The sequence below is a fragment of the Streptomyces sp. NPDC043870 genome (assembly GCF_056435785.1).
On sequence record NZ_JBWKDT010000005.1, the window covers coordinates 113,502 to 171,172 of the forward strand.

The 57,671-nt window shown below is 70.4% G+C and carries 44 protein-coding genes and 2 tRNA genes (2 of these 46 cut by a window edge); 11 read left to right on the forward strand and 35 right to left on the reverse strand.

Features of this window, described 5'->3' with window-relative positions:
• The 3 genes from AC0699_RS08815 to lepA all read right to left on the reverse strand — a co-directional run.
• A protein-coding gene (locus AC0699_RS08815; protein ID WP_478657938.1) for a SpoIIE family protein phosphatase crosses the window boundary here: on the reverse strand, positions 1 to 254 show its 5' end (the start). The gene continues 1,675 nt to the left of window position 1, outside the view; 254 of the gene's 1,929 nt are visible here — the first part of the coding sequence; the start codon lies at positions 252 to 254; the stop codon falls past the left edge of the window.
• A 491-nt stretch (positions 255 to 745) separates the two neighbouring features.
• Positions 746 to 2,635 carry an AMP-dependent synthetase/ligase gene (locus tag AC0699_RS08820; RefSeq protein ID WP_478657439.1) on the reverse strand — a complete coding sequence of 630 codons (1,890 nt, stop codon included), beginning with the start codon at positions 2,633 to 2,635 and terminating at the stop codon, positions 746 to 748.
• Positions 2,636 to 3,041: 406 nt separating this feature from the next.
• Positions 3,042 to 4,913 (reverse strand): translation elongation factor 4, encoded by a 1,872-nt coding sequence (gene lepA / locus AC0699_RS08825; RefSeq protein ID WP_478657442.1) that lies wholly within the window; start codon positions 4,911 to 4,913, stop codon positions 3,042 to 3,044.
• Positions 4,914 to 5,129: 216 nt separating this feature from the next.
• On the opposite strand from lepA, the gene rpsT reads away from it, so the two are divergent.
• Positions 5,130 to 5,396 carry a 30S ribosomal protein S20 gene (gene rpsT / locus AC0699_RS08830; RefSeq protein ID WP_453659254.1) on the forward strand — a complete coding sequence of 89 codons (267 nt, stop codon included), beginning with the start codon at positions 5,130 to 5,132 and terminating at the stop codon, positions 5,394 to 5,396.
• A gap of 303 nt (positions 5,397 to 5,699) precedes the next feature.
• Here the strand turns inward: rpsT and holA are convergent, their stop codons facing one another.
• The 8 genes from holA to leuS form a co-directional block, all read right to left on the reverse strand.
• Positions 5,700 to 6,686 (reverse strand): DNA polymerase III subunit delta, encoded by a 987-nt coding sequence (gene holA / locus AC0699_RS08835; protein WP_478657444.1) that lies wholly within the window; start codon positions 6,684 to 6,686, stop codon positions 5,700 to 5,702.
• Between the two features lie 55 nt (positions 6,687 to 6,741).
• Entirely contained in the window at positions 6,742 to 6,987 is a 246-nt protein-coding gene (locus AC0699_RS08840) for a hypothetical protein (RefSeq protein WP_469768769.1), read from the reverse strand.
• Between the two features lie 137 nt (positions 6,988 to 7,124).
• Positions 7,125 to 7,931 carry an arylamine N-acetyltransferase family protein gene (locus tag AC0699_RS08845; protein WP_478657447.1) on the reverse strand — a complete coding sequence of 269 codons (807 nt, stop codon included), beginning with the start codon at positions 7,929 to 7,931 and terminating at the stop codon, positions 7,125 to 7,127.
• 150 nt (positions 7,932 to 8,081) lie between these two features.
• On the reverse strand, positions 8,082 to 10,622 hold the full coding sequence (locus tag AC0699_RS08850) for a ComEC/Rec2 family competence protein (RefSeq protein ID WP_478657449.1): 2,541 nt from the start codon (positions 10,620 to 10,622) through the stop codon (positions 8,082 to 8,084).
• The gene (locus AC0699_RS08855) at positions 10,619 to 11,416 is read right to left on the reverse strand and encodes a ComEA family DNA-binding protein (RefSeq protein WP_478657451.1); all 798 of its coding nucleotides are present in this window, start codon (positions 11,414 to 11,416) and stop codon (positions 10,619 to 10,621) included. Before AC0699_RS08855 ends, AC0699_RS08850 begins: the two co-directional genes overlap by 4 nt.
• 705 nt (positions 11,417 to 12,121) lie before the next feature.
• Complete coding sequence (locus tag AC0699_RS08860) at positions 12,122 to 12,967, reverse strand: DegV family protein (RefSeq protein ID WP_478657454.1); 846 nt, start codon at positions 12,965 to 12,967, stop codon at positions 12,122 to 12,124.
• Between the two features lie 318 nt (positions 12,968 to 13,285).
• Positions 13,286 to 14,059, reverse strand: coding sequence for a hypothetical protein (locus AC0699_RS08865; RefSeq protein ID WP_478657456.1), 774 nt, complete (start codon positions 14,057 to 14,059; stop codon positions 13,286 to 13,288).
• Positions 14,060 to 14,207: 148 nt separating this feature from the next.
• Complete coding sequence (gene leuS / locus AC0699_RS08870) at positions 14,208 to 17,099, reverse strand: leucine--tRNA ligase (protein ID WP_478657459.1); 2,892 nt, start codon at positions 17,097 to 17,099, stop codon at positions 14,208 to 14,210.
• 472 nt (positions 17,100 to 17,571) lie between these two features.
• Here leuS and AC0699_RS08875 point away from each other — a divergent pair, with 472 nt between their 5' ends.
• Entirely contained in the window at positions 17,572 to 19,101 is a 1,530-nt protein-coding gene (locus AC0699_RS08875; protein ID WP_478657462.1) for a ferric reductase-like transmembrane domain-containing protein, read from the forward strand.
• On the forward strand, positions 19,098 to 20,678 hold the full coding sequence (locus tag AC0699_RS08880) for an NADH-ubiquinone oxidoreductase-F iron-sulfur binding region domain-containing protein (RefSeq protein ID WP_478657465.1): 1,581 nt from the start codon (positions 19,098 to 19,100) through the stop codon (positions 20,676 to 20,678). The genes AC0699_RS08875 and AC0699_RS08880 overlap by 4 nt, the downstream gene beginning before the upstream one ends.
• A 65-nt stretch (positions 20,679 to 20,743) precedes the next feature.
• Here the strand turns inward: AC0699_RS08880 and AC0699_RS08885 are convergent.
• The 3 genes from AC0699_RS08885 to AC0699_RS08895 all read right to left on the reverse strand — a co-directional run bounded on the left by AC0699_RS08885 (position 20,744) and on the right by AC0699_RS08895 (position 23,214).
• Positions 20,744 to 20,816, reverse strand: a tRNA-Ala gene (locus tag AC0699_RS08885).
• Positions 20,817 to 21,298: 482 nt separating this feature from the next.
• On the reverse strand, positions 21,299 to 21,532 hold the full coding sequence (locus AC0699_RS08890) for a hypothetical protein (RefSeq protein ID WP_040916346.1): 234 nt from the start codon (positions 21,530 to 21,532) through the stop codon (positions 21,299 to 21,301).
• A gap of 239 nt (positions 21,533 to 21,771) precedes the next feature.
• Complete coding sequence (locus AC0699_RS08895; RefSeq protein WP_478657469.1) at positions 21,772 to 23,214, reverse strand: MFS transporter; 1,443 nt, start codon at positions 23,212 to 23,214, stop codon at positions 21,772 to 21,774.
• 110 nt (positions 23,215 to 23,324) lie between these two features.
• Here AC0699_RS08895 and AC0699_RS08900 point away from each other — a divergent pair, with 110 nt between their 5' ends.
• Positions 23,325 to 24,221: a helix-turn-helix transcriptional regulator gene (locus AC0699_RS08900; RefSeq protein ID WP_478657472.1), complete on the forward strand. Its 897-nt coding sequence runs from the start codon at positions 23,325 to 23,327 to the stop codon at positions 24,219 to 24,221.
• A 97-nt stretch (positions 24,222 to 24,318) separates the two neighbouring features.
• Here AC0699_RS08900 and AC0699_RS08905 read toward each other — a convergent pair.
• The 7 genes from AC0699_RS08905 to AC0699_RS08935 form a co-directional block, all read right to left on the reverse strand.
• Positions 24,319 to 24,391: transfer RNA gene (locus tag AC0699_RS08905), tRNA-Ala, on the reverse strand.
• Positions 24,392 to 24,634: 243 nt separating this feature from the next.
• Complete coding sequence (locus AC0699_RS08910) at positions 24,635 to 25,294, reverse strand: histidine phosphatase family protein (protein WP_478657940.1); 660 nt, start codon at positions 25,292 to 25,294, stop codon at positions 24,635 to 24,637.
• Positions 25,291 to 25,731 (reverse strand): ribosome silencing factor, encoded by a 441-nt coding sequence (rsfS, locus tag AC0699_RS08915; RefSeq protein WP_478657942.1) that lies wholly within the window; start codon positions 25,729 to 25,731, stop codon positions 25,291 to 25,293. The genes AC0699_RS08910 and rsfS overlap by 4 nt, the downstream gene beginning before the upstream one ends.
• Before the next feature lie 158 nt (positions 25,732 to 25,889).
• The gene (locus tag AC0699_RS08920) at positions 25,890 to 27,653 is read right to left on the reverse strand and encodes an LCP family protein (RefSeq protein ID WP_478657474.1); all 1,764 of its coding nucleotides are present in this window, start codon (positions 27,651 to 27,653) and stop codon (positions 25,890 to 25,892) included.
• Between the two features lie 19 nt (positions 27,654 to 27,672).
• Positions 27,673 to 28,290, reverse strand: coding sequence for a nicotinate-nucleotide adenylyltransferase (nadD, locus tag AC0699_RS08925; protein ID WP_478657476.1), 618 nt, complete (start codon positions 28,288 to 28,290; stop codon positions 27,673 to 27,675).
• A gap of 38 nt (positions 28,291 to 28,328) precedes the next feature.
• Complete coding sequence (locus AC0699_RS08930; RefSeq protein WP_453667322.1) at positions 28,329 to 28,490, reverse strand: hypothetical protein; 162 nt, start codon at positions 28,488 to 28,490, stop codon at positions 28,329 to 28,331.
• A 73-nt stretch (positions 28,491 to 28,563) separates the two neighbouring features.
• Positions 28,564 to 28,737 carry a hypothetical protein gene (locus tag AC0699_RS08935; protein WP_478657959.1) on the reverse strand — a complete coding sequence of 58 codons (174 nt, stop codon included), beginning with the start codon at positions 28,735 to 28,737 and terminating at the stop codon, positions 28,564 to 28,566.
• A 132-nt stretch (positions 28,738 to 28,869) separates the two neighbouring features.
• Here AC0699_RS08935 and AC0699_RS08940 point away from each other — a divergent pair, with 132 nt between their 5' ends.
• Positions 28,870 to 29,985 carry a M48 family metallopeptidase gene (locus AC0699_RS08940; protein ID WP_478657478.1) on the forward strand — a complete coding sequence of 372 codons (1,116 nt, stop codon included), beginning with the start codon at positions 28,870 to 28,872 and terminating at the stop codon, positions 29,983 to 29,985.
• On the opposite strand, the gene AC0699_RS08945 is transcribed toward AC0699_RS08940, so the two are convergent.
• The 12 genes from AC0699_RS08945 to rplU all read right to left on the reverse strand — a co-directional run bounded on the left by AC0699_RS08945 (position 29,970) and on the right by rplU (position 45,388).
• Positions 29,970 to 31,076, reverse strand: a complete 1,107-nt coding sequence (locus tag AC0699_RS08945; RefSeq protein WP_478657480.1) for an SCO2583 family membrane protein — start codon at positions 31,074 to 31,076, stop codon at positions 29,970 to 29,972. The genes AC0699_RS08940 and AC0699_RS08945 overlap by 16 nt on opposite strands.
• A gap of 78 nt (positions 31,077 to 31,154) precedes the next feature.
• Positions 31,155 to 31,766 (reverse strand): SCO2584 family spore wall biosynthesis protein, encoded by a 612-nt coding sequence (locus AC0699_RS08950; RefSeq protein ID WP_478657482.1) that lies wholly within the window; start codon positions 31,764 to 31,766, stop codon positions 31,155 to 31,157.
• Between the two features lie 66 nt (positions 31,767 to 31,832).
• Positions 31,833 to 33,116 carry a glutamate-5-semialdehyde dehydrogenase gene (locus tag AC0699_RS08955; RefSeq protein WP_478657485.1) on the reverse strand — a complete coding sequence of 428 codons (1,284 nt, stop codon included), beginning with the start codon at positions 33,114 to 33,116 and terminating at the stop codon, positions 31,833 to 31,835.
• 364 nt (positions 33,117 to 33,480) lie between these two features.
• Positions 33,481 to 34,077, reverse strand: a complete 597-nt coding sequence (locus tag AC0699_RS08960) for a hypothetical protein (RefSeq protein WP_478657487.1) — start codon at positions 34,075 to 34,077, stop codon at positions 33,481 to 33,483.
• A 156-nt stretch (positions 34,078 to 34,233) separates the two neighbouring features.
• The gene (gene proB / locus AC0699_RS08965) at positions 34,234 to 35,361 is read right to left on the reverse strand and encodes a glutamate 5-kinase (RefSeq protein WP_478657489.1); all 1,128 of its coding nucleotides are present in this window, start codon (positions 35,359 to 35,361) and stop codon (positions 34,234 to 34,236) included.
• Positions 35,362 to 35,404: 43 nt separating this feature from the next.
• Entirely contained in the window at positions 35,405 to 36,589 is a 1,185-nt protein-coding gene (locus AC0699_RS08970; RefSeq protein ID WP_478657491.1) for a glycosyltransferase family 2 protein, read from the reverse strand.
• A gap of 226 nt (positions 36,590 to 36,815) precedes the next feature.
• Positions 36,816 to 38,984 (reverse strand): hypothetical protein, encoded by a 2,169-nt coding sequence (locus AC0699_RS08975; protein WP_478657493.1) that lies wholly within the window; start codon positions 38,982 to 38,984, stop codon positions 36,816 to 36,818.
• Between the two features lie 135 nt (positions 38,985 to 39,119).
• A complete protein-coding gene (locus AC0699_RS08980) occupies positions 39,120 to 40,619 on the reverse strand; it encodes a D-ribitol-5-phosphate cytidylyltransferase (RefSeq protein WP_478657495.1) in 1,500 nt (499 codons plus the stop codon).
• Between the two features lie 193 nt (positions 40,620 to 40,812).
• Positions 40,813 to 42,984 (reverse strand): glycosyltransferase family 4 protein, encoded by a 2,172-nt coding sequence (locus AC0699_RS08985; protein ID WP_478657497.1) that lies wholly within the window; start codon positions 42,982 to 42,984, stop codon positions 40,813 to 40,815.
• Between the two features lie 248 nt (positions 42,985 to 43,232).
• Entirely contained in the window at positions 43,233 to 44,669 is a 1,437-nt protein-coding gene (gene obgE / locus AC0699_RS08990; RefSeq protein WP_478657499.1) for a GTPase ObgE, read from the reverse strand.
• A 129-nt stretch (positions 44,670 to 44,798) separates the two neighbouring features.
• The gene (gene rpmA / locus AC0699_RS08995; protein WP_023550764.1) at positions 44,799 to 45,053 is read right to left on the reverse strand and encodes a 50S ribosomal protein L27; all 255 of its coding nucleotides are present in this window, start codon (positions 45,051 to 45,053) and stop codon (positions 44,799 to 44,801) included.
• A gap of 14 nt (positions 45,054 to 45,067) precedes the next feature.
• Complete coding sequence (gene rplU / locus AC0699_RS09000) at positions 45,068 to 45,388, reverse strand: 50S ribosomal protein L21 (RefSeq protein WP_317432731.1); 321 nt, start codon at positions 45,386 to 45,388, stop codon at positions 45,068 to 45,070.
• A gap of 224 nt (positions 45,389 to 45,612) precedes the next feature.
• On the opposite strand from rplU, the gene AC0699_RS09005 reads away from it, so the two are divergent.
• The 6 genes from AC0699_RS09005 (at position 45,613) to AC0699_RS09030 (ending at position 55,277) form a co-directional block, all read left to right on the forward strand.
• Positions 45,613 to 47,541: a hypothetical protein gene (locus AC0699_RS09005; RefSeq protein ID WP_478657502.1), complete on the forward strand. Its 1,929-nt coding sequence runs from the start codon at positions 45,613 to 45,615 to the stop codon at positions 47,539 to 47,541.
• 50 nt (positions 47,542 to 47,591) lie between these two features.
• A complete protein-coding gene (locus tag AC0699_RS09010; protein WP_469772748.1) occupies positions 47,592 to 48,194 on the forward strand; it encodes an acyltransferase in 603 nt (200 codons plus the stop codon).
• 272 nt (positions 48,195 to 48,466) lie between these two features.
• Positions 48,467 to 50,212 (forward strand): D-glucuronyl C5-epimerase family protein, encoded by a 1,746-nt coding sequence (locus AC0699_RS09015; RefSeq protein ID WP_478657505.1) that lies wholly within the window; start codon positions 48,467 to 48,469, stop codon positions 50,210 to 50,212.
• Between the two features lie 269 nt (positions 50,213 to 50,481).
• Positions 50,482 to 51,585, forward strand: coding sequence for a non-hydrolyzing UDP-N-acetylglucosamine 2-epimerase (gene wecB, locus AC0699_RS09020; RefSeq protein ID WP_453664463.1), 1,104 nt, complete (start codon positions 50,482 to 50,484; stop codon positions 51,583 to 51,585).
• A 147-nt stretch (positions 51,586 to 51,732) separates the two neighbouring features.
• On the forward strand, positions 51,733 to 53,145 hold the full coding sequence (locus AC0699_RS09025; RefSeq protein WP_478657944.1) for a glycosyltransferase: 1,413 nt from the start codon (positions 51,733 to 51,735) through the stop codon (positions 53,143 to 53,145).
• Complete coding sequence (locus AC0699_RS09030; protein ID WP_478657508.1) at positions 53,142 to 55,277, forward strand: glycosyltransferase family protein; 2,136 nt, start codon at positions 53,142 to 53,144, stop codon at positions 55,275 to 55,277. The genes AC0699_RS09025 and AC0699_RS09030 overlap by 4 nt, the downstream gene beginning before the upstream one ends.
• Before the next feature lie 77 nt (positions 55,278 to 55,354).
• Here AC0699_RS09030 and galE read toward each other — a convergent pair whose 3' ends face one another.
• A complete protein-coding gene (galE, locus tag AC0699_RS09035; RefSeq protein ID WP_478657510.1) occupies positions 55,355 to 56,323 on the reverse strand; it encodes a UDP-glucose 4-epimerase GalE in 969 nt (322 codons plus the stop codon).
• An 82-nt stretch (positions 56,324 to 56,405) separates the two neighbouring features.
• A protein-coding gene (locus AC0699_RS09040) for a nucleotide sugar dehydrogenase (protein ID WP_478657513.1) crosses the window boundary here: on the reverse strand, positions 56,406 to 57,671 show its 3' portion. Its footprint extends 18 nt past the window's final position; the window shows 1,266 of its 1,284 coding nt (coding positions 19-1,284); its start codon lies beyond the right edge, outside the window — the gene reads right to left on this strand; the stop codon is at positions 56,406 to 56,408.

Genomic DNA, 57,671 nt, shown 5'->3' on the forward strand with positions numbered 1-57,671 from the left:
ACATTGGTGCCCGCGTGCACGACGGCGTTGGTGACGAGTTCGCTGACGACGAGCACGGCGTCGTCGGCGAGCCGGTCCGTACCGCGCGTGGCGACCGTCCCGAGCCGGGTCCAGTCGGCGAGCGCAGCCCGTACGAACCGGCGCGCGGCGGACGCGGCGAGCGGATTCCCGGGCAGGCTGGTGCGGGCGACTGAGCGTGCGTCACCACGCTGTGAGAGCAGGTGCACCGAGCGGTGCGTGGTCTCCTGCTGCATCGGAACGGACCCCACGCTGCGGCTCCTGTCCGGTCTGTCTTGCCCTCCGACAACACCGACAGAGTGACAGACCGAGCGCGCTCATAAGCGTGGAGTCATCGAAGTAGGCAGATATGAGCCAGCCCGGACGACGGAGTACGCGGGTGCCGACGCAGGCCGGATGCGCGGCGGACATGCGTCGGACGTGCGCGAATGACAAATCGGCCGGTCCCTGACGCGTACGGACAGCACCTCGAACAGCGCCTCGAACGGCACCTCGGAAAGTACCTGTCGAACAGCCTCACGCGAACAGCGCCGAGCGCGGGCGACACCGCGCACGCCACTGCAACGCCACCGCACACGCCACCGTGGGCGCGAACGAGGAGTCCTCGTCGCGCCCACGGTTCGCTTTCGCAGTCCCCACGGTCCCGGCGGCCCGGTAGCCCGCTGCCCGGCGATCCGGCCGCCCGCAAACCGACTTGCCCGGCGACCCGACATGCCCGACGGCTTGATCAGGCTTCGCGCGACCCCGCGTACATGTCGTCGATGAGGTCCTTGTACTCGCGCTCGACGACAGGCCGCTTCAGCTTCAGACTCGGCGTCAGCTCACCGTGCTCGACATCGAGGTCGCGGGGCAGCAGACGGAACTTCTTGATGGTCTGCCACCGCTGCAGCGTCTCGTTGAGGCGCTTCACGTAGCCCTCGACGAGCTGTTCCGTCTGCGGGGCGGCGACGACCTCGGCGTAGGACTTGCCGTCCAGGCCGTTCTCCTTGGCCCAGCCGAGGATCGCAGCCTCGTCGAGCGCGATCAGCGCGGTGCAGAAGTTACGGTCCGCGCCGTGCACCAGGATGTTGGAGACGAACGGGCACACCGCCTTGAACTGGCCCTCGACCTCGGCCGGCGCGATGTACTTTCCGCCGGAGGTCTTGATCAGGTCCTTCTTGCGGTCGGTGATCTTCAGATAGCCGTCGGCGGAGAGTTCGCCGATGTCGCCCGTGTGGAACCAGCCGTCGGCCTCCAGGACTTCGGCGGTCTTCTCCGGGAGCCCGTGGTAACCCTCCATGATGCCGGGGCCGCGCAGCAGGATCTCGCCGTCGTCCGCGATGCGCACCTCGGTGCCGGGGAGCGGCTTGCCGACGGTGCCGGTGCGGTATGCCTCGCCCGGGTTGACGAAGGAGGCGGCGCTGGACTCCGTGAGGCCGTAGCCCTCCAGGATGTGGATGCCGGCGCCGGAGAAGAAGAAGCCGATGTCGGGGGCGAGCGCGGCGGAGCCGGAGACGGCGGCGCGCAGCCGGCCGCCGAAGGCCTCGCGGAGCTTGGAGTAGACGAGCACGTCGGCGACCTTGTGCTTGGCCGTGAGACCGAAGGAGGCCGAGGCGGTGCCCGTGCGGCGGAAGCTGTCCTGCGACTCCTTGGCGTAGTCGCGCGCCACACCGGCGGCCCACTGGAAGATCTTGTATTTGGCGGCGCCGCCGGCCCGCGCCTTGGCCGCCACGCCGTTGTAGACCTTCTCGAAGATGCGGGGCACGGCCGCCATGTACGTCGGCTGGACCACCGGCAGATTCTCGATGATCTTGTCAACGCGTCCGTCGACCGCGGTGACGTGCCCGACCTCGATCTGGCCGGAGGTCAGCACCTTGCCGAAGACGTGCGCGAGCGGCAGCCACAGGTACTGGACGTCGTCCGCGGTGACCAGGCCGGTCGAGGCGATGGCCCTCGCCATGTACGACCAGTTGTCGTGCGGCAGCCGGACACCCTTGGGGCGGCCGGTGGTGCCCGAGGTGTAGATGAGGGTGGCGAGCTGCTCGGAGGTGATCGCCCCGATCCGCTCGGTGACGCCCTCCGGCTGCTTGGCGAGGTACTTGGCGCCGCGCGACTCGAGGTCGGCGAGGGAGAGCACCCAGCCGTCGGGGTCGCCCTCGGCCGGCTCGGCGGCGGCGGGGTCGATCACCACGACATGCTTGAGGTTCGGCAGCTCGTCGCGCTTCTCGCGCGCCTTGGCCAGCTGGGCGGCGTCCTCGGCGACCAGCACGCGGCTTTCGGAGTCGGCGAGGATGTACGCGGACTCCTCGGCGTTGGTCTGCGGGTACACGGTCGTCGTGGCCGCGCCCGCGCAGAGGATGCCGAGGTCGGCGAGAATCCACTCCACCCGGGTGGCGGAGGCGAGCGCGACCCGCTCCTCGGGCTGCACACCCAGATCGATCAGCCCGGCAGCGATGGAGTAGACCCGCTCGGCGGCCTGGCCCCAGCTCAGCGACTTCCAGTCGTCGGGCCCCTCTCCTGTGGCCGAAGGAACCGGGTAGCGGTACGCCTCCGCATCGGGAGTCGCCGCCACACGCTGGACGAAGAGGTTCGCCACGGAGGGCGGTCGGTTCTCGATCTGGGTCTGTGTGTCGCTCACGACATCCTCCGGGCCTGCTGCTGCAGCGTGGCTGCATGACTGGCTGATTTGCACGAGTGGTCACATTTGTTTAACTCGCGAGTAACCACCGGGCCGTGATCAGGGTAGAGCTCCGGGCTCCGCCACGTAAGAGGCTGCAGGCTGCCGCTTCATAACGAACAGGCCCCCGCGCAGCAGCGCGGGGGCCTGTGGGGCAGATCGAACAAATGGGGCGTTTGATGCTTCTGCGCTACCTCGCGGCGACCTCTTCGCCACTTGCGCGAAGCTTCTCCGCCGCCAGGGCTTCGTTCGCCGTCACCCGGGCTTCGTTCGCCGCCGCCCGGGTTTGGCTCTCCGCCCTCACCACGTCTTCCTCTGCTACGCCTTCTGCTTCTTCCCCCACTACTTCCTCTGCTACTTCTCCGTACTACTTCTTCGCCTTGCCGCCGCCGGACTCGTCGCTGGACAGCACAGCGATGAAGGCCTCCTGCGGCACCTCCACGGAACCGACCATCTTCATCCGCTTCTTGCCCTCCTTCTGCTTCTCCAGCAGCTTCCGCTTACGGGAGATGTCACCGCCGTAACACTTGGCGAGGACGTCCTTACGGATGGCGCGGATGGTCTCGCGGGCGATGACCCGGGAACCGATGGCGGCCTGGATGGGCACCTCGAAGGCCTGCCGCGGGATGAGCTCCCTCAGCTTGGCGACGAGCCGCACTCCGTACGCGTACGCCGCGTCCTTGTGGGTGATGGCGGAGAACGCGTCGACCTTGTCGCCGTGCAGCAGGATGTCGACCTTGACCAGGCTGGAGACCTGCTCGCCCGTGGGCTCGTAGTCCAGCGAGGCGTAACCGCGCGTCTTGGACTTCAGCTGGTCGAAGAAGTCGAAGACGATCTCCGCGAGCGGGAGGGTGTAGCGGATCTCGACCCGGTCCTCGGAGAGGTAGTCCATGCCGAGCAGCGTGCCCCGGCGGGTCTGGCACAGCTCCATGATCGCGCCGATGAACTCGCTGGGAGCGAGGATCGTGGCCCGTACGACCGGCTCGTACACCTCGCCGATCTTGCCCTCGGGGAACTCGCTCGGGTTGGTGACGGTGTGCTCGCTGCCGTCCTCCATGGTCACCCGGTAGACCACGTTGGGCGCGGTCGCGATCAGGTCGAGGCCGAACTCGCGCTCCAGCCGCTCGCGGATCACGTCGAGGTGGAGGAGGCCGAGGAAGCCGACGCGGAAACCGAAGCCGAGGGCGGCGGAGGTCTCCGGCTCGTACACCAGCGCGGCGTCGTTGAGCTGCAGCTTATCGAGGGCGTCACGCAGCTCGGGGTAGTCCGAGCCGTCCAGCGGGTACAGGCCGGAGAACACCATCGGCTTGGGGTCCTTGTAGCCGCCGAGCGCCTCGGTGGCGCCCTTGTGCAGGGTCGTGATGGTGTCACCGACCTTGGACTGGCGGACGTCCTTCACACCGGTGATGAGGTAGCCGACCTCGCCGACGCCGAGGCCGTCGGCCGGGAGCATCTCCGGGGAGTTGGTGCCGATCTCCAGCAGCTCGTGCGTGGCGCCGGTGGACATCATCCGGATGCGCTCACGCTTGTTGAGCTGGCCGTCGATGACTCGTACGTACGTGACGACGCCGCGGTAGGAGTCGTAGACGGAGTCGAAGATCATCGCGCGGGCGGGGGCGTCCTTGACGCCCACCGGGGCCGGCACGTCCTGGACCACCCTGTCGAGCAGCGCGTCCACGCCGATACCGGTCTTGGCCGAGACCTTCAGGACGTCCGACGGGTCGCAGCCGATGAGGTTGGCGAGCTCCTCGGAGAACTTCTCGGGCTGCGCCGCCGGCAGGTCGATCTTGTTGAGGACCGGGACGATGGTGAGGTCGTTCTCCATCGCGAGGTAGAGATTGGCGAGGGTCTGCGCCTCGATGCCCTGGGCCGCGTCCACCAGCAGGATCGTGCCCTCGCAGGCGGCGAGCGAACGGGACACCTCGTAGGTGAAGTCCACGTGGCCCGGGGTGTCGATCATGTTCAGGATGTGGGTCTTGCCCTGACCGTCGCCCGTGGTGGGCGCCCAGGGCAGACGCACGGCCTGGGACTTGATCGTGATGCCGCGCTCACGCTCGATGTCCATACGGTCGAGGTACTGAGCGCGCATCTGCCGCTGCTCGACCACACCGGTCAGCTGGAGCATCCGGTCGGCAAGCGTCGACTTGCCGTGGTCGATGTGCGCGATGATGCAGAAATTGCGGATCAGCGCCGGGTCGGTACGGCTCGGCTCGGGCACATGGCTAGGGGTCGCGGGCACGCAGGGTCCTGATTCTTGAGCGCCGAGCGCTCGTGTCTCGGGTCGTTGTCGGACGATGTCGATCGATACGCAGCCTCCATCGTCCCACGGCTGCCGGGCTGCGCTCGGTTTGGGCCGGTAGGAGGGCGACTGGTAGCCTGGGCAGCTGTGTCTCGTACGCCCTCTCAGCTACGAGTCACCTCTCTGATAGATCATCGAACCTGAAAAGGCTCTTTCGTGGCGAACATCAAGTCCCAGATCAAGCGGAACAAGACGAACGAGAAGGCGCGCCTGCGCAACAAGGCCGTCAAGTCCTCGCTCAAGACCGCGATCCGCAAGGCCCGTGAGGCTGCCGCCGCGGGTGACGTCGAGAAGGCCACCGTGGCCGCTCGCGAGGCCGCCCGCAAGCTCGACAAGGCTGTCTCGAAGGGTGTCATCCACAAGAACGCCGCCGCCAACAAGAAGTCGGCGCTGGCGTCCAAGGTTGCCTCCCTGCAGGGCTGAGCGCTCTTGCTGTAATCCCGGGGGGTGACCCCCGGACCCGGCAGAAACCCCTCGCGGGGTGACACGCCGGACGACTTGATCGCCGGAACGGACCAAGCGGGCCCTCTCATCCGCTCCTGCCCGGCACCCCGGACTCGCACGCGGCCTGCGTTCGCCACGCGGGTGCGAGTCCAAAGTCTTTACTCGAAGGCCCCGTCTCCCGTCCTTCCCCAGGACGGAGGGCGGGGCCTTCGGCATACCCCGCTCGCCTGCGAGAACGCGAGCGGGCGGGGCGCATACGGGGGATGCTTGGACGCAGCCCCGCTAGCGACGCAGACGCGCCGCTCGCGCCACCGTCACCACCGCTTTCTCGAGTGCGTACTCCGGGTCGTCCCCGCCGCCCTTGACCCCGGCATCCGCCTCCGCGACCGCCCGCAGGGCGAGGGCCACGCCGTCCGGCGTCCACCCCCGCATCTGCTGGCGGACGCGGTCGATCTTCCAGGGGGGCATCCCGAGCTCACGGGCGAGGTCGGCGGGGCGGCCGCCACGCGCCGAAGAGAGCTTGCCGATCGCCCGCACCCCCTGCGCCAGCGCGCTGGTGATCAGAACCGGAGCGACGCCGGTCGAGAGGGACCAGCGGAGCGCCTCCAGGGCCTCGGCGGCGCGGCCCTCAACAGCCCGATCGGCGACCGTGAAGCTGGACGCCTCGGCGCGCCCCGTGTAGTAGCGGCCGACGACCGCTTCGTCGATCGTGCCTTCGACGTCCGCCACGAGCTGCGACACCGCGCTCGCCAGCTCCCGCAGATCGCTGCCGATCGAGTCGACGAGCGCCTGACACGCCTCCGGCGTCGCGGAGCGCCCGAGGGCGCGGAACTCGGAGCGTACGAAGGTGAGCCGCTCCGCCGGCTTGGTCGTCTTGGGGCACGCCACCTCACGAGCGCCGGCCTTGCGCGCCGCGTCCAGCAGCCCCTTCCCCTTCGCGCCGCCGGCGTGCAGCAGGACGAGGGTGATCTCCTCGACGGGGGCATCGAGATACGCCTTGACGTCCTTGATCGTGTCGGCGGACAGATCCTGCGCGTTCCGCACGACGACGACCTTGCGTTCCGCGAAGAGCGAGGGGCTGGTCAGCTCGGCCAGCGTGCCGGGCTGGAGCTGCTCGGGGGAGAGATCGCGTACGTCCGTGTCGGCGTCGGCGGCCCGGGCGGCCGCCACCACCTGCTGCACGGCACGGTCCAGCAGCAGGTCCTCCTGGCCCACGGCGAGCGTGACGGGGGCGAGAGGATCGTCGTTCGTGTTCTTCCTGGTGGCCATCGCGGTCCAGCATCGCACGGGCCACTGACACCGCAGGCACCAGCGACGGACGGGGCTACGGTTCCTCCCGCCAGCCGTCCCAGTCCGCCACGAACTCGTCCAGCTCGACAGCGTCCAGCCGACCCTCCGGATCCTCGACGACCACCAGCCACTGGGCGTCCTCGGCGTCGTCCTCTCCGGCCAGGGCATCCCGGACCAGCTGGGGCTCGTCGCCCACGCCGAAGTGATCGCCGATGGCCTCGATGACCTCCTCGGCGGCGTCGCGGTCGGGCAGCACCAGCACATGTCTCATGTCGCTCACCGCCACATTGTGCCGCTTGTGGCCCTCCTCGGATTGCGGCCCTTCCCGGGCGACGCCTCTCAGACGTGCTACCCGGACGTGCTACTCGGACGTCTTGCTCAGACGCGCTTCTCAGCCAGACCTCTCAGCGACGCTTCTCAGACGTCCCGCCGGACCTCGGGGACCCGATCCAGCACCAGCCCGAAGTGGTCCCGGTACGCGGCCAGCACCTCGGCGTCGTCCCCGAGCGGCCGCTCCTGCCGCTCCCCGTGCGCCGTGGTGACGAGCTTGCGGCCGCTCAGGGTGATCCGGCCGTCCTCGGTGAGCCGGGAGCAGATGAGCGACCGAGTGAAGTGGGAGGCGGGAGAGGTGCGGTGATACCAGGCCCCGGCCTCGAAGTCCGCCAGCACACGCGGACGCACCTCGACGCGGAACTGCGGTTTGCCGTCCCGCAGTACATCGAGATCCCCCTCGGGCGCCTCGACGATCCGGAACACACCGGCAGGATCGCCCTGGTCGCCCCGCTCCTCCAGCACGAGGGGGTGGTGGCTGTGGTTGCCGAATCCGACGTCGGCCAGCCAAGGGCCGGTGCCATCCGCCGTCTCCACGCGCAGGGTGAGGTGGTCGTACGGAATACCGAGCTGCCCGTCCGGCCTGAAACTCCGCGCCTGGAGCAGCGTGACGCCGAAGCCCAGGCCTCGCAGCAACGCCGCGAAGGCACCGTTGAGTTCGTAGCAGAAGCCGCCGCGTCGGGCGCCGACGATCTTGTCGACGAGCGATTTGTCCTCCAGTACCAGGTTCTCTCCCAGATGGATCGAGAGGTTCTCGAAAGGAACCGAGAGCAGATGCCGCAACTGCAGCTCGCGCAGGGCCACGGCGTCCGGCCGCTCCGGGCGGACGGCTCCGATGCGGCGGAGGTAGGCGTCGACGGTCTCCGGCGGCAGTGTCTGCGATGCGGTGTCCATAGAGGCAGTCTCGTCGGGAGCGCGAGGCTGCGCCATGCGCCACTGGTCCTAGGCCGGTCGGCGTAGGGACGTAAGCCCGTAGCCCGACGTGCCGCGCCCCCATGCCGCCCACCGATTGCACGGCCAGCCTGCACCACCCGGCTACGCGACTCACCCGGCGTCGGGGCCGCGCGGACCGCGGGCCACGGCTCGCAGCTCCGCACCGGCGCCCGTCACCGCGATCGCCCCGTCCTTGTCCGTGCTCAGTACCAGCGCCCCCTGGGCCCGCAGAGCGCCGACGGTGCGGGGGGACGGATGACCGTACGGGTTGTCCCGGCCACAGGAAATCAGCGCGAGCCGCGGTCGCGCACCGGCCATAAGAGCGGGGTACTGGTACGCCGAGCCGTGGTGGGCGACCTTGAGCACATCCACCGGCGGCAGTGCGGGATGAGCCCGTATCAGCCCTTGCTGCGCGGGCGGTTCGAGGTCTCCGAGGAGCAGCAACGACAGGCCACCGGCGGCACGGACGAGCAGAGTGACGCTGGCATCGTTCGGCCCGTCCGGCGTCGCGCCACGTCCGGGAACCGACCCAGAACCCGAGCCGGGAGCCGGTCCCGCGTCCGGCCACAGCACCTGCCAGGTGAGTCGGCCCGTCCGGCGTCGCTCGCCCGGTCCCGCGCGAATCACCGGTACCCCGGCCGCTCTGGCAGTCCGGTGCACGAACTCGGCCTGGTCGCGCGGCTCTTCGAACGTCGTCGTCTGGATCGTGCCGACCGCCCTGCCCCGCAACGCGCCGGGCAGCCCCGCGACATGGTCGGCGTGGAAGTGCGTCAGCAGCAGAAGCGGGACCCTCCTGACCCCCAGCTCACGAAGACACCGGTCGGTGAGCTCGGGATCCGGCCCGGCGTCCACGACAACGGCCGTGCCATCACCTGCCGCCAGCACCGTGGCATCGCCCTGGCCCACATCGCACATCGCGAACGACCAGCCCGGTGGCGGCCATCCGGTGACGATCCTGGTCAGCGGTGGCGGCCGCAGCACTGCGAGCAGAAGCAGCAGGGCACAGCCGGCGGCCGGCCATGGATGGCGCAGCAGCCTCCGCGCCGCGAGCACGGCGACGGCCGTGCCCGCGGCCAGCAGGAGCCCGCCGCGCCAGCCGCCCGGCCACTCGGCCTGAGCTCCGGGCAGGCTCGCCCCGGCACGGGCGACGTCCGCAATCCACCCGGCCGGCCAGCCCGCGCACCGGGCCAGCATCTCCGCGGCCGGCATCGCCAGAGGCGCCACTGCGAGCGCCGCGAATCCCAGCACCGTGGCCGGCGCGACCGCCAGCTCGGCAAGCAGGTTGCAGGGAATCGCGACCAGGCTGACCCGCGCCGCGAACACAGCCACCACCGGGGCGCACACGGCCTGTGCCGCGGCAGCCGCTGCCAGCGCCTCCGCGAGCCGTCCCGGCACCCCGCGCCGCCTCAGGGCCGCACTCCAGCGCGGGGCAAGGGTGAGCAGGGCGGCCGTGGCCAGCACAGACAGCAGAAAACCGTACGCGCGGGCCAGCCACGGGTCGTACAGCACGAGCAGCAGCACGGCGGCGGCCAGCGCGGGAATCAGCGATCTCCGGCGGCCGGTCCCGACGGCGAGCAGCGTGATCAGCCCGCACGCCGCTGCCCGCAGCACACTCGGGTCGGGCCGGCACACCACTACGAAGGCGATCGCGAGCGCTCCGCCGAGCAACGCCGTCGCGCGGAGCGAAATACCCAACCGGGGCGCCAGTCCACGGCGTTCTGCCAGCAGTGCGGTACCGGGTGGACCGATGAGCAGGAACAACACAACAGTGAGGTTGCTTCCTGAGACCGCCAGCAGGTGAGTGAGATCCGTCGCCCGGAACGCGTCGTACAGCTCGGGCCCGATACGGGAGGTGTCCCCGACGACCAGCCCCGGGAGCAGCGCGCGGGCATCGGGTTCGAGCCCGCCGGTCGCCCGGCGCAGTCCGGCCCGAAGCGTCCCGGCCGTGCGCTGCACCGCGGTCGGGGGCCCCGTGATACGGGGCGGCCCATTGCCCTGCACTTTCAGAACGGCGGCGAAACGGTCGTCCCCCTCCAGAGCCGGCGCCGACCGGGCGGCGATCTGCAGCCGTGTCGAGGGCAGCAGCCGCAGCCACCTCCCCGTCGCCGCCCCGGACCGGGCAATCACCAGGACTGGTGCGCGGGTGGCGACGACGGACCGGTCGGTCGCCGTCAACCGCGTGACCTCCGCCTCCAGCACGACCGCCGCCCCCGTCATCCGATCACCCCGCACACGCGGCCGCGTCATGCGCGGATCGGAGGTCACGGTCAACTCCGCGGTGACCCGCGCGTGCCGTCGCGCCGCTTCAGGCACGGGTCCCCTGTACAGATCCGCACCGCGCAGCCCGCCCGCTGCCGCCCCCGCGGCGGCACAGAGCAGCAGGGCGGCGGCCGCAACCCGATTCCCGGCGCCGCGCCGGGCTCCCCGTCGCGCAGCCCGCAGCAGCGGGGGCACCACCAGCAGCACAGCCGCGGCAAGGCAGCTCACTACCGCCACGGCCGGCCACGCCGCCGGAGCGGACAGGGACAAGGCTGCCGCGCCCCATGCCGCCAGCGCGGGCAGGACCAGGCGCAGGTCCGGCGGGCCCTCCTGACGGGGATCGGACGCGCCCAGTGGATGAGCGGCTGTGCTGTGAACTCCCCGGCGCGTCATGGCCGTACCAAGGACTGGAGGTCCGCGAACCGGCGGTCGCCGATCCCCCTCACCTCGCGGAGCTCGTCCACCGAGCGGAATCCGCCGTGCTCGGTGCGGTAGTCCACAATGTGCTGGGCGAGCACCGGGCCGACTCCCGGCAGCGTGTCGAGTTGCTCCGCCGTTGCCGAGTTCAGGCTCACGGGTCCCGCGGCCGGTGCTCCGCCGCCACCGGCCGGACCCGGAGCAGGACTGCCCGGCGGCGGCACGACGCCCACCACCACCTGCTCGCCGTCCATGAGCACCCGCGCCCGGTTGAGGCCGGTGATGTCCGTACCGGCCCTGACGCCGCCCGCCGCTCGAAGGGCATCGGCCACGCGCGAGCCGGCGGGCAGCCGAAGCACTCCCGGACGCCGTACCTTGCCGCTCACATCGACGACGATCCGCGCAGCCGGTTCCTCCGTGGGTGGCGCCCCGGGCGAGGGCCTCGGCTCCCGTGCGACAGGCGCGGGGCGGCCCTCCCTGACGAGCTCCGGTGCCCTCATGGGCTCCGGACGACCGGACCAGAAGTGCTGCACGGCGAACCCGACGGCCACCACGAGGACGACCGCCAGCGCCGCAAGTGTCCGCGGCTCCAGCCCACATCGGAGCCGAACCCACAACGGCACTCGTTGCCACAGCGGCACTCGCTCCCACAGAGCGAGTCGCCCACGCTCCCGCACCGACAGCTCGGGAGCGGGCAGTCCATGCGTGACCGAATCGGGCGCCACCGGATCGGGTGCCACCGATTCAGACGCCACCGATTCAGGCGTCACCCGTTCAGACGCAGATGGTTCAAAAGCAGACGGCCGAGACGCAAGTGGTTCAGACACAGGCCGTTCAGGCCCAAGCCGTTCAGGCACGACCGGTTCAGGCACAACCGGTTCAGACACAGACGGTTCAGACACACCCTGTTCAGACGCAGGCGGTTCAGACTCACGTGGTTCCGCAGACTGTCGGTGGCCGCCCGGCCGCCGTGGCACGGACCGCCCTGTCTGCGCCCGCCGAACCCCCGCCACCTGCACAGCCTCCGCCGGTCGGTCCCCCCGTCCGCCATCCGGCGCGGGCGGTCCTTGGACTCCCACACCCGCGACGGAACCGCACGGCGTCTGGAACAGCGCGTCCGCACGTCGGCGCAGGGCCGAAGCCGGTGGGGCCGGCGAACCCGATTCCGGGCGGCGTCTGGCGCGCAACCTCCGCCGGTCGCGGACACGGCCGTCCGAGGCAGGGACACGGCCAGGGCCACTCGTCGCGGAGCGTGATCGATAGGTCATGCCACCCGACGGTAGGCGCGTCCGCCGAACCCCGCCGAGCAGCCTCAATTCCGGTGGATGGCTCAGCCGTTGTGGACAACTCCGTCACCCACATGAGTCAAAGAGATCCCAGGAACCATAGGAACCACACCGAGCACACAGAGCAGACGAGGCCATCCCAGCAGCCGCTCGCTCATCTCACTGAGACCGCGCTGCGGGTTGTGGGCCTCACCGAGGTGAGACCACAACCCCCAGCAGTCCGGGCCCCGTGTGCGCACCGATCACCGCACCCACCTCGCTCACATGCAGTTCGGCGAGGTTGGGCACCCGCTCCCGCAGCCGTTCCGCCAGCGCAGACGCCCGTTCCAGTGCCGCGAGATGGTGCACCGCGATATCCACCCCGCCGGCGCCCGCCCGTTCGACGACGATCTCCTCCAGCCGGGCGATGGCCTTCGATGCCGTACGCACCTTTTCCAGCGGCTCGATGCGCCCGCCGTCCAGCTGGAGCAGTGGCTTCACTGCGAGCGCCGAGCCCAGAAGCGCCTGGGCCGCGCCGATGCGGCCGCCCCGGCGCAGATAGTCCAGTGTGTCGACGTAGAAGTACGCGGACGTGCCCGCGGCTTTCTTCTCGGCCGCGGCCACCGCCTCGTCGAGGGTGCCGCCGCCGTGGGCCGCCTCGGCCGCCGCGAGCGCGCAGAATCCGAGCGCCATCGCGACCATGCCGGTGTCCACCACACGGACCGGAACCGGAGCCTCCCGAGCCGCCAGCACCGCTGCGTCGTAGGTCCCGGAGAACTCGGACGAGAGATGCAGGGAAACGATTCCGGTCGCACCGGCCTCGGCCGTGGCCCGGTAGGCCGCGGCGAACGTCTCGGGGCTGGGCCGGGACGTGGTCACGGGACGTCGCTTCTGCAGCGCGAGGGCGAGCGAACGGGCCGAGATCTCGGTGCCCTCCTCGAGGGCCTGGTCGCCGAGCACGACGGTCAGCGGCACCGCGGTGATGCCATGCCGCTCCATCGTCTGCGGCGGCAGATAGGCCGTTGAATCGGTGACGATCGCGACATGGCGGGACATGAGCGGGAGGTTACCCCCAGGAGCCGCCGCAGGGCAGTCCGACCCCGCCCCAGTGATTCGGTTCCGGTCGGCGAACCCTTCCGCCCGGGGGCGGTTCGCAGTCCTGCACAGCGCCCGCCACGGAGCTGGTCCGCGCCGGTTCCAAGCCTGGCACGAGCAATCACGTACCCTCCACCGGGCACCGCCAAGCATTCCGCTTCGCCGGACGGTCCCGCCCTCATCCCTTCTCCGGCCCGGCACAGCATCCGGTCCGGCACGCCCGTCCGCCCCGGTGTCCGCCTCCGGCCCGGGCCACCCCTCAGGCCCGTCCAGCTCGTCCTAGTTCGTCGTCTCCGGACGGGCCGTCTTCTCCCACGAGTGCATCATCGGCTGTCGTGGATCACGGCCCGTGATCGCCTGCGGCCCCGACGCTCCGGCCTCGGACTCCCCCGTCCGCGCCGCCTCGGACGCCGGAGCCTGTGCCGGAGCCGGTGTCGCCTGCGGTGCGGATGCCGGAGCCTGTGCCGGAGCCGACGAGGAGTCCCGCTCCGGCCCCCACATCGGCTCCGTCCTGGACCAGTCCCGCAGCGCCCCCGCCTCCACGTCGATCTGCGCGCTCAGCGCCTCGAGGTCGTCCTCGGCGAACGCCCGAGCCCGGTCCCTGGCCGCCCATCGCAGCGACTCCGCGGAGTGCGTGATCCTCTCGACCCGCTCACGCAGCTGCGGCAGCCGCTCCACGATCCTGCTCCGGTCGGGCTCGCGCTCCAGTCGCCTCAGCTCGTCGTCGAGCTCATGTCCGTGCGCGCTCAACCGCTCGAACAGGCCGATCGACTCCGACAGCGACGCGTCCTCGGCCACGCCCGCGTGCAGGGCGTCCTGGGTGGCCTTCATCGACGTACGCAGGCGGAGCCGGAGCTGAGCCAGTTCACCGACCACACCGCCCTGCCCGAGGCTCTTCGCGCGCAGCGTCGTGTCCTCGACGGTGCGCCGGGCCTGAGTGATCGTGCGGTCCACTCCGCGCTTGGCCGCACCGATCACCTTGACGCTCACATAGACCCCGAGTGCCACGAAGGCGACGAAGAGCAGCGCCAGGATGAGGATGACGGCTTCCATGGGGGCGCCCTCCGAGTCGTTTGGATGTGTCCTTCCACCCTAAAACGGAGCGGGCAGGCCGAGGGTTCCATCAGAACCCCCAACCTGCCCGTAGGGGAAAGACCAGGGGAGGCCGGCAACGACCGGGCACACCCCAGGGCGACGGTGGCTACGCCGGGACGATGTTCACCAGCTTCGGCGCCCGCACGATCACCTTGCGGATGCCCGCACCGCCCAGCGCCTCGACAACCGCCGTGTCACCCAGTGCCAGGGCCTCCAGCTCCGCGTCCGTGACCGACGGGGAGACCTCCAGGCGTGCCTTGATCTTGCCCTTGATCTGCACGACGCAGGTCACGGTCTCGTCCACGACGTACGCGGGGTCGGCGACCGGGAAGTCCTGGTGCACGACGGAGTCCGTGTGGCCCAGCTTGCGCCACAGCTCCTCGGCGATGTGCGGCGCCAGCGGCGCGACCAGCAGGACCAGCCGCTCCGCCACCGTCCGGGCGACCGGACCGCCCACCTTGGTCAGGTGGTTGTTCAGCTCGGTGATCTTGGCGATGGCGGTGTTGAAGCGCATCGCGGCCATGTCCTGGCCGACGCCGTCGATGGCCTTGTGCAGGGCGCGCAGCGTCGCCTCGTCCGGCTCCTCGTCCACGACGGTGACCTGGCCGGTCGACTCGTCGACGACGTTGCGCCACAGGCGCTGCAGCAGGCGGTACTGGCCGACCACGGCGCGCGTGTCCCACGGCCGCGACACGTCCAGGGGGCCCATCGCCATCTCGTACAGGCGCAGCGTGTCGGCACCGTACTCGGCGGCGATCTCGTCCGGAGTGACGGCGTTCTTCAGGGACTTGCCCATCTTGCCCAGCTCGCGCTTGACCTGCTCGCCGTCGAAGAAGAACTTGCCGTCCCGCTCCTCGACCTCGGTGGCCGGCACCGGGAAGCCGCGGCCGTCACGGTAGACGTACGCCTGGATCATGCCCTGGTTGAACAGCTTGTGGAACGGCTCCGCGGAGGAGACGTGCCCCAGGTCGAACAGCACCTTGGACCAGAAGCGTGCGTACAGCAGGTGCAGTACGGCGTGCTCGGCGCCGCCGACGTACAGGTCGACGCCGCCGTGCGGCTGCCCCTCGCGCGGGCCCATCCAGTACTGCTCGATCTCCGGGTCGACCAGCTCGTCCGCGTTGCGCGGGTCCAGGTAGCGCAGCTCGTACCAGCACGAACCGGCCCAGTTCGGCATGGTGTTGGTCTCGCGCCGGTAGCGCTTGACGCCGTCGCCCAGGTCCAGCTCGACGTTGACCCACTCTTCGTTGCGGGACAGCGGGGTCTCGGGCTCGGTGTCCGCGTCGTCCGGGTCGAAGGTGCGCGGCGAGTAGTCGTCGACCTCCGGCAGCTCCAGCGGCAGCATCGAGTCGGGCAGCGCGTGGGCGACGCCGTCCTCGTCGTAGACGATCGGGAAGGGCTCGCCCCAGTAGCGCTGCCGGCTGAACAGCCAGTCGCGCAGCCGGAAGTTGATGGTCGCTTCGCCGATGCCCTTGGCGACCAGCCACTCGGTGATCCTGGCCTTTGCGTCGGCGACGCCCAGACCGTCCAGGGAGATCTCGTCGTTCGAGGAGTTGATCGCCGGCCCCTGGCCGGTGAACGCCTCGCCCTCCCAGCCCTCCGGCGGCTGCACGGTGCGGATGATCGGCAGGCCGAAGGCCTCGGCGAACTCCCAGTCGCGCTCGTCCTGACCGGGAACGGCCATGATGGCGCCGGTGCCATAGCCCATCAGCACGTAGTCGGCGACGAAGACCGGGATCCGCGCGCCGGTGACCGGGTTCAGGGCGTAGGTGCCGGTGAACACACCGGTCTTGTCCTTGTGTTCGGTCTGCCGCTCGACGTCGCTCTTCGTCTGGGCCTGCTTGCGGTACGCGGCGACGGCGTCGGCCGGGGTGGCAGCGCCACCGGTCCAGGCATCCTTGCCCTGGGCCTCCTGCGGCCACTCGGCCGGCAGGATCGAGTCGATCAGACCGTGCTCGGGCGCCAGGACCATGTAGGTCGCGCCGAACAGGGTGTCGGGGCGGGTGGTGAAGACCGTGACGGAAGCGCCGTTGTGGCCGTCGATGGAGAAGTCGACGCGCGCGCCCTCACTGCGGCCGATCCAGTTGCGCTGCTGCAGCTTGATGGCCTCGGGCCAGTCCAGCGCGTCCAGGTCGTCCAGCAGGCGGTCGGCGTAGGCGGTGATGCGCATGTTCCACTGGCGCAGATTGGCCTTGAAGACCGGGAAGTTGCCGCGCTCGGAGCGGCCGTCGGCAGTGACTTCCTCGTTGGCCAGGACGGTGCCCAGGCCGGGGCACCAGTTGACGGGGGCGGCGGAGGCGTACGCCAGGCGGTACCCGCCCAGCACGTCGGCGCGCTCGACAGCGCTCAGCTCGCTCCAGGGGCGCCCGCTCTCGGGCGTGCGCTCCCCGCTCTCGAACTGCGCCACCAGGTCGGCGATCGGACGGGCCTTCTTCGCCGCCTCGTCGTACCAGGAGTTGAAGATCTGCAGGAAGATCCACTGGGTCCACTTGTAGTAGTCCGGGTCGATCGTCGCGAACGACCGGCGCTTGTCGTGGCCCAGGCCCAGCCTGCGCAGCTGGACCTTCATGTTCTCGATGTTGGCTTCGGTGGACACGCGCGGATGCGTGCCGGTCTGGACCGCGTACTGCTCGGCCGGCAGGCCGAAGGCGTCGAAGCCCAGGGTGTGCAGCACGTTGTGGCCGGTCATCCGCTGGTGACGGGCGTAGACATCGGTCGCGATGTAGCCCAGCGGGTGTCCGACGTGCAGGCCCGCACCGGAGGGGTACGGGAACATGTCCATGACGAACTTCTTGGGCCGGGCGACGACATTCGGGTCACCGGCCAGATCACCACTGGGGTTGGGCGCCTCGTACGTGCCGTCGGCGTCCCAGGAGTCCTGCCAGCGTGCCTCGATCTCGGCGGCCATGGCCGCCGTATAGCGGTGCGGTGCAGCCGCCTCCGCGGAGGGGGCCCCACCCGCGCCGAAGGCCACGGGGGAGGAATTCGTCTCGCTCATGATCCTGAAAGCTCCATCGATCGTCTCTGCCGGCGATTACCGAAACGAAAAATCCCCTCGCACAGGAGGGGACGCCGCGCCGATTCCGACCGTTTGATTCACCGGTCGGGACTGATCAGCGCGGCTCGCTAAGCAGAAGGCGTACGGCACGCATGGCGTCAGGGTACAGCAGGGCCCCTCCGGGCCGCATCGAGCATCCGCACGATGGGCACGAACGCCACGTCAGAGCCCCGGGAACGGGGTGCGGGGCACCCGGAAGAGGTCCGGGAGAAAGCCGCGGAGCGTCCGCCGTGAGTGTGACGAGCGACTTCATCACACAAGTTACTCGGCGTATCGCCCCTATCCGGGGCAACCCCAGAGTCAGTTGTCGGCCACCCGCCTCGATAAACACCCAAACCTCGTACCAGCGGGTATGCGGCGACCTAGAGTGCGTTCACGGGACCGCTTTCCCGCACCACTCGGAGTCGCCCCCATGAACCCTCATCGCAAGATCCGTTCGTCGCCCGGTCAACCGGCCTTGAGCCGTCAGGCGCAGGGCGGATTGAGTGTCGCCGCGCTTGTGCTCATACCCCTGCTCGCCATCGGCGGCAGTGACGATTTCCGCGCCGCGCTGGACTTCACCACCGGTGTTCTTTCACTGGTCTCCCTCACGGCCTCGGTCGCCTGGGGCCTCATCGCCACCGACCGGCTGTTCCTCTCCACGCGCCACCGTCTGCTCGCCCAGGCCATCCACAGAACCACCGCGGTCGCCTCGCTCGGATTCCTGCTGCTGCACGCCACGGTCAAGGTCTCGCTCGGCCATGTCGAACTGCTGGGCGCTCTGGTCCCGTTCGGCCTCGGTGTCACAGGCACCTCCGGCCTCATCGGACTGGGCTCGCTCGCCGGCCTCCTGATGGTGATCGCCGCCTCGACCGGCGCAGCGCGCAGCGCGCTCGCGGGCAAGAGCAACTTCGCCGGCCGCTGGCGGGCCCTGCACATGCTGGCCTACCCGGCATGGTGCTCGGCGCTGATGCACGGCCTGTACACGGGCCGCCCCGCGGCCACCTGGGTGGTCGTCATGTACTGCCTCTCGCTTGCCGGAGTCGCCGCCGCCGTGTCGCTGCGGCTGCTGCCGCGCCCGGCGAAGCGCCGGATCGTCGAGCAACTCCTGGCACTGAACGGCTCGGCCGGCGAACCGCCCGCCGCCCCGGAGCAGGGCGTGCGCAACCTGTCGACGGCGCCGCTCCCCGGCGCCTCCGGCATTCCCTCCCAGCCGCAGCCCCGTTTCGAGCGCGAGTTCCAGCGCCGTCCCGCCGACCAGGACGAGCCGGTGGGCAGGCCGATCGGGCAGCCCCTGGGATCGCCTCTCGGTTCACCCATGGGACAGCCCCTCAGCCCGTCGCGCAGTGAACCCCGCCGGCTCGCCGCTCCCGCCCCGCCGCTGTACGAGGCGACGCAGCTCTACGAAGCCACACCGCCCCCCGCCGCCGAGCCGGCCACGGCCGCGGGGTCCTTCCCCGATGCCGGCCCGGTGCCCAGTGGGCCACTGCCTGGCGACGGCCCCGGAACGGGGATTTCCGCCGCCTACCGCGCCGTCTCCCTGGCCGGTGACGCCTCCGCGCGTACGGCTGGGTCCGGGACCCCTCCAGGGGCCTCCTCGGACGGCATACCGCTCGCCGAGCGTGTGCCCATGACCGAGGAGCTGCCCATCGTCTCCGAGTCCGCGCCCCGCTCCGGGCTGTGGCCGGCACCTTCCCCGCCGCCGCCCGCACAATCCATCCCCTCGCCGCCCCTGTCGTCGCCGTACGACGCGAGCGCCACCTCCCCGTACGACACAAACGCCACCTCCCCATACAGCACCACGTACGACCAGGGTTCCGCATACAGCACCGGCGGCGGCTACGACGGCCGGACGCCGGACACGTCCCGCCCCCGCTCGCTGGACGACACCCAGCCGCCCGGCCCGCTCTACCCGCCCCCGGCCGGGGAACCCTGGCACGCACCCGCAGGAGACCGACCGTGAACACCCCCCTCCCCGATGTCCCCGAAGTCCGCGTCGTCGGCCTCCCCCAGCTGACCCAGGGCTTCGACCTGGTCGAGCGTCTCGACCTCTCCATGCACCTGAAGGTGCACGGGCCGCTCGAACCCATGACCGGGGAGCTGCTGGCCCAGCTCGCCGAGAACATATCCCTGCGGGGCCGCGGCGGCGCGGGATTCCCGTTCGCCCAGAAGCTGCGGGCCGTGGCCAAGGCCGCCATCCGACGGGGTGTGCGGCCCGTCGTGGTGATCAACGCCAGTGAGGACGAGCCGGCCTGCCGCAAGGACACCGTGATGGTCAACCGGGCACCCCACCTCATCCTGGACGGCGCGCTGCTCGCCGCCGAGGCGCTGGGCGCACGCACCCTGATTGTCGCGGTGACCCGCAACTCCACGGAGATCTCGATGCGGGCCGCGCTGGCCGAGCGCGGCCTTTCCGACCGACGCGGGCAGCAGCTGCGCGCACGGGTGCAGCGGAACCCCGAGCGCATGGTGTCAGGCGAGGCCTCGGCGATCATCCGGGCGATCAACGGCGGCCCCGCTCTGCCTCCCGGCCGCCGCGAGCGCGCCGCCGAGTCCGGTGTCGGCGGGGCGCCGACACTCCTGTCGAACGCCGAGACGTTCGCGCAGCTGGCCGTCGCCGCCCGGATCGGGGCCCGCCGGTACGGCCACACGGGCCTGGAGACCGAGCCGGGCACGGTGATGCTGACGGTCTCCGGTGCTGTCGCGCGCCCGATGGTGATCGAGGTGCCGACCGGTGTGCCGATGCGGTACGTGCTGCAGCTGGCCGGTGCTCCGCCGGTCCCCCAGGGCGTGCTGACCGGCGGCTACCACGGCAACTGGATCGACGCCGCCGCCACTCACGACGCCGTGATCTCGCGGGAATCGCTGGCCAACGTGGGCGGCGCGCTGGGCGCGGGCGCCATCCTGCCGATCGGCCCCGAGACCTGCCCCCTGGGGGAGGCGCAGCGTGTGGCCAACTGGCTCGCGGCCGAGACGGCCGGCCAGTGCGGTCCGTGCAAGCTGGGTCTGCCCGCGGCTGCCGGCGGGCTGTCCGACGTGATCAACGGGGGCGGACCGGCTGCCCTGGAGGCGCTGCGCGAGGTGACCCAGGCCGTGAAGGGGCGCGGCGCGTGCAAGCACCCCGACGGCTCCGCGCGCTTCTTCGCGTCGACCCTTTCGGCGTTCACGGACGACCTCGCCGCGCACGTCCTGCATGGCGGCTGCGGCCGCGAGACGCTCGGTGTGCTGCCGCTGCCCGGTGCCGGTTACCAGGAGGCGGAGGAGTCCATCCCGAGCGGAGAGAAGCTCGCCGTGGACTGGACGCTCTGCCGGGGCCACGGGATCTGCGCGGAAATCGTTCCGGAGCTGATCCGCATGGGCGCCGACGGGTATCCGTCGGTGGCGGAAGCCTCGGTGCCGATGCATATGCGGGGGCGCGCCCAGCGCGCCGTACGCCGTTGCCCGGCGCTCGCGCTCCGTATCGAGCAGGCGCCTGCCGAGCGCCGCCCGGCGCTGCCGCCCGGCGGCGACCGCAAGGCCCTTGGCAGCGGCCGGGGTTGACGGGAGACACGGAAGAGGGCCATCCGGATCGGATGGCCCTCTTCTTGTGCTCTGACGAGCTGCTGTGGAGCTAAGGAGAATTGAACTCCTGACCTCTTGCATGCCATGCAAGCGCTCTACCAACTGAGCTATAGCCCCTTGCTGTCTGTCGCTTCGCTGTGGGTTTCCCCCGCGGCGACACAGAGAACATTACACGGTCCCCCCGGTGGTTCACCAAATCGTTTCCGGTCTGCACCGACAAGGCCGGTAACGTCCCTGTTCGTGACCGTGATCGTGATGGCGCTCGCCTCCGTGCCCAACAACGGTTACGCCCTCGGCGCAGCCGCCGCTCGCTGTCCCTCGCGGCGTTCTGGATGGCGCACTGGGCCGCCGGCATGTCACTGATCGACCTGATGGTCTACCGGGCGTAGGGCCAGGCCGTACGGGAGGGCGCTGACCTCTGTGCGATGCGGGCGACCCAAGCGGAATCTGCCGGCGGCCTACCCACCGTTCGCAGCCCTGCTGTTCACACCGCTCACGGCTTTCGGGGTACCGGAACTGCGGACGCCGGGCGACCGCCGGGAACGCGGTGCTCTGGACTGATGACCGTCGTCGCCGTGCCGGTCGGGCGGGCTGGAGCGTCAGGCCGTCGCGAACGAATAGAAGCGCTTGAGCGTGCAGTGCTCGTCGAGCAGCCGTCCGTAGATCGGCTCCCCTTCGAGTTCACGGTATGTCTCGATGGGGTCGCCCTTTATGATCAGCGCCCGGGCGCACTCCTCGCACCAGTACTGGTACTCGGGGTTGATCGGATCCATGTCACGGACGATCGGCGTACCGCTGCCGCACCAGTCGCATTTCCTCCTGTGTGCACCCATCACTCAGCTCCAGCTGTGGCCGCAGGCCGTGCACACGTACGAGATACCTCCGTTGTCGCCGAGCACTTGGGCAACATGGGACGAACCGCATGAGGGACAGCTGAGGCGAGCACGGCCCTCCGCAGCGACGAGCAGGTCATCATCCTCCTCGATGCTGCCTCCGGGCATCGCCTCTCCCTCCCGTCCGAGCCGTCATCTCCCTCCGCCCGTCCCGATTCTGCCATGGCACCGCAAGAGGGTCATGGGCGTCGGCGAACGAGACCTGCCATCGCTCCCAAGATCGCGGCGGCTCCCAGCGCGAGCACACATACCCACAGCGCGTCGGCGGACGCCTGCGCCCCTGGCCCGGTCAGCCGGTTCAGGAAGAGTGTGCCAAAAGTCGCCACTCCGAGCAGCTGCCCGAGCTGGGTGACAGTCGCCAGCAAACCACTGGCGTCCGCGGCGTCCTCCTGCCGTACGGTCGCGAGCGCGCCGGTCAGGGCGGGGCTGAAGGCAAGGGACAGGCCCGTGCCGACACCGGCGAAGGCGGCGTACAAGCCGGCGCCGCCGCTGCCACCGTCCCTGAGCACCCAGCCCACCGCCACGGTGGAGACGGCGGTCAGCACGAATCCGCCCGGAATCAGCGCTCCACGGAGTGCTGTGGGCCAGCGCCGCCAGGTCAGCCCGATCACGCCGAAAACGACAGCCGTCGGCGCGAAGGTCAGGCCCGCGCGGAGCGCGCTGTGACCGAGACCACCCTGGATGTGCAGGGTGAGGGTGAACAGGAAACCGGCATTGACGCCCATCACCAGGAGAATCCGCAGCACCGCACGGTCCATACCGGGGAGACGCAGCACACGCGGGGCGATCAGCGGGGCACCTCCGCGCCGCGCGAGCCGCGACTCGTACGCGCAGAACGCCGCGAAAAGGGCCACGGATGCACCCAGGGAAAGCCAGGACCACAGCGGCCAGTCCTGCTCCTGACCGAGGACCAGCGGAACGGTGAAGAGCGAGACCGCAGCGGCCAGCAGGACGAGGCCCGGGAGGTCGAGACCGCGGGTGCGCTCCGGATCGTCGTGGCGGTCGCGCGGCAGCGCCCTCGTACCCAGCGCCAGGAGGACGATGCCGATCGGGACGTTCACCAGGAAGACCGGGCGCCAGCTCGCACCGAACAGGTCCGCGCTGACCAGTACACCGCCGGCGACCTGCCCGGCGGCTGCACCGGTGGCCAGGACGGCGGAGTAGGCGCCGAGGGCCCGCACCCGCCGCTCGCCCGTGAAGTTCCGCTGGATGAGGCTGAGAACCTGCGGGATCATCAGGGCCGCTCCCGCGCCCTGGACCAGCCGGAAGACGACCAGTTGTCCGGCGCCCGCGGCAAGTCCGCAGGCGAGCGAGGCGACCGTGAAGACCGCCAGCCCGCCCAGGTACATGCGCCGGTGGCCGAGCAGATCACCGAGCCGCGCGCCGGTGATCAACAGGACGGCGTACGAGATGGTGTACCCGGCGATGACCAGCTGCAACCCTGCTCCGGAGGCGTTCAGTTCAGTACGGATCGTCGGAGCGGCCACATTGACGATGAAGACGTCGAGCAGGGCCATGAACTGCGCCGCCAGCACGACGGCGAGCAGCAGGCCGGGCCGGTTGTCAGTGCCAGGGTCTTTACTGGTTACGGGAGTTGGAGCCGCCGTTGAGGTCGTGGTCATGGACCGAGCCTCCAGGCGAACTGATACGGGTAACGAGAGCCCGCCGATACTGGTACTGGCAGCACCTGGCAGCGGCGGCACAGGTCTTCGACCATGGGGGTGTGGCGACGATGACAGCACCGGCACAGCGCCGCCGTCCAGAGCTGGCAGCGTTTCTCCGCGGCCGCCGGGCCCGGGTGACCCCCGAGGATGTCGGCATGCCGCCAGGGCTGCGCAGACGCACCCCGGGGCTGCGCCGCGAGGAAGTCGCGCAGCTCTCCGGAGTGGGTGTGACCTGGTACACGTGGCTGGAGCAGGGCCGCCCGATCAATGCCGCGGCACAGGTCCTGGATGCCGTGGCTCGCACGCTCCGGCTCGACCAGCCCGAGCGGGAGCATCTGTACCACCTGGCGGAGGTGCCGTACGCGCCGGACCGCGAGTCGGATGTGGCCAGTGTCAGCGCGGAGATCCAGGGCATCATCGACGCCCTGGATCCTCACCCGGCCGTGGTCTACAACTCGCGCTACGACATCCTCGCCACCAATCCCGCCTACCGGGACCTGTTCTACGACATTCGGCCGCCTTCGGGCCGAGCGGGCAGCAGGGGGATACCGAACGTCCTGTGGACGCTCTTCACCGTGCCGGAGCCCAGCTGCCCGCTGGTCTTCCGCGAGAGCGAGCTGCCGGTCATGGTGGCGACGCTGCGCGGCGCGTACGGGCGGCATGTCGGCGAGCCCTCGTGGGAGGCGTTCGTACGCCGGCTGTCGGATGCCAGCCCGGCTTTCGCGGAACTGTGGGAGAGCGGCGATGTCGTCCCGCCCGGGCCCAGGGTGAAGACCTTCCGGCACGAGGCGGTGGGCGAGGTCCGGATGACTTCGGTCTCACTCTCCATCGACGGGATGCCGGAGTGCCGGATCGTCGCCTATACGCCGAACGACGAGGAGAGCGACCACCGCATGTGGAAGCTCCGTGCCCGCCGGACTGAGGCCTGGGGAGGAGCTGTGTCCCCGCCGGACCGAGGCTCATAGCGTGACCCGGCGAGGCAACGCTCCGCGCGCGCGTAGCGAGCGCTGCAAAGCGAAATCCCGCCCCCTGATGGGGACGGGATCCGGACGATGGTGCTTGTGGAGCTAAGGAGAATTGAACTCCTGACCTCTTGCATGCCATGCAAGCGCTCTACCAACTGAGCTATAGCCCCTTGTGTTCTTCGCGCTCCGCGCTGCGAACAAGAAGAACCTTAGCCTGTGACCAGCCGGAAAGTGAAATCCGGAGGGTGCTGAGCCATCGGTCCGGTCCTGGGCGGTCATCGGCCGGTCCACGGCCGACGACCGGCCTCAGCCGACGACCGGTCCCCTACGCCGAACGGATCAGCCGGAACCCGGTCGGCAGTCCAGTCACTGAACCGTCCCGGGCACCGAAGGGTCCCAGCTGCCGCCCGGTCTCAGTCGTCGTCGCCGAGGACAGGCTCGGGGAGCGTGCCCGCGTTGTGCTCCAGCAGCCGCCAGCCCCTGGCGCCCTCACCGAGCACGGACCAGCAGCAGTTGGACAGGCCGCCCAAGCTCTCCCAATGGTGCGCCTCCAGGCCGAGCAGCCGACCGATGGTGGTGCGGATGGTGCCGCCGTGGCTGACCACGACGAGCGTGCCGCCGTCGGGCAGCTTGTCGGCATGGCGCAGGACGACGGGGGCGGCCCGATCGGCGACCTCGGTCTCCAGTTCGCCGCCACCGCGGCGGACGGGCTCGCCGCGCTTCCACGCGGCGTACTGCTCGCCGTAGCGCTCGACGATCTCCTCGTGGGTCAGCCCCTGCCAGGCGCCCGCGTAGGTCTCGCGCAGCGCGGCGTCACGGGTGATCTGGTGCCCCGTGATCGCGGCGAGCTGGCCGGCGGTGGCCGCCGCCCGCTTCAGGTCGGACGCGATGATCGCGTCCGGCTTCAGCGAGGCGAGCAGCCGCGCGGAGCGGCGCGCCTGGCCGACGCCCGTCTCGGTGAGCTCGATGTCCGTGGAGCCCTGGAACCGACGCTCCACGTTCCAGGCGGTCTGGCCGTGCCGCCACAGGACGATACGGCGGCCTCTGCCCTTGCCGGTGTCGCTGCCGCTCAGCGCAGCTCACCGTCCGTACCGCTGCCGTCACCGACGAGCCTGGCGTGCTCCTCGGCCTTGCCGCGGGTCTTCAGGGCGTCCTCGGGCAGCGGCAGCTCCGGGCAGTCCTTCCACAGCCGCTCGAGGGCGTAGAAGACACGCTCCTCGCTGTGCTGCACATGCACGACGATGTCGACGTAGTCGAGCAGGATCCAGCGCGCGTCACGGTCGCCCTCACGGCGCACCGGCTTGGCGCCGAGCTCCTTGAGCAGCCTTTCCTCGATCTCGTCGACGATCGACTTGACCTGGCGGTCGCTGGGTGCGGAGGCGAGCAGGAAGGCGTCGGTGATCGACAGTACGTCGCTGACGTCGTACGCGATGATGTCGTGCGCGAGCCGGTCGGCGGCCGCCTGGGCGGCGGCGTTGACGAGCTCGATGGAGCGGTCCGTGGCGGTCACAAGCAGGCTTTCGTCGGCGGTCAAGACCCCTCAAGGGTCTCACGGACCGCCGACAGCCCACGCAGCGATTAATTGCGGCCCGTACGACGCCGCCTCCGGCGCCGGTCCGGACGACGCCGCCCCGCCCGGTCCGGCCGGGGCCGGACCGGGCTGCCGGGTCACTTGACCTTGTAGTCCTGGCCGAGGACGACCAGGACGTCCGCGTTCGTCGCCGCCTTGCCCTTCTCGACTGCGCTCTCCGGCAGGCCGAGGGTCTTGGCGACCTCGGCCGCCTTTGCCTTCTGGGCCGCGTCACCGTAGATGACCTGCGACGACGACTCGGATTCCGCCTTGCCCGCGTCGACGAACGCATAGCCGCCGTTGACCAGGACGATCCTGGCGGCCTCGGTGGCGTCGCCGTTGCCGCTGGCGTTCCGCACACCGACCCGCACCGCCGCGCCCTGTTCCGGTGCGCTGATCTTGCCGCCCAGGATGTCCTTGACCACGCTGTCGCTCGCCTCCTGGCTGAGCGTGCCGTCCGGCTGGACGGGCAGCAGGGCGGTCTTGTAGTCGCCGCCCTTCGCGTGCTCGGCGAGCTTCGCGAGTGAGGCTCCGAGATCCTTCTCGGGCAGCGAGGGGTCCAGGATCTGGGCCAGAGTTTCCACGGTCACCGTCGCGCCCTTCGGATCGCTGGAGATCTTCCGCAGCACCCCGTACATGACCTGGCCGAAGCGCTGCAGCTGCTTGGCCTCGGCCTCACCGGGTCCGCGGTAGGTCGCGTAGGCCACGGCCATGCGGCCGTTGAGCGTCTGGTTCTCGCCCTTCTTCACCATCGGCGCCTCGCCCTTCTTGGCGCCGGGCACCGCGGTGTCGGTGGTGAGGTCGATGCCGCCGACCAGCTCGACAAGGTTCTCCAGGTAGGGGGTGTCCAGCCGCCAGGTGCCGGTGATCCGGGTACCCAGCAGGGTGCCGATCGCCTCGCGGGTGCCCGTGGTGCCGTCCTCGTCGACGGACTTGCCGAGGGTGGTGGCGGCGCCCTCGTCGTCGGCGACGGAAAGCGAGTTCGGGAGCAGGACGGTCGTGCCCTGCTTGGCGGTGGAGTTGTCGACCAGCAGGGCGGTGGAGGTGCCCTTCTGCTTGGTGTTGTGCAGATGCAGCACGATCACGTCGCGCTTCTGCGGGCCGGTGGCGGTGTTCTGCGGGCCGCCGGAGCCCGAGGTGCCGGGCAGCTTGCCCGTGTACCAGAGGTAGCCGACCCCTCCGGCGAGGGCGAGGGCGAGGACGACGACGAGAGCGACGACGCGGATGCGGCCGCGGCGCTTGGCCTCCTCGCGCCGTTCGGAGCGGCTCTCGGTGAACTTCAGCCAGTCGATGACGTCCTCGGAGTCCTCGTCCGGCTCCTCGATGAACGAGAACTGCTCGGTGCGGTACTCACGGTCACCGCCGGGGCCCCGGTCGGCGCCCTCGGGCGCGGGGCGGCGCTGCCCGGGTACACCGGCCTGCCCCGGCGCGGGCTGGGCCGGTGTTGGTCGGGCCGCCCCGGCCTGTGGCTGATGCCGGGGCTGCTGGGGCGGGACGCTCCACTGCTGGGTCGTGTCGGCGACGGCGGCCTGCTGGCCCGTGTCGTAGCCGTAGCCGTCGTAGCCGTACCCGCCCTGGGTCTGCGGCTGCTGGCCGTACGGGTCGTACCCCTGGGGCTGCTGGGGCTGCTGCGGCCGGGCGTACGGGTCATAGCCGTATCCCTGCTGCTGCGGCGACTGCCGCTGGTTCTGCCGCTGGTTCTGTTGCGGGTTCTGCTGCCGCTGCTGCGCGTACGGGTCGTAACCCTGAGGTTGCTGGGAGTGCTGGGGCTGTTGGTAAACCGGCTGCCCGTACTCGTCGTAGCCGATGATCTGCGGCTGCTGTGGGTAGTACGGGTCGTACGGGTTCTGCTGGTCGTTCACCGGTGCCCCTCTCCGTGGCTCACTTGCCGCGGTACAACTGGCGCTTGTCGATGTAGCGCACCACACCGTCCGGCACCAGATACCAGACCGGGTCGCCCTGCGCGACCCTCGCCCGGCAGTCGGTGGACGAGATCGCCAGCGCGGGCACCTCCACGAGGGAGACCCCGCCCTTGGGCAGTCCGTCGTCGGTCAGGTCGTGGCCGGGCCGGGTCACGCCGATGAAGTGGGCGAGCGAGAACAGCTCTTCGGCATCCCGCCAGGTGAGAATCTGGGAGAGCGCGTCGGCCCCGGTGATGAAGAAGAGGTCCGAGTCGGTGTTGAGCGCCCGCAGGTCACGCAGGGTGTCGATCGTGTACGTCGGGCCGCTGCGGTCGATTTCGATACGGCTGACCGAGAACTGCGGGTTGGAAGCCGTGGCGATGACCGTCATCAGGTAGCGGTCCTCCGCCGGCGACACCGCCTTGTGGGTCTTCTGCCACGGCTGCCCGGTCGGAACGAACACCACCTCGTCGAGGTGGAACAGGGCGGCCACCTCGCTGGCGGCCACCAGGTGTCCATGGTGGATCGGGTCGAACGTCCCGCCCATGACGCCGAGTCGGCGCTTGCCGCGGCCGGTAGGCACTTCCTGCTGTCCCATGCGTGCAGAGCCTACTGGCACGGCGATTCGGCCCCGTCTCAGCGGTCGCGGTTGAAGCGGGTGGTGATCCACAGCAGCAGGAGCAGGGCGAAGAGGGCGCCGCCACCGGTGAGGTACGGGCTCAGGGATTCGTGGCTGCCACCGTGCTCGGCGCCCTCGGCAAGAGTGACCAGGTTGGCGGCGGTGCTGGCGAGACTCATCTTCTGCAGGACCTATCGATCGGGGGTCGGAGCGGAGCTTCGGGCACATCGTATGCGTGCGGTCCGGGCACGCTCACGCCGACTCAGTCGTTGTCGGTTTCGTCGCCCCCGTCTCCGCGGTGTCCGCGCAGCAGGAACCAGGCGAGCAGGCAGCTCCGGCCATCGAGACGAGCAACACGATCCGGCGCGTGTCGCCCGGCCCCTGCTGCTCGGATGCGGCGGCGAGCAGTGCGGCGGTGTCCGGCATATCGGGTCTACTCCTCGGTTATCCACAGGCCCCGCCACACCGTGGCTCCAGCACCTACGCTGGGGTCTGCCAGGGGGACGAGTCAGGACTCGCAAAGAACAGCAGGACTCGTAAAGAATCAGGGGGCACCCAATGACCGACAGCAGCCACGAGAATGTGCCGAGCAGGCAGCGCAAGCGCTTCACGGCCATCTCCTCCCGGGCGTACGAGCACCCCGCGGACCGCTCGGCGCTGGTCGCGCTGCGCAAGCTGACCGGTTTCGACACCGTCTTCAAGGCCCTCAGCGGGCTGCTGCCCGAGCGCAGCCTCAGGCTGCTCTTCCTCTCCGACTCCGTGCGGGTGAGCGACGCCCAGTTCACGCACCTCAACGTCATGCTGCGCGACGCCTGTTACATCCTGGACCTGGACAAGGTCCCGCCGATGTACGTCACGCAGGACCCGAAGCCGAATGCCATGTGCATCGGCATGGACGAGCCGATCATCGTGGTCACCACCGGCCTGGTGGAGCTGCTCGACGAGGAGGAGATGCGGGCGGTCGTCGGCCATGAGGTGGGGCATGCCCTCTCCGGCCACTCCGTCTACCGCACGATCCTGCTCTTCCTCACCAATCTCGCGCTGAAGGTCGCCTGGATCCCGCTCGGCAATGTCGCGATCATGGCGATCGTGACGGCGCTGCGGGAGTGGTTCCGCAAGTCGGAGCTCTCGGCGGACCGGGCCGGACTGCTGGTGGGTCAGGATCTGCAGGCGTCGATGCGCGGCCTGATGAAGATCGCCGGTGGCAATCACCTGCACGAGATGAATGTGGACGCGTTCCTGGAGCAGGCCGAGGAGTACGAGGCCGGAGGCGACCTGCGCGACTCCGTGCTGAAGATCCTCAATCTGCTGCCGCGCACGCACCCCTTCACCACGGTGCGCGCCGCCGAGCTGAAGAAGTGGGCCGAGAGCCGTGACTTCCAGCGGATCATGGACGGTCACTACCCGCGCCGTACGGAGGACAAGGACACCTCGGTCACGGACTCGTTCCGTGAGTCGGCCTCCCACTACGCGGACACGGTACGGACCAGCAAGGATCCGCTGATGAAGCTGGTCGGGGACATAGCCGGAGGTGCGGGCGACCTGGGCGGCCGGCTGCGCGACAAGTTCACGGGCAGCGCGAGCGGCGCGGGCCGCAGCGGCGGTAACGGCAGCCGTCCGGCGGATGGTGGCACCGGGACCGGGACCGGGACCGGCGGTCAGGACGAGGGCTGAGCGCTTGGGGCGAGCACGCCGCAGAGCGCGGCGGCGGCCCGGCCCGTCTCGTACGGGTCGGTGCCGGCTGGGCCCTCACTGGTGCCCCGCTGACCCGCCAGAAGCGGCTGCAGGGCGCCTGAGGCGTCGGCCGAGCAGGCCATGGGACCGGCCTGCACATAGCTGAAGAGCAGCTCGGCGCGGTGTGTGCGCAGGTCGTCGCGGTCGAAGCGGAAGTGCAGCTCGCGGCGGACCGTGAACAGGGAGGCGTCGTCGGCGTGCTGCCCGCCCTCTTCGGCGGTCGGATCCGAGCCCGAGCCCGCCGCGGCGGGGCGCAGGGCGTAGACGAAAGTGTGGTCCGAGGTCACTTCGAGGGCGTTGGGGCCTGCGTCGGTGACACGGAGCGTGCCCCGGACGCGCACCTCGGGGTCGGCCAGGGCCGTCTTCGCCGGGTCGAAGCGGACCAGCCAGCCGGTCAGCGCGTGCCTGCCGTCGTCCGCGGGGGCGGCCAGGGACCGGTCGAACTGGTCCAGCTGCTCCGGATCGAGCAGCACCCGTACGGGCCGCACCGCGTCCCCGGTGAGCACGTCGGGGTCGAGCGAAGACTCCACGAGGTAGTCCTTGGCGATGGTCAGCGCGGTCGTGACCTGGCTTTCCGAGAAGTTCTTGGTGCGGCGGGCGCCCGGGAAGGGGATGCCGGCGCCGCCGTTGCGGAACTGGGCGGCCGGACTGTGGGCGTACAGCTCGGCCGGCTCCCCGCCGGGCACGGGGTCCTTGGGCGCCAGGGGTATCACGGTGCTCCGCAGCGGCTGGGCGGGCTGGGCGGCCGGCGTCTGATACGGATGGCGGACGCCCATGTAGATGGCGGTGCCGAAGGCCAGGGCGATCAGCAGGAGCAGCACCAAGATCTGCTTCGACCCGGTCCACAGGATCCATCCGGGACGGCTTCTGACGGCCCTGGCGTGGTCGCCCATCCGTTCTTGCGCGGAGAACTCCTGAAGGCGGGCAGCGCGGACGAACGATTCGTCGAAGACGACGGACCGGTACTCGTCCTCACCTCCGCCGGGGAGCCCCTCGGGTGTCCCCTCAGGTGGGTCTCCACGCCCTGCCATACCTTCAGAGTAGGTCGGGAGGAGCACACGTAAACGCGCTGCCGCACGACAAGTTCTGACAAGCTCTCACGCGCTCCGTCAGGGGGTGCGCGGCGCTGCGGAGGCGGGAGGTGCGGAGTACTCGGCGGAGGCCGAGGGGCGGGTGACCCGTTCCGGGACGGAGCCCTTGGTGGGGGTGTCGACGCCCGTCGTGGCGGGTGGCGGGACACGGTCCTGGCGGTTGGCCGCGGCTCCCCGGTAGACGGCGGTGAAGGCGAGGGCGACCATGCCAATGCCCATCACCAGGGCGAGGACCCACGCGACGGGGCGGTGCCAGCGGGCGGCGCCGCGGTAGGGGCGCAGGGAGCCGCCGTGCGGTCCGTACGGGCCCAGGTCCCGGCCCGCGCGGCCGACGGGGTCGTAGTCGTCGTATCGACGCTCGCGGCCGTACTCGTCCGCGGGGCCATAGCCGTCGTCGTAGAGCTCGTCGTCGGCGGGGCCGGCGCCGGCCCGGGCGCGGGCGGCTTCGGCCTCGGCGCGGGCCTGGGCCGCAGCGAGCAGCCGCTCGACGGCCGTCGGTTCGTGGATCTCGGCGGCCCGTACGAAGTCCTCGTCGAACACCACGGAGGCGAAGTCCTCGTCCGCGCCTCCGCGGTCGTCGTCGGGCTCCCAGCCGTCCGGGAACGGCCTGCCCCCCACGTCGTCCGGCACGCCTTCAGGGTAGACCTGGGTGCGGGTTTTGGGCAGGGAGTGCGGTCAACTGCCCGCACTCCTTCGTCACCGGGTGTGACCGTCGCCCGTCACGATGTACTTCGTCGAGGTCAGCTCGGGAAGGCCCATGGGACCGCGGGCGTGCAGCTTCTGCGTGGAGATGCCGATCTCCGCGCCGAAACCGAACTGGCCGCCGTCGGTGAAACGGGTGGACGCGTTCACGGCGACCGTCGTCGAGTCGACCAGCTGGGTGAAGCGGCGGGCCGCGGCCTGGGAGGTGGTGACGATGGCCTCGGTGTGCCCGGAGGACCAGAGGCGGATGTGCTCGACGGCGCTGTCCAGTGAGTCGACGACGGCGGCGGCGATGTCGTACGAGAGATATTCGGTCTCCCAGTCCTCCGCCGTGGCGGGCACGACCTTGGCCTTGGAGCCTTCGGCGTAGGCCTGGGTGCGCTCGTCGGCGTGGACGGTGACACCGGCCTCGGCGAGGGCGTCCAGGGCGCGCGGGAGGAAGGCGTCGGCGATGTCCCGGTGCACGAGGAGGGTCTCGGCGGCGTTGCAGACGCTGGGGCGCTGGGCCTTGGAGTTGATGAGGATGGAGACGGCCATGTCGAGGTCGGCCTGGGCGTCGACGTACACATGGCAGTTGCCCGTGCCGGTCTCGATGACCGGGACCGTGGACTCCTCGACGACGGTGCGGATCAGGGAGGCACCGCCGCGCGGGATGAGGACGTCGACGAGGCCGCGGGCGCGCATCAGCTCGCGTACGGAGTCACGGCTCTCGCCGGGCACGAGCTGGATGGCGTCGGCGGGCAGGCCGGCCCCTCCGACGGCGTCGCGCAGGACCCTCACCAGGGCGGTGTTGGAGGAGTAGGCGGAGGAGGAGCCACGGAGCAGGACGGCGTTGCCGGACTTCAGACAGAGCGCGGCGGCGTCCACCGTGACGTTCGGCCGGGCCTCGTAGATGATCCCGACGACGCCGAGGGGGACGCGGACCTGACGCAGGTCGATCCCGTTGGGGAGGGTCGAGCCGCGGACGACCTCGCCGACCGGGTCGGGCAGGGCGGCGACGTCCCGGACGTCGGCGGCGATGGCCCGGACCCGCTCGGGGGTCAGGGTGAGCCGGTCGATGATCGCCTCGCTGGTGCCGGCCTCGCGGGCGCGGGCGATGTCCTCGGCGTTGGCCTCGACGATCTCGCTCGTACGGACCTCGAGGGCGTCGGCGATCGCCAGCAGGGCGTCGTCCTTGACCGCGCGCGGGAGCGGCGCGATCCCGGCGGCGGCCGCGCGGGCCCGGTAGGCGGCCTGTGCGACCGGGGTCATGTTGTCGTACGGCGAGAGCGAGGTCATGCCCGCAGGGTAATGCGCGGTCTGCGGGCATCCCGCACGTATTCCGTAGTACGAGACGGATCGGACCTCGGAGCGAGACCGGGGCCCGGTGCCTTCACGGCCTCCCCTGTCCTCACCACCGCTCCCGGCCCTCACCACCGCTCCCGGTCCTCACGCGCAACTCCCTGATTCCTCCCCCGGCGCTCCCCGGCCCTCCGGCCCGCTCGACCACCCCGGGCATCCAGCCCTCCGGCTCTCCCGGCCCTGCCCGACCGCCCGGGCATCCAGGGTCCAGGCGCCCGGGCGTCCAGGCGCCCGACCGCCCCGGGCTGCCCGGGCCGTCATCCGGACAGCCCAGGGCTGCCCGCCGGTCCGCGATGCTTCGTCAGAACGGGTGAACGCCGACGGGGGCGGCGGGTGGCGGGCCGTAGCCCTCGGCGATGCGCTGGTGGTACGTCTCGCGGTCGATGACCTCCAGGCCGACGATCTCCCACGGCGGCAGCTTGGCACTGGAGCGGTGCTCGCCCCATAGACGCAGTGCCACGGCCGCGGCATCGTGCAGGTCCCGGGCTTCTTCCCAGTAGCGGATCTCGGCGTGATCGTTGGCGTACCGGCTGGTCAGCAGGAAGGGGTGGTCGTGGGCGAGCTGTTCGAGTCCGCGCCTGACCTCCTTCAGCGGGGCTTCCACGCCAGAGACGCAGAGCGTGACGTGCCACAGCTTGGACACCACACGATCGCTGGCCTGCGGGTCCGCGTCCCGTCCGGGCTCCTGGCCCCGGCCCGTGCCGACGCCCTTGTCCTCGTCGACGCCGTCGACGCTGTCGAAACCGCCGGAACCGCCGGAACCGTCAACGTTGTCGGAATCGTCGAAGTCGGCCCCTGCTTCCACACTCGTCAGGGCACGCTGCTCCCCCGCGGCCCTGCGGGCCTGGGTGGTGCCCCGTGTCCCACGGGGCGCCGCCCCTGGGCGCGCTCGTCTCACCGGAGGCCTCCTGTTGATGCGTTGTGGTGCCGAACCCCGCCTTGTCCCCGTGACAAAGCCCCCTGACAAAGTTGACCAGCCCGGGACGGGACGTGGGGCGGTTTTGGTAAAGGTCCTTGCCAGAAGGCCGGACTTTCAGCCGTTTCAGGGGTGGCGTCAGGGGTGCAGGACGACGAGATCGTCTCTGTGTACGACCTCCCGCTCGTATGCGGGGCCGAGTTCCTTGGCGAGGTCCCGGGTGGAGCGGCCGAGCAGCTGCGGGATCTCCTTCGAGTCGAAGTTCACCAGGCCCCGGGCGACGGCCCGGCCGGTGGAGTCGCGAAGCTCCACCGGGTCGCCGGCGCTGAACTCGCCGTCGACCGAGGCGATTCCGGCGGGGAGCAGCGACTTCTTGCCCTCGACGACAGCCCGTACGGCTCCCTCGTCGAGGGTGAGCGACCCCTGCGGAGTGGAGGCATGGGCGAGCCACAGCAGCCGGTCGGCGGAGCGCCGGCCCGTGCGGCGGAAGTAGGTGCCGGTGTCGCGTCCGGCGAGCGCGTCGGCGACGCGGCTCGCGGAGGTGAGCACGACCGGTACGCCGGCGGCCGCGGCGATACGGGCCGCCTCGACCTTCGTGACCATGCCGCCGGTGCCGACGCCGGCCTTCCCGGCCGAGCCGATCTCCACGCCCGTCAGATCCTCCGGCCCGCGGACCTCCTCGATCCGGGAGGTGCCGGGCTTGCTGGGGTCCCCGTCGTACAGGCCGTCCACATCGGAGAGCAGGACCAGCAGGTCGGCCCGTACGAGATGGGCGACGAGGGCGGCGAGCCGGTCGTTGTCGCCGAAGCGGATCTCGTCCGTGGCGACGGTGTCGTTCTCGTTGACGACCGGGACGGCGCCCATGGCGAGCAGCTGGTCGAGGGTGCGGTAGGCGTTGCGGTAGTGGGCACGGCGGCTGGTGTCGTCGGAGGTGAGGAGCACTTGGCCGACGCGGACGCCGTAGCGGGCGAAGGAGGCGGTGTAGCGGGCGACGAGCAGGCCCTGGCCGACGCTGGCGGCGGCCTGCTGACGGGCCAGATCCTTGGGGCGGCGGGCCAGTCCGAGCGGTGCGAGCCCGGCGGCGATGGCACCGCTGGAGACCAGCACTATCTCTTTCTCGCCGCCGCTGCGGACCTTGGCCAGTACGTCGACGAGGGCGTCCACGCGGTCGGCGTCGAGGCCGCCCGAGGCCGTGGTGAGCGAGGACGAACCGACCTTGACGACGATCCTGCGTGCTTCCGTTACGTACTGCCTTGCCACTGTCACGTGGCGAATCTATGCCAGGGGCCGCCGTCGTCGCTCATCCATTTCATCCGCTGGACAAGCGCTTGGGGAGCACCGCCCGGCGCATCCTGGCCAGGGCGTGCCCGGCTCCCCGGCGCACCCGTCGTGCCGCTCGCCAGGCTCTCCGTGCGAGCCGTGCCTGCGGTTCGATGCGCTCACCGCCGATGCGCTCCGGCACGGTCACCTCGTACGCGGAGACGGGGATGCCCGCGTCCGGCTCGTGGAAGTGCGGATAGGCGAGATAGGCCCGGCCGCGTCGGCGCACCACCTGCGGCACGGTGCCCGCGCGGCTGAACGCCAGGACGTCCCGCAGCAGATCGGGGCGGTCCAGCGCGACGCAGGTGAGCCGCAGCCGTGCCTCGGCGCGGAGCCGGCGGGCCACCCCGGGTGTCCAGTACGCGGCCATGAGCGGGGCGGCCAGCTCCATCTTGTGCCGAAGGATCTCCTCCGACTGCCGTAGCACCACCGGCCCGAACTGCGGCAGCAGCGTGACCGTGAAGGGCCGCACCATCAGCTGATCGCGCCTCGCGCCCGGGCGTACGTGCGCGGCGATCAGCTTCATCAGCGCGCGGGCCGAGTCGAAACGCGGCTCGTATCCGCCCGTCTTCGTCAGGTGTTTGCCGTCCTCGCGGCCGACCAGGTAGTAGCACGTGTAGTCGGCGACGACGGAGACTCCGGCACCGCGCAGATACGCCTCCATCGTGAACAGCGCGTCCTCGCCGGTGCGCAGGGACTCGTCGAACCTCATGCCGTGCCGGACGAGCAGCTCGCGCCGGAAGAGTTTCTGCGCGCTGAGCGTGAACTTGACGTTGGAGGTGTAGATGTCGGCGCGCTCGACGGTCCGCGCCCACATCGACTTGGCGGCGTTGCGGTTGACGCCGACGACCTTGCCGAGCACGACGTCCGTGCCGGCCCGGTCGCCCATCGCGACCATCCGTTCCAGTGCTTCCTCGCCCAGGTGGTCGTCGGCGTCGAGGAAGAAGACGTAGCGGCCGCGGGCCATGGCCAGGCCGGTGTTGCGGGGGCCGCTGGGGCCACCGGAGTTGGGCTGGTGCACCACCCTCGTGGCCACCTTCGTGCGAGCCGCGAACTCCTCCAGGTACTCCCCCGTGCCGTCGGCGGAGCCGTCGTCGACAGCCACGATCTCCAGCCGGTCCGGGCCCAGCGTCTGGGCCTCGACCGATGCGAGGCACTTGATCAGATAAGGCATAGCCTCATAGGCGCCGATGATCACACTGACGTCGGGAGTCCGTGTGCCGGAAGACTCGGTGCCGGAAGGATCAGTGCCGGGACACTCTGAGCCGGGAGGCTCTGCACAGCTGTCGGACATTGGCACATGGTGCACAAAACGCGCATGTCAGCGGTGTGACGGCACGCGCAACGGCCCGTAAGTCCGCCCTGTCGGGGAGGCTTACGGGCCGTTCGGTTGACGTGGGTCAGCGGACCGCGGTGGCCGTCGCCTCCACGCCATTGCCTTCGGCGCCATTGCCTTCGGCGCCGTTGCCCTCCGTGTCGCCGCCCGCGCCACCCGCGCCGCCGGCGTCCGACTCGCGGTCGAGCTCACCGATCGTCTGAGCCCCGATCCGCTGCTCCACACGGGCGTTGCGCGCCTCGGCCTTGGCCACCAGCGCCCGTACCGCCGCGTCGAACTGCTCGATCGACGTGGGCTCGTCGGGTCCGATCAGATACTTCTTCAGCTCGTCCCGCCCGTCGGCAAGGGTGTCGGCAGCCGGGTCGGCCACGGCGGCCAGCAGCTGGTCGATCTCCTCGGCGCTGTTGGAAAGGATGACCGCGGCCCGTACCGCCGTGTTCTGCCGCTTGAATTCGTCGGTGCCGAGCTCCGCCGAGTCGGTGACGGCGTACGGCTTGCCGCTCGCGATGAAGTCGGAGACGACACTGGAGATGTCGGAGATCATGCCGTCGGACTCGTTGAAGCAGTCGTACAGCTTGGGCTCGGAGCCGGTGACGACCTTGTGCTCCCACCAGCCGAAGGAGCGCCAGTACGCGTCGTTCCACTCGGCCCGCAGCCGCTGGATCTCGGCGAGCCGCTGGGGGTCGGCGAGGGAGACCCGCGACTCCTCGGACTCGTCGCCGCCCGCGCGGCCGGGCTTGGAGAGCTCGGCCAGCCGGGCTTCGATACGGGTCAGCTCGGCGCGCGCGGCCGACTGCCCGGACTGCGCCGCGACGGCCTGCTCGGCCCAGCGGGGGTCGGTGGCACGCTCGGCGGCGGCCTTGCGCACCATCGCCATGATCCGCTCGTGGACGGCCAGGGCCTTCTTGTTGCGGATGCCGGTGAAGGGGTGCGGCTTGTAGATCACACGGACCGGCTGCTCTGCCTCCAGGAGCCGCCGGACGATGTTCTCGCCGGCGAGCAGCAGGGAGGTGTTGCCGGGGTTGTTGTCCCAGCCCTCCCAGGTGGGGGCGTACAGGATGGTCGGGATGGGGTTCTTCGGGATCCCCGTCCAGGTCTTGATGGGGGCCAGCTGGGGGCGGCCCACCTCGACGATGTCGTCGTCGAGGACACCGACGTCGGCGAGCGCGTACCGGTCGCGGCCGGCCCGTCCCGCCGTCCACACCTCGTCGTACACCTTGGAGAAGGGGTTGACGCTGGCGAGCTTGTCGCTGTCGCCGTGGCCGATGAAGACGTGCTTCATGGTCGGTACGCGCAGCATGTGGATGTTCTTGCCGACGTTGGCCGGGTACAGCGTCACCCGGACCGTGTCGAGCTTCATCGCCATCAGGTGCTGGCCGCCCGGGACGCAGAGCACGGGCACGGAGGTCTCGTTGAGCTTCGCGACGAGACTTCGCTCGCGCATGATGATGATCGGCCTGCCGTCGATCTGCTCCATCGTATCCAGCCACATGTTGACCTGGTACGCCGACTCGTCGGAGCCGGAGAAGTACAGGGCGACGGTGGGCTGGTACTCGCTCAGCCACTTCTGCACGGCCTTGAGCACGGCGGGCGCGGACGGCACACGGCGCTTGCGGCGCAGATACGGCACGAGCGCGGCGGTGTAGAGCAGGGCGAGGACGATGGTGACGGCGGTGCCGACGTAGCCGACGATGTTGCGGCCGGTGGCGGCCGCGATCACGACGCCCGCCATGGCGGGGATGTCGAGGTGCAGCATCTTCTCGCCGGAACGGCGCAGCAGGGCGCGCGGCGGGGCGTCGGGGATGCGTACGGCGTTGAGGTCGACGTTACGGGTGACGACCGGCATGGTCCGGCGCAGCCTGATCAGGGTGGTCAGCGCGCCGTGCGGCGCCTGAAGGCCGTAGAAGAGCAGGAAGCAGGCGACCGTCGCGTAGAACAGCGGCTGGTCCGCGAGGTTCTCGCGGGCGAGCAGCAGGATCAGCAGCAGCTGGCGGAGCAGGAAGCGGATCGGCAGACCGGCCCGGACCTTGTTCAGGCGGTTGACCAGATAGCTGCCGCGCTGGTGCAGATACCAGTCCGCGGCATAGGTCACGGCGGCCGCCGCAGCGAACATCCAGATGCTGGGGATCAGCGCGGCGATCATGACGCACGGATACCCCAGTCCCATCAGGACTGCCGCGGCCAGCTCTGACCGGCTGCCCACACGTGCCAGGCGAATGGCGGTCGAAATCACGTAGAACCTGCTCCAAAGGTGCCGGTTGATTCACGTTTAAGGAAATTGTGAAGACGGGCTTTCACGAACTCGGGCCCCTGTGTCGCGTATATGGCGACCAACAGAGGCCCGAACTGTCTCAGTGACGGGGAATTATTACACATCCTCTTGACGGTCAAGCACGGACGCCAGCGCCTGCTCGAATCCGCTGGCCTCGCTGGCCTCGCGGGTCGGGTCCTGCTGCCGTACATCGATGACATGGCCGGTCAGCTCGGAAAGCAGCACGTCCAGCGAGGTCCGGGCCACGGCCTCGGAGGACAGCAGCGAACCGGCCGGCTCCTGGCCGAACGCCTTGGTGCGCATCGGCGTGGCCGTACGCTCCGGGTTGACGCAATTCACACGGATTCCGTCGGCCGCCCATTCGTCGGAGAGGGCCTGGGTGAGATTCACCATGGCCGCCTTGGTGGACGAGTAAAGGCTGTATTCGGCGCGGCCGCGAGTGTAGCTGGAAGAGGTGTAGAGAAGCAGCTGCCCCTTGGTCTCCGCCAGATACTTGTACGAGGCGCGGGCAATCTGGACAGGTGCCAGGTAATTGACGTTCAGCGCTTCCTGAATGGTCACGTTGTCGGTCTCGGCGAGCTTGCCGATGCGCAGGACGCCCGCGGTGTTGATGACGTAGTCGATACGGCCGGTCTCGGCGTACGCCTTGGAGAGCGCGTCGTCCACGTGCTCCGGGTTCTCGACGTGGGTGCCGGTGGTGGAGCGGCCCAGGGCGTAGACCTTCGCGCCGTACTGCTCGGCGAGCGCGGCGATGTCAGCGCCGATGCCGTACGAGCCCCCGAAGACGACCAGGGTCCTGCCTGCCAGCAGCTCGCGGTAGGCGGCCTCGTCGGCCTGGCGCGGGGCGGCGGTGGAGGCCAGCTGGAAGAGCTTGTCGGCGATGAAGACGTCGACCGGCTGAGTGACCTTCATGTTGTACTCGTCGCCCGCGACGACGTAGATCGGCACGTCCGGCAGGTACTTGAGCACGACGCTGCAGTCGTCCGTGGCCTGGAAGTTGGGGTCCCCGGCGGCGATCTCGTACGCCCTGCGGATCGTGGAGAGCTTGAAGGCCTGCGGGGTCTGGCCGCGGCGGAGCCGGGAACGGTCCGGGACGTCGGTGATGAACTCGCCGTCCTCGCCATGGGTGCGGGTCACGATGATCGTGTCCGCGGAGGGGATGGCGACGTCCACGGCCTGGTAACGCTCGAGAGCGTCGACACAGTCCGCGATCACCCGCTGTGACAGAAGCGGACGCACCGCGTCATGGAAGAGGACATTGGCGTCCTCACCCTCCGCGAGGTCCTCACCGATGGCCCGGATCGCACGCTCGGTGGTCTCGTTGCGGGTCGCGCCGCCCTCGATCACCTTGGTGACCTTGGTGAGGCCGGCCTTCGCGATGATCTTCTCGACATCGGGCACGAATCCCGGCGCCATCAGCACAATCACGTCATCGATGGCTTCCGCCTGCTCGAAGATCGTCAGCGTGTGCTCGATGACGGCCTTGCCGGCGATCTTCAGCAGCTGCTTGGGGATCGCGAGCCCCACGCGCTGACCGGTACCACCGGCGAGCACGACTGCTGTGGTGCGGGGCTTGGCTTCCTGCGGCACGGACACAGACGAACCTCTACCTTGCGATGACTGGGGGTCGGTGTGATGGTCGCACTCTCCGTGACGGTCCCGCAAGGCAGGCAACGGGCGCTCCACACCCTGCCGAAACCGGGTGTTCACCCGCTGGCCAGGGGAATTTGAGAGGGCGGAACGGGACGAAGGGGTGACTGATACCACAGAGACGACCTGTGGCTCACAGTTACTTCATAGCTTTGTCGACGACGTTGAGTACAAGTTCGTTTCCGGCGCTGAAGAAGATCTTCACCGTTACCTCGTCACGTGGCCGGGAGCGCAACCGGTCCACCACAGCGCGCACATGCGCGAGCGGGCGCTTCTTCAGTAGATCCACGGAGGGATACGGATAGACCGTGCCCTTCTCGACCACGTCGTCGAGTACACGGCCGATCCTGACGGGTGCGGCGCCCGGCGCGTAGCGCAGCCAGAGGTCCCAGACGTCGTGGGCGGAGGCCTGGCCCGCGGCGGGGGCGGCGGTCGGGAGGGTGCAGCGGAAGCCGTCGGTACCCTCGCGGACACCGGGGAACTCCAGCTCGCCGGCGTCCTTACCACGGCGGCGCAGGAGAAGGACCGGATCACCGGTCGGCTGCGCTTCGCCCAGCAAACGCCCGGAAATGGTGATCTGCCGGTCGCCGATGTTGACGTCGCCCGACTCGGCGTGGACCGGGCGTACCCAGGAGCGCAGGCAGAGCGTGCCCTGCCGTACATAGGGGACGAGGGTGCGTACGGCTGTGCCGGGCCTGACGCGGGCGGCGGCCCGCATCGCTCCGCGCTGGTCGACAGCGCGGGTGGCGAGCGGGGTCCGGTCAGCGGCGGGCGAGGTCCGCTCGGCGGCGGGCTGCGGCTGGTCGGGGTCGTGCTGCCGCTCGGCGTGGCAGGTCCAGATGCCCTCGGCGAAGTCCTCGCCCGCGGGGACGGTGGCGCGGCCGCCTGCGTCGAAGGGGAAGACGCGGTCAGGGACGGCGGCGTTGGGATGCACGCACACGAGGACGGCGTCCTCTGTCCGCTCTCCGAGAAGGGTGACGGTGAGCGCACCGCTGTCTTCGGCGACGCAGTCCACGCGGAGGGTGTCCGGGGCCGAGTCCGAATCCGGGAGCGTGTCCGAGTCCACGTCGGAGAGCGAATCCACGTCCGAGAGCGAGTCCGAGTCGTCCGGGGGTGACCCGGCGCGCACGGCGGGGCCGCCCGCCGAGGTGGCGGCCTGGGCACGGGAGCCCGCGCCGAGCTCCGCGAACAGCTCCTCGTACTGCTTCGCGACCGGGCCCGGGTCGAAGCGGCGGGCATGGGACCGGGCGGCGGCTCCCATCCGGTGACGCAGCGGCTCGTCGTCGATGAGCCGCAGCAGCGCGGCGGCGATGGCGTCGGTGTCGCCGACGGGGACGAGCAGTCCGTCCACCCCGTCCGCGATGATCTCGCGGGGACCGTAGTCGCAGTCGGTGCTGACGACCGGCAGTCCGCACCGCATGGCCTCGACGAGCGTCATGCCGAAGGACTCGTGGCGCGAGGTGGACACGGCTATCGCGCCCTTCGCCCACTCCGGTTCGATCGGCGATCGGGGGCCCATGAGATGGACGCTGTTGTAGAGGCCGAGTTCGTCGATGCGTCGGCGGAGACGGTCCTTCTGCTTGCCCCAGCCGCAGATGCGCAGGGTCCACTCCGGGCGTACGGCGACGACCTTGCCGAACGCCTCGATCAGTACGTCGTACTGCTTCTCCGAGGCGAGCCGCCCGGCCGCGACGACGGTCGTCCCGCTGAGGTCGGAGGGGGCGACCACGGGCTCGGGCACGCTGTTCGGGATGGCCAGCACCTGGGTGTCCGGCAGCGGCATCCGCTCCCTCCACACCGCCGCGTCGCCCTCCGAGACGGTGACGAACGCGTCGAGCGCGGCGAGGTGTTCGCGCAGTTCGGCGCGCAGCTCGGGCTTGTGGTGGTTGTGCGTCATGTGCTCCTGGCCGATGAGCACGGAGCGTTCCGGGGCGAACTGGGCGACGTACGCGACGAGCCCCGGCCTGGTCCCGATGATCACGTCGGCGTCGGAGCCGGCGTAGTGCTCCCGCACCCGCTCGTCGGTGAGCTTGCTGTACTCCGTGAAACGCGCCTCATGGGCCGGGAAGCGCTCGGCGGGTCGCAGCGCGAGCGGATGCTTCTGCTCGTTCCCCGGAGAGGACGGCCGGGTGTCGACGAGCGGTACGACCTTGATGCGGGGGTCGATCGCGAAGAGCGGCTCGTCCCGGTGCCGGAAGACGGAGACGATCTCCACCTCATGCCGTCCGGCGAGCTCCTCCGCGAGATTGAGCGTGGTGCGGATGGTGCCGCCGATGCCGTAGATGGTGTGGATGAGGAAGGAGACCTTCATCAACGCTCCGTTCAGTGCCAGCCGGGGCAAAGTGCCCTGCCCCCGCGTACAAGACGGTGATCGGGGACGGCAGGTTGTTCCACCTCACGGATCTGAACGGATCGGATTTGTCCGCTCACGGGCCGCCCTTCCCGGGGCGGGCGAATTGGGGCGGGCGAAGTGGGGCGCTGCCCCAGACCGCTCCTCGAACGCCAAAGGGGCTCCGGTGGAGCCCCTTTGGCGTTCGAGGGCCTGTCAGGGCCTGAGGCCTAGAACGGGTCGAAGTCGTCGAACTCGCGCTGCGCCTCGTCGCGTTCCGCCTCGCGGTCCTTGCGGCGCTGGGCCGCGGGGCGCGGGGCCTCGAGGCGGTGGTCCTCGCCGCGGCGGCCGAGCATCTCCGCGCCGGCCATCATCGTGGGCTCCCAGTCGAAGACGACCGCGTTGTCCTCGGGGCCGATCGCCACGCCGTCGCCCGCGCGGGCGCCCGCCTTCATCAACTGTTCCTCGACACCGAGGCGGTTGAGGCGGTCCGCCAGGTAGCCGACGGCCTCGTCGTTGTTGAAGTCGGTCTGGCGCACCCAGCGCTCCGGCTTCTCGCCGCGCACGCGGAAGAGGCCGTCCTCCTCCTGCGTGACCGTGAAGCCCGCGTCGTCGACCGCCTTCGGGCGGATGACGATCCGGGTCGCCTCCTCCTTCGGCTTGGCCGCGCGCGCCTTCGCCACGATGTCGGCCAGTGCGAAGGACAGCTCCTTCAGGCCGGTACGCGCGACCGCCGACACCTCGAAGACGTGGTAGCCGCGCTCCTCCAGGTCCGGGCGGATCATGTCCGCGAGGTCCTGGCCGTCCGGGATGTCGATCTTGTTGAGGACGACGATCCGGGGACGGTCGTCGAGACCGCCGTACTGCTTCAGCTCCTCCTCGATGACATCGAGGTCGGAGGCGGGGTCCCGGTCGGACTCCAGCGTCGCCGTGTCCAGCACGTGCACCAGCACCGAGCAGCGCTCGACATGGCGCAGGAACTCCAGGCCGAGGCCGCGGCCCTGGCTGGCGCCCGGGATCAGGCCCGGCACGTCCGCGATCGTGTAGACGGTCGAGCCGGCCGTGACCACGCCCAGGTTCGGTACGAGCGTCGTGAAGGGGTAGTCCGCGATCTTCGGCTTGGCCGCGGACAGCACCGAGATCAGCGAGGACTTGCCCGCGCTCGGGTAGCCGACCAGCGCCACGTCCGCGACGGTCTTCAGCTCCAGGACGATGTCGCCGGCGCGACCGGGCTCGCCGAGCAGCGCGAAGCCCGGCGCCTTGCGGCGGGCCGACGCCAGTGCCGCGTTGCCGAGGCCGCCGCGGCCGCCGTCGGCGGCTACGTACGTCGTGCCCTGCCCGACCAGGTCGGCCAGCACATTGCCCTGCTTGTCGAGGACGACCGTGCCGTCCGGGACGGGCAGCACGAGGTCCTGGCCGTCCTTGCCGGAGCGGTTGCCGCCCTCGCCGGGCTTGCCGTTGGTGGCCTTGCGGTGCGGCGAGTGGTGGTACTCGAGCAGGGTCGTGACCGACTGGTCGACGGTGAGGATGACGTCACCGCCACGACCGCCGTTCCCGCCGTCGGGCCCGCCGAGCGGCTTGAACTTCTCCCGATGCACGGAGGCGCAGCCGTGGCCTCCGTTACCCGCGGCGACATGCAGCTCGACGCGGTCCACGAAGGTGGTCATGGATGTGCCTCCAGAAAATTACGTACGGAAATGTCTCTTCAGTAACACGCGAAAGGCGGACCCGCTTCCCGTACGTCCGTACGAGAAGTGAGGTCCGCCCTCGCGAAGAACTGTTCTACGGGGCCTGGATCAGGCGACCGGAACGATGTTCACGACCTTGCGGCCACGGTGGGTACCGAACTCCACCGCACCGGCCTGCAGCGCGAACAGCGTGTCGTCGCCGCCACGGCCGACGCCGGCGCCCGGGTGGAAGTGCGTGCCACGCTGACGGACCAGGATCTCACCCGCGTTGACGACCTGACCGCCGAAGCGCTTCACGCCGAGCCGCTGAGCGTTGGAGTCGCGACCGTTCCGGGTGGACGATGCGCCCTTCTTGTGTGCCATCTCTCCTCAGTCCCTTACTTCGCAGCCGTGGGGATCGCCGTGACCTTGATCGCCGTGTACTGCTGGCGGTGGCCCTGACGACGGCGGTAGCCGGTCTTGTTCTTGTAGCGCAGGATGTCGATCTTGGCGCCCTTGTGGTGGTCCACGATCTCGGCCTGGACCTTGATCCCGGCCAGCACCCACGGGTCGCTGGTCACGGCGTCGCCGTCGACAACGAGCAGGGTCGAGAGCTCGACCGTGTCGCCAACCTTGGCAGTGGAAATCTTGTCAACCTCAACGATGTCGCCGACAGCAACCTTGTGCTGGCGACCACCGCTGCGCACGATGGCGTACACGCGGATCTCTCTCTCGCTCGGAACGGGAACCTCTGATGCCAGCCGTCCGCACAGGCCACGGGCCTGCGACTCTCCACACGGGATGAACGGCCTCTCCGGCCGAGCCGGAGGGAGGTGCTCAGAAGCTGGCGCGCATGGAAACACGCCGACGGTCAAGGTTACGGGGCGGGCCGCAGGGGGTCAAACCAGGCCGGGGCCGAACCAAGCAGATCCCTGGTGGAAGCATGCCCCTGGTTGTTGAATGTGCGCTCGTGCCCCTGCGCTCCTTCATCACCATGCCGCGTCTGCTCCGGCACGGCTCCGCCATCGGCGCTGACCTTCCGCCGGACGAGGCGGTTCTCCTCGACGACCGTCCCGCAGCGCTGCGCGCCGCCGTCGCCGCGGCCGTCGCCGGTGACCACGGGCCCGCGCGGGAGCTGCTCGCCACGACCCGGCTCGGAGCCGAGTGGGAACGGCGCAGCCACTACGTCGGCGAGCTCGCCGAGTCCGCGCTGCACAATCCGGGCTGGCTGGACGCCTGGCTCGCCGTGGCGCCGGAGGACCCGGACGCGATGCTGGTCAAGGCCAACCTCTGTATCGACCGGGCCTGGGCGATACGGTCCGCGGCCCGCGCCGAACAGGTGTCGCGCGATCAGTTCCGGGCGTTCTTCGCCCTTCTCGAGGACGCCGTACCGGTGATCGGCGCGGCCGCCGAGCTCAACCCCGACGACCCGGTGCCCTGGCGGATCGCCCTCACCCACGCCATGGGCATCCAGGCGCCACGCGATCTCTTCGACGCGTACTGGGCCGAGGCCACGGCTCGCGCCCCGCACCACTACGGCTGCCACGCCGCCGCGCTCCAGTACCTGTGCGCGAAGTGGCACGGCTCGCACGAGGAGATGTTCGCCTTCGCCGAGCGGGCCGCCGCGGAGGCTCTGCCCGGCTCGAAGCTGCACGCCCTGCCGCTGGCCGCCGCCATCGAGTACGACGTCGTGGCCGGCGCCGGCGACGACGGGCCGGTGGACCGCTCCCGGATCACGGCCGCGGTGGACCGTGCGCGGGAGCTGTCGTCCTTCTATGCGCCGGGCGACCCGGAGGCAGCCGGATTCCGCAACGAGCTGGCCCTGATGCTGATCCTGACCAAGCGGTTCGAGGAGGCGCTGGACGTCTTCCGGGCGATCGGGGTGCAGGCCCGCTCGTATCCCTGGCTCTACTTCGGAGAACCGCGCCAGGAATTCCTGGACTTCCGCACGGGAGTACGGATGCAGATCGCGAGCCGTACGCCGTTCTTCTCCAGGCCGCCGAAGTCCATGACGGGCTCGGCGGCCTGGAGCCCCTCCGGAACCGCCGGAACTGAAGGACCCGCCGGACCCGGTGTGCATCTGCTGGCGATAGCCGCCGCCCTGCCGTCGAAGGTCGCTGAGGCAGCCCTCATGTGCGGGGTGCCGCTGCGCATCGCCCCGGCGGGCGACTCCGCGAGCTTTGTGGCGCTCGCCCCCGACGAGTCACCGGGCAGGCGGGCCGCGCTGATCGGCGGCGGGGACCGGCTGACCGGGGCCGCGGACACCTTCACCACCGGCGAGAAGTGGCCCACGCTGGTGCTGCGCCGGATCGGCGACCGTGCCGGGTTCACCCTGCTCCACAAGGGCAAGGAAATCGCCGCGCACGCCTGGGACCCGGCGGCCCCGGTCGGCGACCACACCACCGCGGCCGCCACCGCGAGCGCACTCGCCCGGGTCTACGGCCTCCCCGACCCGCGCCCGCTCACCAGCCTGCTGCGCTCCTCGGACGCCCCCGCCCGCCGCCAGGCGGAGCTCGTCGCCGCCCTCGGCCTCCCGCCGCTCCCGGACGGCTTCGGCGAGCGGCCCGATGTCCTCGAGGACGTGCCGGGCGCCCGGGTGCTGGAGCGGCGCGGTCTCCTCGCAGGCATGCGGGACACGATGGCGGAGGACCCGGACCGCCTCCTCGCGCCCTCCCCGGGCGAGTGCCCGCCCCCGCGACGGAAGCGCTGGTGGCTGCTGCGGACCCTGGGCGTCCTGTTCTTCGGCTCGGCCGCGATCCACTCCTGGTGGTCCCCGGACATCGGGGTGCTCCGCTCGGTGCTGGTGTCCCTGCTGACCCTGGTCTTCGCAGGCCAGCTCGTGCAGGCCCGGCGGGAGCGCCGCCATCGTTGAGACCGGCCCCGTATGCTCACGAGCGAAGCCAGACACCGGAAGGCAGAGAAGTGAACTACAGGGTCCAGCCCACCGCCCAGGTCGACGAGACCGCCGAGATCGGCGCCGGCAGCAGTGTGTGGGAGCTCGCGCAGATCCGCGAAGGCGCCCGCCTCGGTGAGGGCTGCGTGATCGGCCGTGGTGCGTATGTCGGTACGGGCGTGCAGATGGGCGACAACTGCAAGCTGCAGAACTACGCGCTGGTCTACGAGCCGGCCGAACTCGGTGACGGTGTGTTCATCGGTCCTGCCGTGGTCCTCACCAACGACCACAACCCGCGCTCCGTGGACCCCGAGGGCAAGCAGAAGCGCGGCGGCGACTGGGAGGCCGTCGGTGTGAAGATCGCCGACGGCGCCTCGATCGGCGCGCGCTCGGTGTGCGTCGCGCCGGTCCGTATCGGCCGCTGGGCGATGGTCGCCGCGGGCGCGGTCGTCACCAAGGACGTCCCGGACTTCGCCCTCGTCGTCGGCGTTCCCGCCCGGCAGATCGGCTGGGTCGGCCGGTCCGGCGTCCGCCTGACCGAGCGCGAGGGCGAGCCGGGCGTGTGGGAGTGCCCGCAGACCGGCTCCGTGTACGAGGAGAAGGACGGCGTGCTGACGGAGCGCGCCGCCTAGGCCCTGTCCGGGCGATCTTCGAGGAACAGGCCGCGGCGTCCGGTCTCAGCCGCAGTGGGCGACGTCGTCAGCCGCGTCGGCCCCACAGGACGCGGCAGGACGACGCGCCACGCCGCGCCACGCCGCAGCGCGTCAACCCCGTGATGGCCGGGAGGCCGACTCAGGCATCCGATCGAGTCGGCCGTCCCGGTTGCCGCGTGTCTGTCATGAATTGCCCCCTGGCCCGCCCTAGGATCCCCAGCCATCGTTGGTCTTCCTTGGGGGGCTCAGGCATGGCTGATGGAAGCCGCTCCGCGCTGGATCGCAGACGCTTCATCCACCTCGCGAGCAGCACCGCGCTCGGCACGGCGATCAGCACAGCGATCGGCGCGGCCCTGGTCGGCACGGACGGCAGCACGGCGCTGGCCGCCGACGCCGGCCCGGGCACGCCCGCCGCGCCGGGCCTGCAGGGCAGGCGTGCCGTGGCGCCCCCACTGCCACCTCTTCCGGACCAGCCCGCCGACGGCGTGATCAGCGCGCCCGACCGGCCGGTCCACGTCCCCCGCACCCGTAGCACCCCTGTCGCCGAGGCCGTACGGAACGACATGCCCACAACGCTGCCGTTCACGTTCCACACCTCCGGCTACACGGCGCTGCCGGACCTGCCGGAACACCTGCGCCCCTGGCGCGACCGGCCCACGACCTGGGCCAGGATCACCCCGGACACCGAGCACACCTACCTGGACCCCGCCGGCGTGATCATGTACCGCCCGAGCAGGGCCGCGGCCGGGTACAACCAGCCGGTCACCCAGATCCAGTTCGGACTCGGCTGCGTCTCCGGGTACCGCACCGAGAAGGACCCCGCCCGCAAGGCGCTCTTCCTCAAGCGCGCGAAGGCCCAGGCGCAGCGCCTGATCGACACCCGGGTGGAGGCACGCGGCGCGTGGTACTTCCCGTACCCGTTCGACTTCACGCACCGCTCCCACAGCGGCATCTCCTACCGGGCACCGTGGTACTCCGGGATGGCGCAGGGCGAGGCGATCAGCCTCTTCATCCAGCTGTCCCGGCTCGACGGTGTGACCGCGGCGGAGCGCAGCCTCTACCGGGCAGCCGCCGACGGCGCGTTCGCCTCCCTGCTGCGCGGCGACGACGGCAGTCCATGGGTGGTGAACCGCGACAGCGCGGGCTATCTGTGGATCCAGGAGTACCCCGTCGCCGCTCCCGGTACGTCGGACTGCACGTACAACGGCATGATCTTCGCCATGCTCGGGCTCTGGGACTACGTCCAGGCGACGGGGAACGCCCAGGCGGCCCGGCTGTACGACGGCGCGTGCACGACCATGGACCACTACTTCCCGACGCTGCGCAACCGGCGCTGGGCCTCGTACTACTGCCACACCCACCGGATCCCGACGCCGTCGTACCACCAGCACCACATCAATCTGTACCGGCAGCTGCACTGGCAGACGGGCAACCCCCGCTTCGCCCACATGACCGACCTGCTGACCGACGACTTCCCCTCCGGGTTCCTGCCCGCGAGCTCCCCCGTCGCGTTCGCCGCGGGTGCGCACACCCTGTACCGGTACGACACCGACGCGGACGGCGACTACGTCGCCTCGAAGGCCGACGCCGAGCTCGCCCGCAGGACCGTGACCTTCTCCCGGTCCACTCAGGTGCCGGCGAACCGGCGCCGGCGCATCAAGGGCCGCGGAGTGGCGTACCGGATCGCCGCGGGCGCCTACGAAGGCTGGTGGGCCGGCGAGGCGTACCCGAAAGCCTTCCTGCTCGGCGAGTACCTGCCCACCGTCTACCGGCCCGAGCGAACGCTGACCCTCCCCGCGAACCGCGCGGTGACCTGCTTCCGCCTCGGCACGGGCAGAAGGGCCGGCAGCACGCGGACTGTGACATTCGCCAAACCGTCCACCGCGCCCTTCGACCGCCGGTCGCTGGTCAACGGCAGGGCGATGTGCCGGATCGCGGCCGGGGGCCTGGCGGGCTACTGGGTGCCCGCGTCGGACGTCCTCACCGACGGCCGCTGAAGCGCCGGTTGCCTCGCACCCGGGGCCGTCCGCCTGCGCGGAGGGCCCCGGGTGACCCGTTTTCGGCCGAAGTACGCAGACGGTTCACGAAATCGTTATGCGGTCGCCGTGTGGCTGGCACGGGCGTCCTGACCATTGCCTGCATACGGCCGCCCACCCGGTGCGGCCTCATGACCCGGGCCAGGTCAGTGCGCGGATTGCCTACCATTGCGAGCGGTGTGAGACCGTGACACGCCTGCCATCGCCCTGACCAAGAAGAAGAGTGCTCAGTGAAAGTCATCAGCATCGTCGGAGCCCGTCCTCAATTGGTGAAGCTCGCCCCCATCGCGGCGGCGTTCGCGGAGACCGAGCACGAGCACTTCATCGTGCACACCGGGCAGCACTACGACGCAGACCTCTCCGACGTCTTCTTCGACGGCCTCGGCATCCCCGACCCCGACGTGCACCTCGGTGTCGGCTCCGGCAGCCACGGTGTGCAGACGGGCTCCGTGCTCTCCGCCCTGGACCCGGTCCTGGAGCGCGAGAAGCCGGACTGGGTGCTCGTGTACGGCGACACGAACTCCACCATCGCCGGTGCGCTCTCGGCCGTGAAGATGCACCTGCCGGTGGCGCACCTGGAGGCGGGCCTGCGCTCCTTCAACCGGCGGATGCCGGAGGAGCACAACCGCGTCCTCACCGACCACTGCGCCGATCTGCTGCTGGCCCCGACCGAGGAGGCCATGCGCCACCTCGCGAGCGAGGGCCTCGCCGACCGCGCCGAGCTCGCCGGTGACGTCATGGTCGACATCTGTCTGCGGATCCGGGACGCCGTGCGGGCCGGGGAGCACGCCGCGCCGGCGCTGCCCGAGGGCATCGACCCGTCGCAGCCGTTCCTGCTGGCGACGCTGCACCGCCCGGACAACACGGACGACCCCGAGCGGCTCTCCGCCATCATCGAGTCGATGGCCAAGCTGCCGGTGCCGGTGGCGCTGCTGGCCCACCCCCGCCTGGTCGCGCGTGCCGAGGCGCACGGCATCAACCTGGCGCAGGGCAATGTGCACGTCGGCCGCCCGCTGCCGTACGCGGGTCTGGTCGCCGCCGTGCTGGCCTCCACCGGCGTGGTCACGGACTCCGGCGGTCTGCAGAAGGAGGCGTTCCTGCTGGAGCGCATCTGCACCACGGTCCGCCCCGAGACCGAATGGGTGGAAACCGTCGACACCGGCTGGAACGTCCTTGTTCCCGACCCGCACACCCTCTCCCCCGAGGAGTGGGCCGCGACGGTCACCCGTGCCGTGCCGACCGCCGACCCCGGCACCCCGTACGGCGACGGCCGGGCCGCTCAGAACGTTGTCCGGATCATGGAAGAGTGGAAGGGGGGCAGCCGGCACGCGTGACGGATCACCGGGCCCGGTGCCGCCCGCCCCTGCAAGGGGCGACGCGGCGACAGGTGGCCCGAATCCGTACATGTCACCGTGCTAGCGTCACCGGTTATGTCAGCGTCTCCCAGGTCCGGGCTGCCCGCGGAAGGCAAGCGGCCTCATGTGATCTACCTCGCCATCGGATTCCCGCCGGCCGCCAAGAGCTCGGCGTACCGCATGCGCGAGACCGCGAACCAGTTCATCAACGTGGGCTGGGACGTCACCGTCGTCACCGTCGCCCAGGAGTCCTGGGAACGGGACTCCGGCGTCGACCTGACCCTGCTGGAGCAGGTCGACCCCAAGGTCAAGATCGTCGAGCTGCCGCTCGCACGTGAGGACCTGGAGACGGACATCCGCCTCTACGACGAGGCGCGTGCTCTCAACCCCAACGGCTGGGTCGCCAAGCTCCGCCGCCGCCAGATGAAGCCGTTCCCCGAGCCCAACTTCGGCGAGTGGCGCACCGCCCTGGAGCAGGCCGTCCTGCGGATCCACCAGGACCACCCGGCCGACCTGCTGCTCGCCAGCTGTGTGCCGTACGTGAACCTCGCCGCGGCATGGAAGCTGTGGGAGGAGAAGCAGGTTCCGTACGCGGTCGACTTCCGCGACGGCTGGTCCATCGACGTGATCGAAGGCATCGAGGCCTTCGGACGTGACTCCGAAGAGGGCCGCTGGGAGCAGAAGATCCTCGACCAGGCGGTCTCGCTCTGGGTCGTGAACGACCCGATCGCCGAGCACTACCGCAAGCGCTACCCGGACTTCGCGGACCGGGTGCACGTCGTGCGCAACGGCTACGACGCGGACAGCTCGCCGGGCCGTGCCCACAACCCGGACCCCGAGTCCGGTCTGGTCTTCGGCTACCTCGGCACGGTCAACTTCACCCCGCAGCACCTGGAGACCGTGCTCAACGCCTGGCGGGCGGCGCGCGAGAAGGAGCCGCTGCTGGCCAACGCGCGCTTCGAGGTGCGCGGCCACATCGGCAACGGCGCCGGCCGTGAGGCGAACCGACACACGGAGATCCTCAAGCAGGCCGAGGCCGACGGCGTCCACTTCGGCGGTCCCGCCGCCAAGGCCGAGGTCGCCCAGATCTACGCCGGCTGGGACGCCATGGTGCTGATCCTGATCGGCGGCCGTTACGTCACCTCCGGCAAGGTGTACGAGTACATGGCCACCGGCCTCCCGATCGTCTCGGCGCACGTCGTCGAGCACGACGCGTCGAACGTGCTGGAGGGCCACCCGCTGTGGACGGGCGCCGTCGGCATCGACGAGGAGGGCCTGACCGAGTCGTTCGTCAAGGCCGCGCACATGGCGGTGGAGACGAGCGACGAGGTGCACGCCGAAGCCATGGCCCACGCGGACCAGTTCACCCGCGAGGCGCTGATGACCGTCGCCGTGAAGAACCTCGTCGAGGGGTTCCTGGCGGAGCGCACCTCGCCCGGGGCCCAGGAGCTCGAGGCCGGTGACGCCGCGGCGCCGGGCACCGAGGACGTGGCGCCCCTCGCCGAGAAGTCGATCGTCGCCGGAGGACCCACCCCGTGACCGAAGTCCTGTTCATCGCCGCTGCCAAGCCGCAGTTCGGTGTGCTCGCCGACTCGGTGCGCAAGTTCAACGCCCAGGGTGCGCGGGTGCACCTGGCGGGCACGTTCCACCTGGAGTCCAACGCCGAGGAGATCGCCGCGCTGGAGCTGGCCGGGCTGCACCAGCTGCCGCGCAGCGTGGCGCACCGCAGCCAGGCGCTGCGCCGCAAGGCCCGCACCTCCCCGCTCGGTATGCGGGTGTGGATGCAGTCGAAGGGCGACTCGTGGCTGCGCGCCCGCGCACGTAAGGCGGATGTCCTGGTCGCCCTCGACCCGGGCGCCGTGTACACCGTGTGGCGACTGGCGCAGTACAACCGCAGCGCCGAGGCCATGTTCGGTCTCGCGCCCGCGCTGAAGGCCGTCGAGGGCCTGCGGGCGCAGGGCGGCAGCGTCCCGCGCCGCTCGATCCTGCCTCCGTTCGATGCCGTCGCCCGCGATGTGCGCCGCTCCGTGGACGGCCTGCCGGCCGCGCTGCTGCGGACCGCGACCGCGCGGCCCGTGATGCGCTCCACGGTCGGTGCCCGGCTGTGGCGCTCCGCCGTGACCGCTCCCGGTGTGCCGACCAAGGTGCGCGCCGTGACGTCCCGCTACGTCGCCGAGGGCATGCAGTGGGCGGGCCGCACCAGCGGCGCCGCCATAGCGCTCGCGGATGCCGCGTCGAAGGTCCCGGACCTCGGGCTCAAGGCGCAGCTGCTCGACGAGGGCGTCATGAAGGAGATCACGAAGGGCATCAGCCCGCGTCATCTCGACAGGGCGGTCGCGGCCCAGCTCGCCCACGCGGACAAGCAGTTCGCCGCGGGGAAGATCGACGCGGCGGCCGGCGCGCTGGACCGTGCGCTGTTCCTGGACTTCCACCGGGTGCTGCACATCGACCAGCTGTCCTCGCCGCTGGCGAAGGACGCGGAGGGCTTCGTCGCCCCGCTGTACCGCTCGAAGGCGATGCAGGCGCTGAGCCGTCCGCAGGGCCGCAGGACCCCTGCCGCCCCGGCCCCCAAGGACCGTCCGCTGCGCCTGCTGGTGACCACCAGCGCCAACGACAACTTCCTCCACCACATCCTGGAGCACTTCGGGAACCACCCCGATGTCGAGCTCCGCTACCTGGACCTGGCCGCGACGAAGCCGCTGAAGCGGATCGCGTGGGCGGGCCGGCGGATGCTGGAGGACCGGCTGTCGGGCGGCACGAGCGACTACCAGGAAGAGGTGGAGCGGCTGATCCGCCCGCACCTCGACTGGGCCGACACGGTCTTCCTCGACTGGTCGGTGGGTCCCGCCGCGATGCTCACCACCATCGACCCGGGTGACACCCGGATCGTGGTCCGGCTGCACAGCTACGAGGCGTTCACGCGCTGGCCCCACATGACGGACTTCTCGCGGATCGACGATCTCGTCTTCGTCGCCCCGCACGTCAAGGACCTGGCCGCCTCGCTCGTCCCGCAGCTGCGTGGTGAGCAGGCGCCTCGCTTCCACATCCTCGACAACGCGATGGACCTGTCGGGCTTCGCCCGCCCGAAGCCGGCCGAGGCCCGCTTCAACCTGGGTCTGATCGGTATCAGCCAGGTCGCCAAGGACCCCAAGTGGGCCGTGGACGTCCTGGAGCGGGTGCGCAGGCACGACGAGCGCTACCGGCTGATCCTGGTCGGCGGCGACATGGACTCGAAGACCAGCCGCGCGACCCGCGAGTACCGTCGCGAGTTCGAGAGGGAGCTGGCCCCGCTGGAGGAGTCCGGCGCGGTGGTGCGGCTCGGTCCGACGGACGACGTCCCGTCGAAGCTCGAAGAGATCGGCACCATCATCAGCTCCTCGGTCCGTGAGGGCTGCCACGTGGGCCTGATGGAGGGTGCGGCGAGCGCCGCCGTCCCGGTCGCCCGCGACTGGCCGTTCTACGCGGGCAAGCCGAACAGCGCCCGCACCCTCTACCCGGAGGGCTGGGTCGTCGGTTCCCCCGAGGAGGCGGCAAAGCGCATCCTGGAGACCACGGCCACCGAGGAGGCGTGGCGCGACGCGGGCAAGCTCGCGGCCGAGCACGCACTCTCGGTGTGGGACTGGCCCGTCGTGCGGAAGCAGTTCGAGAAGCTGTTCCTCGAAGAGCGCTGATACGCGCACGAGGAAGGGCCCCCGGGATGCGTCCCGGGGGCCCTCCTTCGTACCGGCTGTGCGGATGACCGGATGATCTACGGATGGCGCAGCTGCCAGCCCGCCCACGCCGACTCGACCATCTCCCGCACGTCGTGGCGCGCGCTCCAGCCCAGCTCCTCGCGGATGCGGTCGGCGGAGGCCACGACCCGCGCCGGGTCGCCGGGGCGGCGGTCGGTGACCTGCGGCTTGACGTCGGTGTGACCGGTGACGTCCTGGATGATCCCGACCATCTCCGCGACCGAGACTCCTTCGCCGCGGCCGATGTTGAGGATGAGCCGGGCGTCGGGGTCGGCGGCAAGCCGCCGGGCCGCCGCGACATGCGCGGAGGCGATGTCCTCGACATGGATGTAGTCGCGGATGCAGGTGCCGTCGGGCGTCGGATAGTCGTCGCCGAAGACCCGGGGCGCGTCGTCGGCGGTGAGCCGCTCGAAGACCATCGGCACCAGGTTGAAGACGCCGTCGTCCCCGAGCTCGGGGGTGGCCGCACCCGCCACGTTGAAGTAGCGCAGCGAGGCGGTCGCCATCGGGTGCACCGCGCCGACGGCCGTGACGAGCCATTCGCCGGCGAGCTTGGTCTCGCCGTACGGGTTGATGGGCGCGCACGGCGTCTCCTCGGTGACGAGGTCGACGTCGGGCATGCCGTACACGGCGGCGGAGGAGGAGAACAGGAACCGGCTCACCCCTGCGGCGACGGCCGCGTCGAGGAGGACCCGCAGGCCCTCCACGTTCTCCCGGTAGTAGTAGAGAGGCTTCTCGACGGACTCGGCCACCTGCTTCTTGCCCGCGATGTGCACGATCCCGGTGACGGCGTGCTCGCGCAGGACGCGGTCCACGGTGTCACGGTCGAGGACGGTGCCGACCTCCAGCGGGACACCCGCGGGGAGCCGCTCGGTGCGTCCCGTGCTGAGGTCGTCGAGGACGACGACGCGCTCACCGCCGTCGGTCATGGCCTTCACCACGTGCGAGCCGATGAATCCGGCGCCGCCGGTGATCAACCAGGTCATGGGGAACCCTCCTGCGAGCGGGCCCTGCCCCACAGGTGCGCGGGGCAGGGCCTCAGATCGTTACGTACGGGACAGGCTGTCCTCAGCCGCCGATGACGACGCGGCGGACGCCCTCCCAGCGGGCCGGGTCCGTCGTGCGGCGGCCGTCGACCAGGACGGTGACGTCCGGCAGGTCGGAGGCGGCCAGCTCGCGGTACTCGGCGTGGTCGGCCTGGAGGATCGCCGCGGTGACCTTCTGGCCCTGGTGCGGGGTGAGGCCGTGCGCGGAGAGCTCCTCGTCCGTGTACATCGGGTCCGAGACGAACGGCACCGCGCCGCGCGCCTTCAGCGCCTCGACGGTCGGGAAGACACCGGAGAACGCGGTCTCCTTGACGCCACCGCGGTAGGCGGCGCCCAGCACCAGCACGTTCACGTCCTTCAGGTCGCCGTAGGCGGCGGCCAGCAGGTCCACGGCGTAGTCCGGCATGGCGGCGTTGGCCTCACGGGCCGAGCGCACGACGGTCGCCTCCGGGTCGTTCCACAGGTACATCCGCGGGTAGATCGGGATGCAGTGGCCGCCGACCGCGATGCCGGGCTGGTGGATGTGGCTGTACGGCTGCGAGTTGCAGGCCTCGATGACCTTCTTGACGTCGATGTCGTTCTTGTCGGCGAAGCGCGCGAACTGGTTCGCCAGGCCGATGTTGACGTCGCGGTACGTGGTCTCGGCGAGCTTGGCGAGCTCGGAGGCCTCGGCGGTGCCCAGGTCCCACACGCCGTTCGGCTGCGGCAGGTCGGCGCGCTCGTCGAAGTCGAGGACCTGCTCGTAGAACTCCACACCGTGCTGGGTCGAGGCCTCGTCGATGCCGCCGACGAGCTTCGGGTAGCGGCGCAGGTCGGCGAAGACCCGGCCGGTGAGGACGCGCTCCGGCGAGAAGACCAGGTGGAAGTCCTGGCCGGGGGTCAGGCCCGAGCCCTCCTGGAGCATCGGCGCCCAGCGGGTGCGGGTGGTGCCGACCGGCAGGGTGGTCTCGTACGAGACGAGGGTGCCGGGCTTGAGGCCCTTGGCGATCGCCTTGGTGGCGGAGTCCATCCAGCCGAAGTCCGGGGTGCCCTCGGCGTCCACGAACAGCGGGACGACGACCACGACGGCCTCGGACTGGGCGACGGCCGCAGCGGTGTCGGTGGTGGCCGACAGCAGTCCGGCGTCGACGGCCTGCTTCAGCTTGACGTCCAGGTCGTGCTCACCGGGGAAGGGCTCGGTGCCGGCGTTGACCAGCTCGACGACCTTCTCGTTGACGTCGGCGCCGATGACCTTGTGGCCCTTGGCGGCGAACTGCACGGCGAGCGGAAGCCCGATCTTGCCGAGCGC

Excerpts from the sequence above, each read along its gene's own strand:
- AC0699_RS08945 (WP_478657480.1), bottom strand. The coding sequence starts at position 31,076 with ATGGCAGGGCGTGGAGACCCACCTGAGGGGACACCCGAGGGGCTCCCC.
- AC0699_RS08850 (WP_478657449.1), bottom strand. The coding sequence starts at position 10,622 with ATGACGCGCCGGGGAGTTCACAGCACAGCCGCTCATCCACTGGGCGCG.
- AC0699_RS08955 (WP_478657485.1), bottom strand. The coding sequence starts at position 33,116 with ATGACCTCGCTCTCGCCGTACGACAACATGACCCCGGTCGCACAGGCC.
- AC0699_RS09005 (WP_478657502.1), top strand. The coding sequence starts at position 45,613 with ATGCCCCTGGTTGTTGAATGTGCGCTCGTGCCCCTGCGCTCCTTCATC.
- galE (WP_478657510.1), bottom strand. The coding sequence starts at position 56,323 with ATGACCTGGTTGATCACCGGCGGCGCCGGATTCATCGGCTCGCACGTG.
- AC0699_RS08865 (WP_478657456.1), bottom strand. The coding sequence starts at position 14,059 with ATGGAAGCCGTCATCCTCATCCTGGCGCTGCTCTTCGTCGCCTTCGTG.
- AC0699_RS08930 (WP_453667322.1), bottom strand. The coding sequence starts at position 28,490 with ATGAGTCTCGCCAGCACCGCCGCCAACCTGGTCACTCTTGCCGAGGGC.
- AC0699_RS08890 (WP_040916346.1), bottom strand. The coding sequence starts at position 21,532 with ATGGGTGCACACAGGAGGAAATGCGACTGGTGCGGCAGCGGTACGCCG.
- rpmA (WP_023550764.1), bottom strand. The coding sequence starts at position 45,053 with ATGGCACACAAGAAGGGCGCATCGTCCACCCGGAACGGTCGCGACTCC.
- AC0699_RS09015 (WP_478657505.1), top strand. The coding sequence starts at position 48,467 with ATGGCTGATGGAAGCCGCTCCGCGCTGGATCGCAGACGCTTCATCCAC.
- nadD (WP_478657476.1), bottom strand. The coding sequence starts at position 28,290 with ATGGGACAGCAGGAAGTGCCTACCGGCCGCGGCAAGCGCCGACTCGGC.
- AC0699_RS08860 (WP_478657454.1), bottom strand. The coding sequence starts at position 12,967 with ATGTCCCGCCATGTCGCGATCGTCACCGATTCAACGGCCTATCTGCCG.
- AC0699_RS08940 (WP_478657478.1), top strand. The coding sequence starts at position 28,870 with ATGACCGACAGCAGCCACGAGAATGTGCCGAGCAGGCAGCGCAAGCGC.
- AC0699_RS08935 (WP_478657959.1), bottom strand. The coding sequence starts at position 28,737 with ATGCCGGACACCGCCGCACTGCTCGCCGCCGCATCCGAGCAGCAGGGG.
- leuS (WP_478657459.1), bottom strand. The coding sequence starts at position 17,099 with ATGAGCGAGACGAATTCCTCCCCCGTGGCCTTCGGCGCGGGTGGGGCC.
- AC0699_RS08970 (WP_478657491.1), bottom strand. The coding sequence starts at position 36,589 with ATGCCTTATCTGATCAAGTGCCTCGCATCGGTCGAGGCCCAGACGCTG.
- AC0699_RS08900 (WP_478657472.1), top strand. The coding sequence starts at position 23,325 with ATGACAGCACCGGCACAGCGCCGCCGTCCAGAGCTGGCAGCGTTTCTC.
- AC0699_RS08875 (WP_478657462.1), top strand. The coding sequence starts at position 17,572 with ATGAACCCTCATCGCAAGATCCGTTCGTCGCCCGGTCAACCGGCCTTG.
- obgE (WP_478657499.1), bottom strand. The coding sequence starts at position 44,669 with ATGACCACCTTCGTGGACCGCGTCGAGCTGCATGTCGCCGCGGGTAAC.
- holA (WP_478657444.1), bottom strand. The coding sequence starts at position 6,686 with ATGGCCACCAGGAAGAACACGAACGACGATCCTCTCGCCCCCGTCACG.
- AC0699_RS08895 (WP_478657469.1), bottom strand. The coding sequence starts at position 23,214 with ATGACCACGACCTCAACGGCGGCTCCAACTCCCGTAACCAGTAAAGAC.
- AC0699_RS08985 (WP_478657497.1), bottom strand. The coding sequence starts at position 42,984 with ATGAAGGTCTCCTTCCTCATCCACACCATCTACGGCATCGGCGGCACC.
- AC0699_RS08845 (WP_478657447.1), bottom strand. The coding sequence starts at position 7,931 with ATGGACACCGCATCGCAGACACTGCCGCCGGAGACCGTCGACGCCTAC.